Below are 56,991 nucleotides of genomic sequence, written 5' to 3'. Positions count from 1 at the left end.
GTCGGATCTGCTGGCATCGCCTGTCATGGGTCGGGTCATGGACACGCTGCGCCGCAATTTCGATTACATCATCGTCGACCTGCCGCCGCTTGGCGCCGTTGTCGATGCCCGCGCCATCAGCCCGATGCTGGATTCCATCGTGATGGTGGTGAAATGGGGGGAAACCTCTCCGGCCGTGGTGCGCAACACGCTGTTTTCCGATGCCGAACTGCACGCCAAATGCGTCGGCGTCATCCTCAACAAGGTCGACATGGAAAAGATGAAACTCTACGGCCAGCACGGTTCGAACGAGTATTATCACAGCCAGTTTTCCAGTTATTATCACGAGAAGTGAGCCCGCCCCCGGGCTCCACCTGCCTTCCGGATCGCTCCTGACGGCATGAAGGCCGTCAAAGAAATGACAAATGCCAATTCCAGCAAGTCTTTGTGCTTGTTGCGAAATCCTGCATAAAGCCGGGTTTGCGGGCGATCTCGATGACAACAGAAACCCTGTCACAAAAAATACGAAAATTATTCGCTTTACCGCTTGTGCGAGACAAGAGGCTCGATTATAGAAACCCCCGCTGGACACGGAGTGTAGCGCAGTCTGGTAGCGCACCACGTTCGGGACGTGGGGGTCGCAAGTTCGAATCTTGCCACTCCGACCAGCCAGAATAACCCCGCTCACGCGGGGTTTTTTCGTTTCTGGACCAGCCTCGCAATCTCTCTCGAAAGCACAGGCTTCCTATCCGCAGGCCGATCCCAGATTGGCCAATATCCGGTCACGAAAGCATCACTTTTCGTTCATTCACGGTTCACCGGCCAGGGCGCCAAATCCCCTCACCCCAAAAGGAGGGATATGATCATGCGCGGATTGATCTTGAGCGCCGGAATAATTCTCGGAACCCTGTTTGGCAGTGGCGCCAATGCGATGCCGATGGGCCAGCCTGCAGTCCCATCGACCTCGGCAGTCCAGAATGTCGATTATTATTGCGGACGCGGTTTCCACCTGTCGCCGCGCGGCTTCTGCCGCCCCAACAGGCCGCCTCCGCGCTACGAGCGCCGCTGGGATCGCCGCGAACATTGGCGTGACCGTCGTGAGTGGCGAGATCGTCGTGAATGGCGTGAACGCCGCGATCGTCGCGAGTGGCGCGAGCACCGCCGCCACAGAGATTATCGCGATTACCGCGAATGGTAAGACCATGGCCCCGCCCGAAACGGCGGGGCCTTTTTTTGTTGGCGAGAAAGTGCGACCAGCCCGCGTAGACCGCCAGAACGCACACTCCTCCTGTGATTGTGATCACTAGACCCTTTGCAATCCATCATGCATCACACAATATGAATATTCGTTGCCGGACGTGACGGAGGACGATTATGAAACCCTGGATTGTCATGGGAATACTGGTCGGTGCTGTCGCAGCAGGGCGCCTGTTTTTATGGGCCTATCCCGATGTTATCGAGGCATCGGCTCATATCGGACGATATTTCAAGGAATTAACGGTCGGCTGACCCCATCCACAGGACAACGTAACAGACTGTTACGTTAAGTGATTAAACTTTAAGGATGAATGCGCGTTATAACCTGCATCGTAAAGGAGCAGCTATGAACGACAAGCTTAACCTTGAAGTGTGCGGTTGGATCATCGGCATGGCCGTCACGGTCGCATGGATCGCCATGCCAATCTGGTATCCCGGTTGATAGACCCGGATTCGGCGGGATGATGTTTCCCGCCGATGATGAAATCCCGCCATTGACGCACCACGGATGATACACCGTGTTCTGCCGTTCTCGAACCGCAGACCTGCATTTTGACAGCGCCGGCCGGCGCCGATTTTCCCAATCCGCAACAAACTCGGCTCACGGCATTCGCCACGGCTATGACTGCGCGCGATCGATCGCCTACAACGCGACATGATGTTCGGACATGACGATGACGGCGGAACTTCTAGGACCTGTCGGGGTTGACATGCGAAGGCCTTTCTTCGGCCCAGCATGTTCAATAGCGAGGAGCAGCTTCATGCAGAACAACAATCATCCCGAAGCCCGCCGCGGCATGGTCAAGTTCGTGCTGACCATCTTCTTCATCGCCATCGTGATCGCCGGCATCTATCTTCTCGGCTTCACGCCGGGCGAAGCCTGATCAGCGAAAAACTCATCCATTCAACGACAACAGCCCCGGCGGTCACCCGCCGGGGCTGTTGTCGTTTTGATCAGGCTGCACTCACACCGTGCCGGCACTGTCCGAACTGTTGTCCAGCGCGCGGCTGACGCCAAGCGCAAGAAGCGTACAGATCGCACCGGAGATCAGGTAACCACCGATGAAGATGATGCCGAAATTGCTGGCCAGCCCCAGGGCCACCAGCGGCGCGAAACCGGCACCCAGCAGCCATGCAAGGTCGGATGTGAACGCCGCACCGGTGTAACGATATCCCTGGCTGAAGCGGAACGACACCGAACCGGATGCTTGGCCGAAAGACAGGCCGAGAATGCCGAAGCCGATGATGATGAACGCATCCTGACCGGCCGGACCGGCATCGAGCAGGAAGGGCGCGGTAAAGCTGAAGATGGCGATGATGATGGCGCCGATCATCAACTGGCCACGGCGGCCGATACGATCAGCCAGCATGCCAGACAGGATGATCGTCATCACGCCGACGACTGCGCCGGCGATCTGCACGAACAGGAAACTCGCCGGCGACTGGCCACCATAAAGCGTCACCCAGCTGAGCGGGAAAATGGTCACCAGATGGAACATGGCAAAGCTTGCCAGCGGCACGAAAGCGCCGAGCAGGATATCGCGGCCATGCTTGTTGATGGTTTCCAGAATCGGTTGGGCTTCAAGCTCGTGATTTTCCAGCTGCGTACCGAACTCCTTGCTGGCGACGATGCGCAACCGTGCGAACAGCGCCACGACGTTGATGGCAAAAGCCACGAAGAACGGGAAACGCCAGCCCCAGCTCAGGAAGTCTTCCGACGACAGGTTGGCGACGAAATAGCCGAACAGCATGCTTGCCATGGCAAAGCCGATCGGCGCGCCGAGCTGCGGGATCATTGCATACCAGCCGCGCCGGTTTTTCGGCGCGTTCATGGCCAGAAGCGAAGCCAGGCCATCCCATGCGCCTCCCAACGCAAAGCCCTGGCCCATGCGGAACAGCGCCAGAAGCGCGACCGACCACATGCCGATGGATTGATACCCCGGCAGGAAGGCGATCGATGCGGTCGATCCGCCAAGGATCAGAAGCGCGATCGTCAGCTTGGTGCCGCGGCCGTAAACGCGGTCGATCCACATGAACACGACCGAACCGACCGGGCGGGCCAGAAATGCCAGCGAAAAGACGGCGAATGAATAAAGCGTTGCGGTGACCGGATCGGGTGCGAAAGAGAACACCAGACGCGGAAACACCAGAACGGAAGCGAGGCCGTAAACGAAGAAGTCGAAGAATTCGGACATGCGGCCGATGACGACGCCAATGGCAATATTGCCTGGCGAGACCGGCTTGTCCTCATACATGTGCCTGACATCGTTTTCGGCAGACGTGGACGAGGGTATTGCGACAACGGGCATGAATTGCGTCCTCCTTCGCTTTCAATTCCGGTACCAACATCGTGATGATGGCGGCGAACGGGGCAGGCAATCAAGTACATTCTTAAAAAGTCAGGTAGATTTAGATTATTTGACCAATTTCAAATGGCCTTTTGCCATGGAGTTGCCCGATTTCCGCCTTATTTGAAAAACGCTTGCAGTCTGGGGTTTCTTGGTCACGCAATGATCGTGGGAGCGGTTCGTTCCCTTGCGGAAGCGCATTTTTTGTTGCGATGCGACGAAACACCTCATAGAGGCTACGGCGACGCTGCATTAGTCAAAATGAACAAATGCGAATTTCGAACAGAAAGATGCCTAGGTTGTTGAAGCTTGTTTCTCGCCTCTGTGCGCTCGCCGTCCCACTCGCCCTTGCAGGCTGCGATATGGTTGTCATGTCGCCGTCGGGTGATATTGCGGCGCAGCAGAGGGATCTCATTGTCGTATCCGTGCTGTTGATGCTCCTCATCATCGTACCGGTACTTTTCCTGACCCTGTATTTCGCATGGCATTATCGCCATTCGAACACCAAGGCGCGCTATGAGCCCAACTGGCATCATTCGACACGCCTCGAAGTCGTGATCTGGTCGGCACCGCTGGCCATCATCATCGTACTCGGCGCAATCACCTGGATCAGCACCCATAAGCTCGATCCATACCGCCCGCTGGACCGGCTCGATGCAGAGCGCCCGATCCCGGCAGATGCAAAGCCGCTCGAGGTTGAAGTCGTCGCGCTCGACTGGAAGTGGCTGTTCTTCTATCCGGAATACGGCGTTGCCACCGTCAACGAGATGGCTGCTCCTGTCGATCGTCCGATCACCTTCAAGATCACCGCTTCGTCGGTCATGAACTCCTTCTACGTTCCGGCGCTGGCAGGCATGATCTACGCCATGCCTGGCATGGAAACGAAGCTGCACGCCGTCATCAACAAGGAAGGCGTGTTCGACGGTCTGTCGGCCAACTACTCGGGCGCAGGTTTCTCCCACATGCGTTTCAAGTTCCACGGCGTGACCAACGAAGGTTTCGACGGCTGGATCGCCCGCGTCAAGCAGACCGGCACCGCGCTTAACCGCGACACCTACCTGAAGCTCGAAAAGCCTTCCGAGCGCGAACCGGTGCGTTATTACGCGACCGTCGAGGATGGCCTTTACAGCCGCGTCCTCAACATGTGCGCCACGCCCGGCAAGATGTGCATGAACGAAATGATGCATATCGACATGATGGGCGGTGCCGGCGTCGAAAGCCACGAGAACCGCGAGAAGCTGAAGTATGACAACCGTCATGCCGGCGAAGCGGGCCACGGCCAGCAGACCGCTCCGGGCGCCACCGTGCCGGCCACAGGTGTACCGGCACGCAGCGAAGCACCGGCTGCAGGCACCGAAGGCAATGCAGCCACACCGGATCATGGCAGCCATCAGCCGCCAGCCGAACCGCAGGCAGGCGAGAGCAATCCGGCTCCCGCACAGTTGAACAACAACGGCTCCAGCCAGCCCTGACGCATTCAGAAAGATTTTGGAACGAACCATGTTCGATAACTTAAGTCTGGCGCAGATCATTTTCGGGCGGTTGTCCTTCGACGCCATCCCGCATGATCCCATCGTCATCGTCACCTTCTTCGCGGTCTGCCTCGGCGGCATCGCGGCCCTCGGCCTCATCACCTACATGAAATGGTGGGTTCCGCTCTGGCGGGACTGGATCACCAGCGTCGATCACAAGAAGATCGGCATCATGTACATCATCCTGGCCATCGTCATGCTGTTCCGCGGCTTCGCGGATGCCATAATGATGCGTGTCCAGCAGGCGATCGCCTTCAACGGCAACGAGGGTTACCTCAACTCGCATCACTACGACCAGATCTTCACGGCCCATGGCGTGATCATGATCTTCTTCGTGGCAATGCCTTTCGTCACCGGCTTCATGAACTATGTCGTGCCGTTGCAGATCGGCGCACGTGACGTGTCCTTCCCCTTCCTGAACAACTTTTCGTTCTGGATGACGACGGCCGGTGCGATCATCATCATGATCTCCCTCTTCGTCGGTGAATTCGCACGCACCGGCTGGCTGGCCTATCCGCCGCTTTCGGGCGCTGATTACAGCCCCGGCGTCGGTGTCGACTATTACATCTGGGGACTTCAGGTCGCCGGTGTGGGCACGACACTGTCGGGCATCAACCTGATCGCCACCATCGTTAAGATGCGCGCTCCGGGCATGTCCTTCATGAAGATGCCTGTCTTCACCTGGACCTCGCTCTGCACCAACATCCTGATCGTCGCCACCTTCCCGATCCTGACCGCAACCCTCGTGCTGCTGTCTCTGGACCGTTACGTCGGCACCAACTTCTTCACGAACGACCTCGGCGGCAACCCGATGATGTACGTGAACCTGATCTGGATCTGGGGCCACCCGGAAGTCTACATCCTCATCCTGCCCGCCTTCGGCATCTTCTCCGAAGTCGTCTCGACCTTCTCCGGCAAGCGCCTGTTCGGTTATGCCTCGATGGTCTACGCAACCTGTGTGATCATGGTCCTGTCCTACCTCGTATGGCTGCACCACTTCTTCACCATGGGTTCGGGCGCATCGGTCAACGCCTTCTTCGGCATCACCACGATGATCATCTCGATCCCCACCGGGGCCAAGATGTTCAACTGGCTGTTCACGATGTATCGCGGCCGTATCCGTTACGAAGTACCGATGTACTGGACGGTCGGCTTCATGGTCACCTTCGTCATCGGCGGCATGACCGGCGTCATGCTGGCAATTCCGCCAGCCGACTTCGTGCTCCACAACTCGCTCTTCCTCATCGCCCACTTCCACAACGTCATCATCGGCGGCGTGCTGTTCGGCCTGATGGCGGGCGTCACCTACTGGTTCCCGAAGGCGTTTGGTTACAAGCTTGATCCTTTCTGGGGCAAGATGTCCTTCTGGTTCTGGCAGATCGGCTTCTTCTTCGCCTTCATGCCGCTCTACGTTCTCGGCCTGATGGGTATCACCCGTCGCGTGTCGCAGTTCGAAGACCCGTCCCTGCAGATCTGGTTCATCATCGCCGCCTGTGGCGCCGGTATGATCGCACTCGGCATCGCCTCCTTCGTCATCCAGCTCGTCGTCAGCTACTTCAAGCGCGAACAGCTGAAGGACGAAACCGGCGACCCGTGGAACGGCCGTACGCTCGAATGGGCAACGTCTTCGCCGCCGCCGGACTACAACTTCGCGCTCACCCCGATCGTCTACGATCATGACAGCTGGGATGACATGAAGAACCGTGGTTACGTGCGTCCGACCGAGGGCTTCCGCAAGATCCACATGCCGAAGAACACCGGCACCGGCGTGATCCTCAGCGGCCTCAGCGTCGTGCTCGCCTTCGCCCTGATCTGGTACATCTGGTGGCTGGCGATCGTGTCCTTCATCGCGATCATCGGTTACTCGATCGCCCATACCTTCAACTACAATCGCGATTACTACATCCCCGTGGAAGAGGTTATCGCGACGGAAGGCAAGCGCACTGAACTGCTTGCGAAGCAGGTGTAAGAACCATGAGTGAGATCAACACACAGACGGCCGAAAAGCCGGAATTCTACCTCAAGGGCGACCATCACCCGGAAAGCTCCACCAATCTGGGTTTCTGGCTCTACCTGATGAGCGACTGCCTTATCTTCGCAGTCCTCTTCGCCACCTACGCCGTCGTCGGCCGCAATTATGCGGCCGGCCCGGCACCGGCCGATCTGTTCGACCTGAAGCTCATCGCGCTCAACACCGCGATGCTGCTCTTCTCGTCGATCACCTACGGTTTCGCCATGCTGCAGATGGAGCGTAACGCCAAGGCGGAAACGATCTTCTGGCTCGGCATTACCGGCCTGTTCGGCCTCGCCTTCCTCGGGATCGAAATCTACGAATTCTACCACCTGATCCACGAGGGTGCGACGCCGCAGCGTTCAGCCTTCCTGTCGGCCTTCTTCACGCTGGTCGGCACGCACGGTCTGCACGTCACCTTCGGCCTGATCTGGCTGGTGACTCTGATGGTGCAGGTCAAGAAGCGTGGCCTGATCCCGGAAAACCGCCGTCGCCTGATGTGCCTGTCGATGTTCTGGCACTTCCTCGACGTCATCTGGATCGGCGTCTTCTCTGTTGTCTATCTCATGGGAGTTGTCGGATGAGCTCGAACGCACACGAAGAGCATCACGGTCATGACCATGGGCACGATCACGGCCACGGCCATGACGCCAGCCACGGTTCGCTGAAGAGCTACGTCATCGGCTTCGTCCTGTCGGTCATCCTGACGGCGATCCCGTTCTGGCTGGTCATGGGTGAAGTGATCGAGAACAAGGCCGCTCTGGTCGCCGCGATCATGATCCTCGGCGCTATCCAGATCGTTGTTCACATGGTGTACTTCCTGCACATGAACACCAAGTCGGAAGGCGGCTGGACGATGATGGCCCTGATCTTCACGATCGTCATCGTTGCCATCGCGCTGGCCGGTTCCTTGTGGGTCATGTACCACCTGAACACCAACATGATGCCGGCGATGTCGCCGGAAATGATGCGAAACCTGCCCTGACGGGCGGTTCTTCCAAGGGCGGCTTCGGCCGCCCTTTTCTTTTGGTGTTGCGGTATGTGCCGCACATAGTTTTACGGCATTCCTTCATGTCTTCGGAAAATACAAAACCGGCCGGCAAGGCCCGCATCATCCTTTTCGTGGCAATGCTGCTCGTCACGGCAGCGACCACCGCGCTCGGCGTCTGGCAGGTGCAGCGCCTGATCGCGAAACGCGAACTGATCGCCCGCGTCGATGCCCGTGTACATGCCGAACCGGTCGCCCCTCCCCCGGCCTCCGCAAGCGTCACGGCGGCGAACGACGAATACAAACACGTCCGCGTCGAGGGTACCTATCTGAACGACAAGGAAAGTTTCGTTCAGGCCGTCACCTCGCACGGTCCCGGCTTCTGGGTCGTCACCCCGCTGCTGACGGCAGACGGTTCGCATATTCTGATAAACCGGGGCTTCGTGCCTGCCGACCGCCGTGACCCTGCCAAGCGTGCCGAAGGTCAGGTGGAAGGCCAGACGGAGGTTACCGGCCTCTTGCGCATGAGCGAACCGGGCGGCGGTTTTCTGCGCGAAAACGATGCCGCAAACGATCGCTGGTATTCCCGCGATGTCACCGCAATCGCCGCCGCAAGAGGCGTCTCCCCGACAGCCGCCTACTTCATCGATGCGGAAGCCAATCAGGCCGCAACTGCTGCACCCGTTGGCGGGCTGACCGTGATAAAATTCCCCAACAACCACGCCTCCTACATTTTTACGTGGTTCGCGCTCGCCATCATGTCGGCAGCGGCGGCATTCTATGTGCTGCGCGGCCACTGGCCGTTCATGAAGCCCAAGGCGAAGAACTGAAAACAAAGCCTGAAAATACAAGGGGCGCTCGATCCTTTCGGAGAGCGCCCCTTGCCGACCCGGACGGTTTCGAAAACGATCGCTGAAGCGCAGAGGCGCTCGCGGTGTCGCAGGAAACTATCGAAACGGGTGGTAGGCCTTAGATGCGTATGGCCGCCATCCTTTTCAAGACCTCCCCGCAGCCCACCTATTGCAGCTTGTAGCTTCGCCAGGTGCTCGGCGTCATGCCGGTCTCGCGCATGAATGCACGTGAAAAATGGCTGTGATCGGTAAAGCCGCAGCGATGCGCGATTGTCTGCAGGCTGAGCGAGCGCTGGCCGAGCAGATCCTTGGCGCGACCAATGCGCATCTGCATCAGCCATTGATAGGGCGTCACGCCCGTCGCCTGCCGAAAGCCGAGCGACAATTGCCGCGTCGATACGCCGGCGGCCGCAGCGATCAGCGATACGGACAGGTTCTTCTGCAGGTTGTCCAGAACGTAATCCTTGGCGGCCTTTTCCTGCATGTCCGACAGAATGCTTGGCTCACTGCCGCAGGCTGCATCGATGTCCGGCATGCGGCCATAATCCTGCAGAAGGTGGGTACACAGCGCGATGGCCACATGACGGAGCGTCGTCGTCGCGATCGGATCACTTCGCCCGAACAAGGGCAACAATGCCTTGCCCATATGATCGATCATCATGTCCGCCTTGCCGCGGCGGCATTGAAGGCTGCAGGCAGCCAGATCCGTCATCAGTTCCCCGAGCTCGTCGAAGACATCATAGGGCACGACAAAGGCGAGTGAATCCAGCCGCGACTGCAGCATGATCGATACACCGTCCTTGAGATCGACAAGGCATATCGAACCACGAGGGTAAAGCCGCGCCGCCGTCAGCGAGCCATCAGGACGAATGTCACAATGGCTGACATCGTCGAGATAGAGCATCACGAAATACGCATCGTCTGCAGGCAGCCGAACGGGCACCGGCACACCCTGGGACACATTGCAGCGAAGCCTGGTGACCGAAAAACCCGCACTTTTAACGGGAACGACATTCAGGCAGGGCGCATCAGAAAGCCCAAAGCAATGGCCGACCTGCGGCAAATCATGAGCAAGTGTTTCCAATGACTTCACCAGAAATCCTGTGAGCGGAAGGCAATCGATGAATAGGACAGCGCTACCATAGTGCAGTGCATTCGGCCGCGCAACAAAAAGCAAAAACAATTAATAATTGTATCACTGAACAACAACAAAAACATTCAATTCAAGGCATTTCGCAAGTATCGGATCAGGCGCAGACAGCATCGGCCCTGCCGCTTCTGATAACAGACAATTCCGTCACAGTAACATGTTTTTGCGCAATATCATGAATGCGACGTCGGGAACTGACATTTCCGTTCAAGGCAGGTTAGCAATCCATGACGGGATCAGCCATCGGCCAATACAGGATCGTCCGGCAGCAGACAAAACCACCCGGCCAGAAGGCACCAATCCGTTTGAAATATCGATTTTCGACAGCCTTCCAGGCTCGATCAACATCTCGTTGGGTGCAAGCTCGGCTGCTTGACTTAATTGTCGCAGGGGTGGATTCTGCCAAATTAGAAATGGCTTAAGTTGAGGAGAATATTCATGAATATGGATCTCTCGCGGCGCAGCTTTTTAAAGCTGGCCGGAGCGGGAGTGGCGGCAACATCGCTGGGTGCGATGGGCTTCAGCGAAGCGGAGGCGGCAGAAGTCGCACATGTCCGCGCGTTCAAGCTGGCAACGACCACCGAAACCCGCCAGACCTGTCCCTACTGTTCCGTCGCCTGCGGCATCATCATCTATTCCAAGGGTGACGTGCGCAAGGGCGACAAGGCGGAAGTCGTTCACATCGAAGGCGATGTCGACCATCCGACCAATCGCGGGACGCTCTGTCCCAAGGGGGCGGCCCTCAAGGACTTCGTGAAGTCCCCCACCCGCCTCCTTTACCCGATGCACCGCAAGCCTGGCTCGGACAAGTTCGAACGCATGTCCTGGGACGAGGCTCTCGATCGCATCGCGCGGCTGATGAAGGACGACCGCGACGCCAACCTTCTTCTGAAAAACGAGAAGGGTCTGGACGTCAACCGCTGGACGACGACGGGCATGCTCGCAGCGTCGGCTACATCCAATGAAACGGCATGGGCGACCTTCAAGTTCGCCAAGTCGATAGGCATTGTAGGTTTCGACAATCAGGCACGCGTCTGACACGGCCCAACGGTGGCGAGTCTCGCCCCAACATTCGGCCGTGGCGCAATGACCAACGCCTGGACTGACATCAAGAATACCGACCTCGTCGTCGTCATGGGCGGCAACGCGGCGGAAGCACATCCCTGCGGTTTCAAGTGGGTGACGGAAGCAAAGGCCCATCGCGGTGCCAAGCTTATCGTCGTTGACCCGCGCTACACCCGCACGGCCTCCGTATCAGACTTCTATGCCCCGATCCGTCAGGGTTCGGACATCGCTTTCCTCAACGGCGTGATGAAGTACTGCATCGATAACGGCCGCGTGCAGTGGGATTATATGAAGGCCTTCACCAATGCGTCCTACATCGTCAAGGACGGCTTTGGATACAAGGATGGCCTGTTCACCGGCTACAACGAGGAAAAGCGCGATTACGACCGCTCGACCTGGGATTACGTGATCGGCGAGGACGGTTTTGCCGTGACCGACCCGACGCTGGAACATCCGCGTTGCGTCTGGAACCTGCTGAAGGAGCATCTCGCACCTTACACGCCGGAACTGGTCGAACAGGTCTGCGGCACCCCGAAGGACAAGTTCCTGAAGGTGGCCGAGATGATCTCGGAATGCTCGACGCCGACGAAAACGATGACGTCCATGTATGCGCTCGGCTGGACCCAGCATTCCAAGGGTTCGCAGAACATCCGCGCCATGGCGATGCTGCAGCTGATCCTCGGCAATATCGGTGTACGCGGTGGTGGCATGAACGCCCTTCGCGGTCACTCGAACATCCAGGGGCTCACCGACCTCGGCCTGATGTCGCACCTTCTGACCGGTTATCTGACGATGCCGAGCGAGAAGGACACCGACTTCGAGACCTATATGTCGACGCGTCAGTTCAAGCCGCTTCGTCCGGGTCAGACCAGCTACTGGCAGAACTACAGGAAGTTCATGGTCTCCTTCCAGAAGGCCATGTGGGGCGATGCAGCGACAGCAGAAAACGGCTGGGCGTTCAACTACCTGCCAAAGCTCGACGTTCCGGCATACGATGTGCTTCGCATGTTCGAACTGATGAACAACGGCAAGGTCAACGGCTATATCTGCCAGGGTTTCAACCCGATCCTCGCCTTCCCCAACCGTACCAAGGTCACGTCTTCACTTTCGAAGCTGAAGTTCATGGTGACGATGGATCCACTGGAAACGGAAACAGCGCGTTTCTGGGAAAATCACGGCGACTTCAACGATGTCGATACGGCCTCGATCCAGACCGAAGTGTTCCAGCTGCCGTCCACCTGCTTTGCGGAGGAAGACGGCTCGCTGACCAATTCGGGCCGCTGGTTGCAGTGGCACTGGCAGGCAAGTTCGCCTCCGGGCGAAGCCAAGCATGACTCGTGGATCGTCGCGCAGATCTTCCTGAGGATGCGTGCACTGTACGCCAAGGAAGGCGGCGCCTTCCCCGATCCGATCCTCAACCTGTCCTGGGAATACGAGGACGAGAACGAACCGACGGCGGAAGAACTGGCGAAGGAGATCAACGGCCGTGCGCTGTCTGATGTCATGGACCCGACCGATCCGACCAAGGTTCTGGTGGCCGCCGGCAAGCAGGTGGTCAACTTCTCGCAACTGAAGGACGATGGCTCCACCATGTCCGGCTGCTGGATCTATTCCGGCTGCTGGAACGAGCAGGGCAACAATATGGGGCGTCGTGACAATCACGACCCGGACGAAACCGGCGCCTATCTGGGCTGGACGTTTGCCTGGCCGCTGAACCGCCGCACGCTCTATAACCGTGCGTCTGCGGACATCAACGGCAAGCCCTGGGACCCCACCCGCAAGCTCCTGGAGTGGGATGGTGCAAAGTGGACCGGTTATGACGTCCCGGATATCGCCCCTACGGCGAAACCCCAGGATGTCGGCCCGTTCATCATGAACCAGGAAGGCGTATCGCGGCTGTTCGTACGCGGCATGATGCGTGATGGTCCGTTCCCGGCCCATATGGAGCCTTTCGAAAGTCCGGTCGAAAACGTCTTCAATCGGAAGATGCGCGGCAACCCGGTTGCTCGTGTATTCGCCTCTGATGCGGCACAGCTCGGCACGTCGGCGGAGTTCCCCTATGCGGCGACCTCCTACCGTCTGACCGAACATTTCCACTACTGGACGAAGCACAACCGGGTGAACTCGGCGCTTCAGCCGGAATTCTTCGTGGAAATCTCGGAAGAGCTGGCAGCAGAGAAGAACATCGCTCACGGCGGCTGGGTCCGCGTGTGGTCGAAACGTGGTTCGGTAAAGGCCAAGGCCGTGGTGACGAAGCGCATCCGGCCCCTCATCTGCGACGGAAAGCCGGTTCATATCGTCGGCATCCCGCTGCACTGGGGCTTTACCGGCTCGGCGAAAAAGGGCTTTGGCCCCAATTCGCTCGCAGCCTTTGTCGGTGACGCCAATATAGAGACCCCGGAATCGAAGGCGTTCCTCGTCAATATCGAACCCTCGACCGCACCCAAGGACAAGGAGGTGAACGTCTGATGGCCAATACCATGGACAGCCCACGCACCGCCGTCAGCAATCCGCCGGTGCAGCCGATGGAAACCAACCTGACGCAGCGCGACCTCATCCGTCGCTCTGCAACCTCCGAGCTGCCGCAGCCTGAGCGGCAGCTCACCCCCGTCGCGAAACTCATCGACGTGTCGAAATGCATCGGCTGCAAGGCCTGCCAGTCGGCCTGCGTGGAGTGGAACGACACCAATCCGGCTGTCGGCGAAAATGTCGGGGTCTATGAGAACCCGCATGACCTCACTGCCGACATGTTCACGCTCATGCGGTTCACCGAATGGGTCAATCCGGAAACCGACAATCTGGAATGGCTGATCCGCAAGGACGGCTGCATGCATTGCGCCGATCCGGGCTGCCTGAAAGCCTGTCCGGCACCCGGCGCAATCGTGCAATATTCCAACGGCATCGTCGACTTCATCCACGACAACTGCATCGGCTGCGGTTATTGCGTGAAGGGCTGTCCCTTCAACATTCCCCGCATCTCCAAGGCGGATCACCGTGCCTACAAATGCACGCTCTGTTCCGACCGTGTTGCCGTGGGTCAGGGCCCTGCCTGCGCAAAGGCCTGTCCCACCCAGGCAATCGTCTTCGGCACCAAGGAAGACATGAAGAAGCACGCGGAAGGCCGCATCGCCGACCTGAAGTCGCGCGGTTACGCCAATGCCGGGCTCTACGATCCTCCGGGCGTCGGCGGCACGCATGTCATGTATGTGCTGCACCATAACGACAAGCCGCAGATCTATGCCGACCTGCCGGTCGATCCGAAGATTTCCGCCGTCGTGCAGACATGGAAGGGTGCGACCAAATATGCAGGCCTCGCCGTCATGAGTCTGGCCGCTGCCGGCACCATCCTGCACGGCCTTTTCGCCAAGGCCAACCGCGTGTCGAAACACGAGGAGGAAGAGGCGAAGGAACTGGTCGACGAAAGCGTCGAACATGCTGAAAAGCGCGAGGAGGATGCCTGATGAGCACGCCTGCCGGCACAAAACATACGAAACTCGGCAGTGAGGATTCGATCCGTCGCGGACCGCCCGTCGAGGTGGTCCGTTACGGACCCGGCAAACGCATCAACCACTGGGTGACGGCGATCAGCCTGATCCTGTTGCTATTGTCCGGCCTTGCCATGTTCCATCCGTCGCTGTTCTTCCTCACCGAACTGTTCGGCGGCGGGCAGATGACGCGCTGGCTCCATCCATGGATCGGCGTCGTGCTGTTCATCTCCTTCTTCATCCTGTTTGCGCAGTTGTGGAAGCTGAACCTGCCGAACCGAGACGATGTGAAATGGGCCTCGCGGATCACCGACGTGATCGGCGGCCATGAGGAAAACCTGCCTGAACTCGGCAAGTACAATGCCGGCCAGAAGTTCATCTTCTGGGGCATGGCGGCCCTCATCATCGTGTTGATCGTCACCGGCATCATGGCCTGGGAACAGTATTTTGGCCACCTGACGAGCATTCCGACGCAGCGTATCGCGCTGCTTCTGCATTCGCTCGCAGCCGTTGCCATCATTCTGGTCTTCATCCTGCACGTTTATGCGGCCATCTGGACGCGCGGCACGATCCGGGCCATGACCCGCGGCACCGTGACGGGCGGCTGGGCATGGCGACACCACCGCAAGTGGCTGAAGGACATCGCTGGACGCGGCAGGATTGATCCGGCAGAATAACCCCCACAGACGGCAAAAGCCGCGCGCCTTCTTTTTTGGCGCGCGGCTGACCATATCCCTGAAGTGCGTGTCGCGAGCCATCAAGGCCGGTACGCTTGATTAGCGAAAGCTGTGGCCGGTCGGCCCTGCGAGGTTTTATGTCCGCATCTTCCATTCAGCCCGATCCCTCAATGATCGGCGGTATTTCCAAGGCACCCTTTGCCCTGATGCCGAACACCGCCCGTTTCTTCAAGGAACGCGCCACCCGTTTCAAGATCCTTGCCGAGACGAGCAATCTCGGCCCTTACCTGAAATTTCTGAGCGCGATCGCCGATCTGCAGGCGAAGCTCATCGAAGAACTGCCGCCGGTGACACCGATTGACGCCGATCAGGTCGCTCGTGCCCGTGAAAACACCATGCCGCCGATCGATCGTGCCGCCATGGTCAAAAGCGAGGATTTTCGCAGGACGCTCGCTCTCTTCCTCGAACGCGCCAAAACAATCGAGAAACCGGCAGCGGCACAACAGGCTCTTGAGGCTGTCATTGCCGCCGGTGAAGACACGCTCGAATGGATGATCGGCAATGTCATCGCCGATACTATGCCGGTCGAGGGCTTGGCCCATCACCTCTATATCGCCGCCGCGACGCAGGTTCATGCCGCACGCCTCGCAGCCGGTCTCGATGCACTGAAACTCGTGCCGGTCGCACCGGGCGTCTGCCCCTCCTGCGGCGGCAAGCCGGTTGGCTCCATGGTGATCGGTGTGCAGGGTGCCGAGGGCGCGCGTTATGCCTGCTGCGCCGGATGCGCCACCATGTGGAACGAGGTGCGTGTGAAATGCATCGCCTGCGGCACCACCAAGGGCGTCGGTTACCGCGCCGTCGAGATCGAGGGTGATCCGGAAGGCAAGACCGCCGTCATCAAAGCGGAAGTCTGCGACGAGTGCAAAAGCTGGACAAAGATCCTCTACCAGAACAGGAACCCGTCGCTGGAAATCATCGCCGATGATGTCGCCAGCCTCGGCCTCGATCTGCTGATGAAGGACAGCGAATACAAACGCGCCGGTTTCGATCCCTTCCTCGTGGGGTATTGAGACCATGGCGAATCTTTCGAGTTTGCGCCACCTCCCATCGGTGGACCAGATTTTGAAAACCCCGGAAACGGCGCCGCTGCTGGACACCTATGGCCGCGCCACCGTCACCGAGGTGTTGCGCACGCTTCTCGACGAGATCCGCACCGCCGTGCGCGGCGGCGCGTCCCTGCCGGATGCCGCCGCCATTATCGCGTCACTGACGAGCAAACTCGAATATCGCGACGGCTCCAACCTGCGGCCGCTGATCAACCTCACCGGCACCGTGCTGCACACCAATCTCGGCCGTGCGCTGCTGGCCGAGGAAGCGGTGAAAGCCGCCGTCGATGCCATGCGCGAAGCGGCAGCACTCGAATTCGACCTCGACACCGGCAAACGCGGCGAACGCGACAGCCACCTGCGCGAACTGCTCTGCGAACTGACCGGCGCCGAGGACGCCACCATCGTCAACAACAATGCCGCCGCCGTGCTGATCGCCTTGAACGCCGTGGGCGCGGGTCGTCAGGCCATCGTCTCACGCGGAGAACTGATCGAGATCGGCGGCGCCTTCCGCATGCCCGACATCATGGAACGCGCCGGCGTGCAGCTTGTCGAAGTCGGCACCACCAACCGCACCCACCCGAAGGATTACCGCAACGCGATCCGTGAAGAAACGGCGCTGATCCTGAAGGTGCACACGTCCAATTACCGCATCGAGGGTTTTACGGCTGAAGTTTCCGGCGCGGACCTTGCAAAGATCGCCAGAGATGCAGGCATTGCCCTGCTGAACGATCTCGGCTCCGGCACGCTGGTAGACCTCTCCCGATACGGTCTCGCCCGCGAGCCGACCGTTCGTGAAGCCGTCGCAGAGGGCGCGGATCTCGTCACCTTCTCCGGCGACAAGCTTTTGGGCGGCCCGCAGGCCGGTTTCATCGTCGGCCGCCGCGACCTGATCGCCGAGATCAACCGCAACCCGCTGAAGCGGGCGCTGCGCGTCGACAAGATCCGCATCGCCGCCCTTGCCGCGACACTGAAACTCTATCGCGACCCGGATCGGTTGGGTGAACGCCTGCCGACCCTGCGCATGCTGTCGCGCCGCCAGAGCGACATCGCCGAACAGGCCGAACGCCTGTTGACATCCGTCTCCGAGACGCTCACCCGTTTCGGCTACACGGTCGAAACCTGCCGCTGCTCCAGCCAGATCGGCTCCGGCGCGCTGCCTGTCGATACGATCCCGAGCGCCGGTCTTCGCATCGGTCACACCAGCGGCAGCGCCCTTGAAAAGCTGGCCGCAGCGTTTCGCGCCCTGCCCCGCCCCATCCTCGGGCATATTCGCGATGGTGCCTTGATCCTCGACCTGCGCTGCCTCAACGATGAAACCGCCCTCCTTTCCAGCCTTTCGTTCGTGAATGCCGATGCGCTGGCTTGACCGTTTCCGCCGCAGCACCACTGAGCCAACACCGGTCGCCGATCCCACCACCGAACAGATGGACGCGGCGCTGGCCGCTGCCAAAGCCGGCGACTACGACACCGCGCTGGCGCTGTGGGAACCGCTCGCTCGCGCCGGCAATGCCCGTGCGCAAAACAATATCGGCGCCTGTTTCGCCGAAGGTCTTGGCGTGCCTTCCGACCGGCCGCTCGCACTGAAATGGCTGACACTCTCCGCAGACGCCGGTGATCCCGTCGGCCAGCGCAATTGCGCGGCCTTCCACATGCAGGGCAGCGATGCCACCGGCTCCGATGCCGATCCGGCCAAGGCCGCAAAACTCTACCGGATGGCCGCCGAACAGGGCGATGCGGAATCACAGGACATGCTGAGCTGGCTGCTGCTCGAAGGCGAAATCATCCCTTCCGACCCCGCAGAAGCGAAACTCTGGGCCGAACGCGCAGCCGAAGGCGGTGTTGCCGCCTCGATGACCCGTCTCGGCATGCTCTATCACAACGCCATCGGTGTGGACCGCGACCCGGCCAGGGCCGTGATCTGGTGGCGCAAGGGTGCGGAAGGCGGGGATGCCGACGCGCAGGCCATGCTGGGAGCCGCCTGCCACATGGGTGCCGGAACGCCGGTCGATCGTATCGGGGCTCTGGCATGGCTTATCCACGCCATGAATGGCGGCAGCGCCCTTGCCCAACCCTTTCTGACACCCGTGCGCGAAAACCTGTCCGCACCGGATATCGCGGAAGCCGAACGCCGGGCAAAACTGCCGCTGGCCGAAATGATTGCGGGAGACACCCCATGATCATCGGCACCGCCGGCCATATCGACCATGGCAAAACGACGCTGGTGAAAGCCCTCACCGGCACCGATGCAGACCGCCTGAAGGAAGAAAAGGCGCGCGGCATCACCATCGATCTCGGTTTCGCCTATGCGAAATTTGCGGGCGATGCTGTCACCGGGTTCATCGATGTGCCCGGCCATGAAAAATTCATCCACACAATGCTGGCCGGCGCCGGTGGCATCGATTTCGCGCTGCTGGTGATCGCCGCCGATGACGGCATCAAGCCGCAGACCCGCGAACATCTCGCCATTCTCGACCTTCTCGGCATTTCTCGAGGCATCGTTACTCTCACCAAAGCCGATCTGGTTGATGCCGACCGCATCGCGACCGTCACCAACGATATCCGTGCTCTGCTCGCCCCGACACGGCTGAGAGGCATCGACATCCTGCCGGTCTCCGCCGCGACAGGCCAGGGCATCGAGGAACTGAAAAAAATCCTCGCAGAAGCCGAGCGCAACACGGTCGAAACCGCCACCGAAGGCCGGTTCCGCCTCGCCGTCGATCGCTCCTTCACGCTGTCGGGTGCCGGCACCGTCGTTACCGGCACGGTTCTCTCCGGTTCGGTGGCCATAGGCGATGCCGTCACCGTCTCGCCCTCCGGCCTGTCCGCCCGCGTGCGTTCCATCCATGCGCAGAACATGGCCGTCGAGCGCGGTTTTGCCGGCCAGCGCTGCGCCCTCAACCTTGCCGGCGAAGCGATCGCCAAGGATGCCATCCACCGCGGCGACATGGTGGTCGATCCCGCCCTGCACGCCCCGACCGACCGTATCGATGCCGAACTGAGGGTTCTTGCCAGCGAACCAAAGGCGATCGGCCAATGGTTCTCCGCCCGTTTCCACCATGAAAGCGTCGAGGCCGGCGTGCGTATCGTGCCGCTCGAAGGCCCGGTCGCCCCCGGCGCCACCGCCCGCGTGCAACTCGTACTCGACCGCCCGATTGCCGCCGCCGTCGGTGACCGATTTATCCTGCGCGATGTTTCAGCCCAGCGCACCATTGGTGGTGGTTTGCTGGTCGACCTGCGTCCGCCGGCCCGAAAACGCCGCACGCCCGAACGGCTCGAACACCTGACGGCAGCGGCCAAGCCCACGGCCGCCGAACAACTGTCGGCCCTCATCTACACCGCCTCCTATCTGGTCGACCTCAACACATTTGGCCGCGACCGGGCCATGTCGCCGCAGCAACTGAACGCTGCGACAGAAGCGGCAGGCATCGTGCTGGTCGAAGCCGGCGGCATTGCCTACGCCATGTCGGCCAAACACCGTGCCGCCTTCACGACACAGCTCACCGACCTGCTGACGGCCTTCCACACGGAAAACCCGGAACTGCAAGGTCAGGGCCGCGAGCGTCTGCGTATGGCGATGACACCGCGCCTGCCCGCCCCCGCTTTCCTCGCTGTGATGCGTGCGGAAGCAGCCCTTGGTACGATCGTTCTCGAAGGCGCCTTCGTGCGTCTGCCCGGCCACATCGCCCAGCTGGGTGAGATGGAAGACGCGCTTTACGCCGAAATCCTGCCGCATCTCATCGGCGAAAACCGTTTTCGACCGCCGCGCGTGCGCGACCTTGTCGATCTCATCGGCGGCGATGAACGCGAGATCCGGCGTGTCTTGAAACTCTGTGCCCGGCTCGGCCGTGTCGACCAGATACGCAACGATCACTTTTTCTTGCGCTCCACCACCGCCGAAATGGTCGAGATCATTCGCAACGTGGCGGCAGAGGCGGAGCATGGCGAATTTTCCGCTTCCGCCTTCCGCGACCGGGTGACGAGCGGCCGGAAGGTTGCCATCGAAATCCTCGACTTTTTCGATCGACATGGTGTAACCCTTCGGCGCGGCGATCTTCGCCGTATCAATCCACATCGGCTCGATCTGTTCGGCCCGTCCGTTCATGATGCTGAAAATGGAAGAGATTCGTCCCCGGTGGGGCGTCCGGACTTCAAATCCGGGTGGGGCAGCGACGCTGTCCTGGGTGGGTTCGACTCCCATTCTCTTCCGCCATCAGGAGAAAAATCGTGAGCAATCCGGCAACTGACACCGATTTCGACGACTGGGTGATCGACACCTATGCGGATGCCGGCTCCTTCACCATGTTGTTCATTCTTGTCTCGATCAGCGAGACAAAAGTGGAACTGTTGCGCTCCGCCTATCTGCATGTTGTGGGCGACGAGCTGCGTTGGCCGGACATGGTGAAAGTCTTCAAGGGCGCTGGCGTCAACTGGTCCGGCGTCGTGTTTTATCGCGCCGGCCGTGAAGGCTTGGTCGAGGACAAAGAGGCCAAGGCGCGACTGGCATCTCTCGTGCGCAAGCTGGACGAGGACCGTTCGCTTATCCGCGATGGCGAGTTTTTTAATGAAGACGGGCTGCGATTGATGATCGAGGAAATCAAGCCGCATTGAATGGGTGGCTACGCCATTGCTCGTCATCCTCGCCTTCGGGCTTAACCCGAGGGCGAGGATGACGACGCAGAGGTTTTAGGCAGTGATTTCCTTCGAGGAAATCGAATAGGCAAAGGTCTTCGGGCTCAGGCAATCCACTTCACCGCGCGACGTAAACGCTGCCGGATACATGAAGAAGTTCTGGCGGATCTCGTTGCCCGGAAGCGTGATATCACGCGCCGTATTATACCCGATCCAGTTCATCTCCCAATTGCCGAAAGCCTTTTGGCGGAAAGCCTGCACGGCATCGTTTTCGAGCGGCAGCTTTTCCTCCAGCACGACCTTGCGCACATCGGCCGGATCGACCGGCACCCAACCCTGGCCTTCGAGGTAGACTTCGGCTCGACAGTGCTGTGCACCGGTAATGTCGCCGGCGCGGCCGAGCGTCTTGAAGTCTGCCGAATTGGCAACCCGCACGCCAAAAACATCGCGAGCCGGCAGGCCGGCAGCGCGGGCAAGTGCCGTATAGAGGCTGTTGATGTCGGCGCATTTGCCGCCGAAATAGCCGGTTTCCAGCATGTCCTTGACGTTGCCCACGCCGCAACCGGCAATATTGGCATCACGAAAGGTGTTTTCGACAACCCAGTCATAGATGGCACGGGCCTTGTCCTCGTCCTTCTCGCGGTTGCCGATGATGTTCATCGCCGTGTCCTTGACAATGCCGTCGATCGGTGCGCTCGGGGTGCCGACAAGAGCGGCATCCAGTTCGGTCCTCCCGACGGCTGCGCCATCGGCAGTGCGGTTGCGGGTTTCGATCGTCTGGGTGAATTCGATCGTCCGCGTGCCGTCGGCCTGCCATTCGACCGAGAGGATATCGGCGCCTGACGTGGCGTCCTTCTTCATCTCGACCTGTTTCGAATCCGACGTCCAGTGCGGCGCGGAAGCCTTTTGATATTGGCCGGCCGACTGCGCAACCGGCAGCCAGAGTTTCGCCGGACCGGTTACGTCGGTCAGGTCAACCTTGGTGATCACTTCAAACCTGCGCCATGCGGCACCATCAGTCACCTTGTCGGCGGCAAAAACCGGGCTTGCGCCACGGGAAACGAAGGCGGCGGCAACGGATGCCGTGGCAGCATGACCAAGGAAACGGCGGCGGTTCAACATGATTGTCCAACTCCTGTCGGCAACGCACTGCCCGAAAGACGATGCGCGTTCAGATCGCGATAATCTATCGCTTTGATTTACTCCCTTTGTCGCGCGCAGGAAAACAGGAATTGCTGTCATCAAGCAATTTTGACGCAGATGTCAGCAATTCTCGGTCGTTTTGCCCGGCTTCGGCTCCGGGTTCGGCATGGCGAGATCGAGGCCCCGCGCGGTCGGCGGCTGCCAGGTTTTCGATTCCGGAAGCGCACCCTGCGGATTGGTACTGGTGTGCTGTCCACCGGTGCCGCCGGTCCAGCCGGTGGAACCGGTATTGCCCGGAGCCGTGCCGGCCGCTGAATCCGTATCGGCGGGTGTCGCCGCTTCGGCCGTGCCGGCAGCATTGCAGGCAGTCTTGTTTTCAAGGCTTTGGGCGGAAGGCGGCGAACCGGTGTTACCGGTGGTCTGGGCAGCAACAGGAGAAGCCGCAAGCATCAGGGCCAGCGCAGGTGCTGCGACACCGCCGAGAAACGTCACGGTTTTCAATCGGGACACGGGCATGGGGAAACCTCCATCAGTTTCCCTTTCAAACGCCCGTCCCCAAAGGCTTGTTCCTTTGAGAACGCCCGGTCAGCCGTCAACGACGATACCGGGAGCCCCCTCTTCCGCAGAACCGACGATCGATGCCAGCGGATAACCGGCGGCGCGCACCTGCTCGACCAGCGCATCCGCCTTGTCGGCCGATACCGAAACCAGCAGGCCACCCGAAGTCTGCGGATCGGCAAGCAGCATACGTTGCCATTCCGGCATGTTTTCCGGCAACGTGATCGCCTCGCCGTAACTGGCCCAGTTGCGGACTGAAGCGCCGGTAATAAAACCCTGCTGCGCCAGTTCTTCCGACTTGCTCAGGAAAGGAATGTCGGCAAGCTTCAGTCGCAGTGTCAGGCCGGAGGCGCGCGCCATTTCCAGGCCGTGGCCGAGAATGCCGAAACCGGTGACGTCGGTGATCGCATGCACATCCGCACTGGCGGCAAGCTCTGTGCCCACCTTGTTGAGCAGCGTCGTGGACGCAATCATCTCGTCATAGGCGGCCGCCGGCAGCGCGTTTTTCTTGATCGCCGAGGAATAGATTCCGATACCGATGCCCTTGGTGAGGACCAGCTTGTCGCCCACCTTGGCACCGCCATTGCGGCGCACCTGGCTCGGATGGCAGATGCCGATGACGGCAAGCCCGTAGATCGGCTCGACGCTGTCGATCGAATGGCCGCCGGCAACCGGGATGCCGGCGGTGGAACAGATGGCCGCGCCGCCTTCCAGGATCCTGCCGATGGTTTCCGGCTCGAGCTTGTTGATCGGCATGCCCAAAATGGCGAGCGCCAGGATAGGCTTGCCACCCATGGCATAAACGTCGGAAATGGCATTGGTGGCGGCGATACGGCCGAATTCGTAAGGGTCATCCACCATCGGCATGAAGAAATCGGTGGTGGCGATCACGCAGGTATTGTCATCGATCTGCCAGACTGCGGCATCATCGGCCATCTCGTTGCCGACGAGCAGTTGCGCGAATGGCTGAGCGGCCGGCTGGCCCGCCAGCAGTTTCTGCAAAACGGCTGGCGCTAGCTTGCAGCCGCAGCCACCGCCATGCGCCAGTTCGGTCAAACGAAAGGATGTTTCTGCCATGATCTCGCTCCCGAGCCGGTCATGGCTCGCCTCGTTCAGGGCGCTTCGAACCGCGAACCGGCACCGAAGCCCATATCGGCTCTATCATTCCGACGAAGGTGCTGTCAGCGAAAACCGAGCGGCTAACACGATTTTGAAGGAGGCGCGAGCTTGCGCAGACGCGTAGATCGCAAAAGGGAGGGCTGCAAAACAGCCCTCCCTTCAATTGCATATCGCGTGATACCGCCCGACCTCGCCGGGCGGAAAAATCAGAACTCTGTCCAATTCTGCTCCACGGCCACGGCAGCATTGCCGTTAAAGGCGCTGGCCACCTTGCGCACCATGGAACGGGCCGGAGAAGCCACCGGCGCATCCTGTCGGCTGGCAACACGGGCAAGCTGCGCTTCACCCAGCTTGAACTGCGCGAGCAGCTCGTTCAGCGAAGCAACCTCGCGGGCAAGGCCGTGGCTGGCAGCGGTCTGTTCTTCCACCATCGCCGCGTTTTTCTGGGTCTCCTGGTCCATCGAGTTGACGGCCGTGTTGATCTGCTGGAGACCCGTCGATTGCTCCTGCGCGCTTTCGACGATCGCCGCCACGTGACGATTGATCTCCTGAACCTCGACCACGATCTTTTCCAGCGCCGTGCCGGTCGCACCGACCAGATCGACACCTTCCTGAACCTGTTCGTTCGACGTGGTGATCAGCGTCTTGATTTCCTTGGCCGCATTGGCAGAGCGTTGCGCCAGTTCACGCACTTCCTGCGCCACCACCGCAAAACCCTTGCCGGCTTCACCGGCACGCGCCGCCTCGACACCGGCGTTGAGCGCCAAAAGGTTGGTCTGGAAGGCGATGTCGTCGATCACGCCGATGATATTGCCGATCTCGCTCGAAGATTTTTCGATCTTCTCCATGGCGATGACGGCACGGCGAACGACCTCACCGGAATGCTCGGCTTCGGTGCGGGTACGCGAGACCAGCGCACCGGCTTCCTGCGCCCGTTTGGTCGAATCCTTCACCGTGGTGGTGATCTCTTCGAGAGCTGCGGCGGTTTCTTCCACGGCTGCAGCCTGCTGTTCGGTGCGTTTGGCCAGATCGTCGGCCGCAGCCTTGATCTCGTTGGCGCCGGCATCAATGCCGCGGGCATTGTTGGCAACGCTTTTCAGTGCGTCCTGCAATTTGGAAGCGGAGGCGTTGAAATCGGTGCGTACGCCATCCAGCGAAGCGGCAAAACCGTGGTCGATGCGATAGGCGACATTGCCGTCCGACAGCTGCGACAGGCCGGTGGCCAGATTGTCGACAGCGAATTTGACGTCTGCGGCTTCACGGGCCTTGGCGGCCTCGCGCTCCATGCGCTCCTGTTCCGACAACGAGCGATTGGCGACAGCTTCCTTTTCGAGATTGATGCGCTCGATGGCATTGTCGCGGAAGACCGCAACGGCTTGCGCCATCTGACCAACTTCATCCTTGCGCTCAAGCCCGGCGATGCCTTCTGCCGTCTCCCCACCGGCAAGAGAAATCATCCGCTGCTGCAGGCGCGCGATCGGGCCGGAAATGCCGCGCGAAGCAACGAACAGCGACGCGACGATGGCGGCCAGAAAGATCACGCCAAGGCTGGCCAGAAGCGTGGTGATGGTGCTGCTGACGGAGGCGCTGATTGCATCCGCTTCCGCAATCACGGCCTTGGTATTGGCAATGTTCCAGTCGCGCAGATCGTCACGCAGCTTGCCGATGTCCGGATCGACGCCGGCCATGATAGCCTTTGCTTCGGCAAGGTTGCCGTCGTTGATCATCGCCACGGCCTTGTCCGTTTCGACCGTGATGGCGCGGGCGCGGTTTTCAAAAGTGTCGATAGTGGCGGCCTGCTCGGGAATGAGCTTCTTGGCGCTGGCAAAGCGGGCAAAAACGGCGCCCTTGCCGCTTTCATAGTTCTTGGCGACGTAGGCGCGGAATTCGGCCGCGCTGTCATAGGTCATCAGCTGATAGGCGCTGTAGGCCACGGAATTGATCGAGGTTGCGGCACGGGAAACGTCCGTCGCGGCAACGTTGTCCTTCGAGATGAAAGAATAATATCGGTCGTCGGAGCTACTATAATTGTAGGACAGCACGCTGACACCGGCGATCCCGACAAAACAGATGGGCAGTATCAGGGACAGTATCTTCGTGCGGATTTTCGCGTTGGATAGAAAAGACATGGCACACCACGGGGCGGGCGAGCACCGTGACGCCGCACGGAAACTCGCAAGGTGAAGGGGAAATTTCTGAAAGCTGACATCGCGTTGGGACAAGCCGGTCATCGGCTCGACCGGACGCTAGAAGCAAGATGATTAATCGCCGATTAAATCAGGTTTTAATCGACTGAAAAAAGTTGAATCACTGAAGATTTCTCACCCAACAATATACTTAGGGTGAGTCAATGAGCCGGAAACACGCTCATTGCGAGCATATCAGAGCCTTACCAACTCACATCCGGAAAAGCGTTGAGCGGCAGCTTCAGATAACGCCGGCCATCGTCTTCCGGCTCGGGCAGCGCGCCGGCATTGAGATTGACCTGAAGCGCATGCAGAAGAAGTCTCGGGAATGGCAGCGTCGCATCGCGCTCCTTGCGGGCTGCGATGAAATCTGCGCCCGTTCCCTGCAGATGGATGTTTTTCACCTTCTGCTCCGCGACCGTGCTTTCCCAGAGTGGCGCACGGCCGTCGGGACAATAATCATGGCCGGTGAACAGGCGAGTCTCATCCGGCAGCGCCAGAATCCGTTCAATCGATGCCCATAAAGTCTCGGCACTGCCGCCGGGGAAATCGGCGCGGGCCGAACCGCTATCGGGCATGAACAGCGTATCGTGAATGAAAGCCGCATCGCCGATGAGATACGTGATCGAGGCCAGCGTATGACCGGGCGAATGAATGACCTCGACCTCCATTTCGCCGATGGCAAAACGCTCGCCATGGCCAAACAGCCGGTCCCATTGCGATCCGTCACCGGCAAGACCCGGCATGTTGTAAAGCTTGCGCCACAAGGCCTGCACCTTCACGACTTCCGCGCCAATCGCCGTCGGCACACCGGTCCTTTCCTTCAGGTAAGTGGCAGCGGAAAAATGGTCCGCATGCGGATGCGTGTCGAGGATCCATTGCAGGACAAAACCCTGTTCCGCGATATAGGCGAGGATCGCATCGGCATGGCGTGTTGCGGTCGAACCGGATTTTTCATCGTAATCCAGCACCGGATCGATGATCGCGCAGGCTCGCGTCTTCGGACAGGCAACGACATATTGAATGCTGCCGGTTCGTTCATCGTAAAACCCTTTGACCAGCGGATGTACCGGAACCGTCATGCATATGCCCTTCGTTATTTCGGTCATATCCCTAACCGATTGGCCGAAAAATCGGAAGGCGCCTGCACTGATGCAAAAAAGGCCCCGACGAGCAGGGCCTTTCGCACAGGTTAGCGCCGTCTCTTAGAGGGCCAAGCCCGGAGCCATCTTCACCTCGCCGGCCGGTGCCGCCGGCTTGCCGTAGGCGGCCGGGTCCATGGCAGGCGATGCGATGGCGAGTTGCAGGCGCTCTTCGGTCGCCGCCCATTCCTTGGCCAGCATGTCCGGGTTTTCGTTGAGCTTCTGGCCGTAGCTCGGCACGATCGCATGCACGCGCTCCTGCCATTCCGGCGTCTTCAGCTTTTCGGCAAACACCTTCTTCAGCACGTCGAGCATGATCGGGGCGGCGGTGGACGCACCCGGCGAAGCACCGAGCAGAGCCGCGATCGTGCCGTCTTCGGACGCAACGATTTCCGTGCCGAGCTTCAACTGACCGCCCTTTTCCGGGTCGTTCTTGATGATCTGCACGCGCTGACCTGCCTGCCAATAACGCCAGTCTTCCGACTTGGCATTCGGGAAATACACTTTCAGCGCCTCGAAACGGTCTTCGTCCGACATCATCAGCTGGCCGGCGAGATATTGCACGAGGTTGAACTCGTGTGTGCCGACCTGCAGCATCGGCCAGATGTTTTCGAGCGTGACGGACGCCGGCAGGTCGAACAGCGAACCTTCCTTCAGGAACTTTGTCGAGAAGGTCGCGAAAGGTCCGAACAGGATGTGGCGTTTGCCGTCGAACACGCGCGTATCGAGATGCGGAACCGACATCGGCGGCGCACCGGTTTCAGCCTGGCCATAGGCCTTGGCGAGGTGCTGGTTGACGATTTCCGGGTTGTCGCAGACGAGGAAGGAACCGCCGACCGGGAAACCGGCATAGGCGTCACCTTCCGGAATGCCGGACATCTGCAGCAGCGGCAGCGCGCCGCCACCGGCGCCGAGGAAGACGAATTTTGCCTTTACGACGGTGGTGTCACCGGTCTTGGTGTTGGAGTAGGTTACGCTCCAGGTGCCATCATCGTTCTTGACGATATCCTCGACTTCCGAAGAGGTGCGCAGCGTGAAGGTCTGCTGGCTCTTCAGATGAGCGACATACTGGCGGGTAATCTCGCCAAAATTGACGTCGGTGCCGAGCGGGCTCCAGGTCACGGCCAGCTTCTGGTTCGGATCGCGGCCTTCCATCATCAGCGGAACCCACTTGGCGATCTGCGCATGGTCGTTCGAGAACTGCATGCCGGCAAACAGCGGGCTCGCCTTCAGCGCTTCATAACGCTTGGCCAGGAATTCGGTATTGGCATCGCCCCAGACGAAGCTCATGTGCGGGGTGGAATTGATGAACGAACGCGGGTTCTTCAACACGCCCATGTCGATCTGGTGCGACAGGAACTGGCGGGTAATCTGGAAGGATTCGTTGATCTCGATTGCCTTGGTAATGTTGACATTACCCTTGGCATCCGTTGGCGTGTAGTTCAGTTCGGCAAGCGCCGAATGGCCGGTGCCGGCATTGTTCCAGCCGTTGGAGCTTTCCATGGCAACGTCATCGAGGCGTTCGATCATCTCGATCTTCCAGGTCGGCTCGAGCTGCGAGAGCAGAACACCGAGCGTCGAGCTCATGATGCCGCCACCGATCAGCAGCACGTCGACAACACCGTCGGAACCCTGTTCCTGCGCCCAGGAGGGCATGGCGCTGACACCGATTGCGGCGGCGCCCGTGGCAGCCGAGCCAAGCAACTGACGGCGGCTCAGCATCAGGCGGCTGTTGGTGGACATCTTATTGTTTTTGGAAGGCATGAAGCACCTCGGTTGGTTAGCCGCCGGACGGGTGCTTCGGAGCAGACGAGCAAGCGACACGTGGGCGCGCGACGTTCTGTCGCGCAGTGGTCTCGCGGGGTTTGCGCCTTCAAATTGACAAACGCCATTAAATTGGAATTTAAGAAATCACGCAGAAGCCGGGGCCGGTTTGGATTTCAATTGTCACCGATCGACGGTAAATAGCCGCACTCACTGCCCCTTAAGCCTTGCCAGGAAAAAACCATGACCAAGGTCGTTCTGATCGAGGATGACGCCGACACCGCACAGGATATCTGCGCCGAACTGCGCGACAGCGGTTATATCGTCGACTGGGCGGAAGATGGCCCGACCGGGCTGGAACGCGCACGCGCGGCGGACGCCGATGTGCTGGTCATCGACCGCATGCTGCCGGGCATGGACGGGCTTGCCGTCATCGATACGCTGCGCCGGGAAAAGATCCGCACGCCGGTTCTGGTGTTGAGCGCGCTCGGTGCCGTCAACGACCGCGTCAAAGGTCTTCGCGCCGGCGGTGATGATTACCTGACGAAACCGTTTGCCGTGCTTGAACTCGTGGCCCGCATCGAGGCGCTGCTGCGCCGTCCCGCCGATACCGCCGCCCAGACGCTGCGCGTCGGCCCGCTGGAAATCGACCTGATCGAACGCAGCGCCAACCGCGCCGGCCGCGAGATCGAGCTTTTGCCGCGCGAGTACAAACTGCTCGAATACATGATGCGCCACAGCGAGCAGCTGCTCACCCGCGCCATGCTGTTCGAAGAGGTTTGGAAATACAGGTTCGTGCCGGATTCGAACCTCGTGGACGTCCATATGGGCCGCCTGCGCCGCAAGGTCGATGTTTCCGGCGAAGCACCGATGATCTCCAACATTCGTGGAGAGGGTTTTGTCCTTCGCGCGCCTGATTGACTGGATCTGGAACTCGACGTTTCGTTACACCGTCGCGCTGTTCATCGCGATCGGCGCAACGATCATGCTCAGTCTCACCTTCGCTTATGTCACCACCAGCCGCGAACTCGTGTCGTTTCTGGACAGCCTGATCATTCAGGAATCGGATGGGATGGTCGCCCAGTCCAGACAGGGCCTGCTGACGCAATATGAGGAACGCCTGCGGCAGGATCCGCGCCGTTACAAGCCGGTTGGACTGTTTACCGCTGATGGCAAGCGAATTTCGGGAAACATACGCCAATGGCCGGCAGGCCTGGAAGTCGATCAGCCACCGATCCAGGTGGATATCGATCGTGTCGATCCTGACATGCAGATTATCCAGCCCTCGCGCGCATTGGCCCGTCGGTTGGCCGATGGCAATATCGTCGTTGTCGGCTGGAGCACCAAAGACAACGAACAGACCGCCTCGGTGGTCCGGCGCGGCCTGATTTTCGGTCTGCTGCCGGCCTTCCTCCTCGGCCTCGCCGCCTCGCTTCTGTTCGCAGTCCGCTCGCAGCGGCGCATTCGCGAAATGCAGATACGCGCCGCCGACATCGTCGCCGGCGATTTTTCAAAGCGACTTCCGACCCGCAACAGCGAAGACCCGCTCGACAAGCTGGCGCAGATCGTCAACGGCATGCTCGACGAGATCCAGACGCTGGTCGAAAATCTCGCGGCGATCGGCGACGACATCGCCCACGACCTGAGGACGCCGCTCGCTCGCGTGCGCATCGGGCTGGAGCGTGCCCGCCACAGCGCCACGTCCGAAGAAGAATTTCAGGCGGCCACCGACCGCGCCATATCAGGCGTCGATCACGCCATCTCGATCATCACCGCCCTTTTGCGCATCCGCGAGATCGAACAGACCCGTCGTTTTCAGGCTTTTGGCAGCGTCGATCTGGCGGAGATGATCGCGGAAGTCGGTGAACTCTACGAGCCTTTCGCCGAGGAAAAGCAGCTGGCGCTGAGCGTCCATACCGATATGCAAACCAGCATACAGGGTGATCGCGACCTGTTGTTCGAAGCCGTCGCCAATCTTGTCGACAATGCCGTGAAATACACGCCCGAAGGCGGCCGAATCGATCTCGCGCTGGTGTCAGAAAATGGCCAGACGCTGATCCGCGTGAAAGACACCGGGCCCGGCATTGCTGAAAACGAACGCGAACTTCTGGCGCAACGTTTCTACCGCTCCGACCGCAGCCGTCACACAAAGGGGCTGGGCCTTGGTCTGACGCTGGTCTCCGCCATCGTGAAACTTCACGGTTTTCGGTTCGAGATCAAATCGGGTGACGGGTTCACGGCGGAGATTGTGCTGCCTCAGGATGGTGGCTGAGCGCGGCAACGCATGAGGATCACCACTTATCGCGGCAAATCCATCACCATCTCATGCCAAGCCATTCCGCCATGATCGGAATCGGATGGTCTCACGTACCGATAGCCAAACTTTTCGTAGAGCCCGACATGCTGCTCCTTGCACATGAGATGAATGGTCTTTTTGCCCATCCCTTCCATGCGGCGGATAAACTCGCGCATCAGCCGTGACGAATAACCCTGTCCCTGAAAGGCCGGATCGATCACCACCGACATGATGACCACGTTCTGCGCGTCCGGGTCATGCCCGATCAGCTGTTTGAAATCCTCGTCGGACATCACGACGTTTTCAGCACAGCCGCTGTTGATGAAACCGACGATCCCACCATCGACCTCCAGCACCAGAAACCCTTGAGGATAGTCACCGATGCGCAGGGCGATCTTTTCGAGCGTCGCCGCCTCGTCACCCTCGTAAGCGGAAATCTCGATTTCATAACAACGCGCCGCATCCGTCGGCACGGCATGGCGAAACAAAGGCTCGGTCATCACTTGCGCACCAGAATGCCGGCCTCGACGGCGGCGGCCAGAAAGGCCTGGCGCGCATCCTCATCCGCACGTTTGCCCTTGGAGACCTCGGCAAAGATCAGCAGCGCCTTGTCGCACGCCGGTTCATCCTCGATCGGCCAATCCTCGATCATCGCCCATGAGGCTGCCTGTGTCGTCTCGATCGCGGTTTCGACCGGCGGTTCGCCGATCATCACGACAACCGGCTTGTTCCAGGGTTTCTGCATCATCTCAAGTCCCGTTCAAAAAGTTGCCTCTCATAGAACGGTTCAGCGGCGAATGTAATCGGGAAACTCGGCGCTGATCACATCGATGATGGAAAGCGTGCCGGACAGATGTTTTCGAAGCGCCGCCGTCGCCGCCTCCACCTTGCCGGAACGGATGCCATCGACGATCGCCTCATGGTCGGCCAGCACCGTCTGCATCTTGCCGGGCATGGGCAGGTTCAACCGCCGCAGCCGGTCGAGATGCACGCTCTGACGCCGCACATTCGCCCAGAGCTGTTCCATGCCCATCCGCTCGTAAAGATGACGATGGAATTCGCGGTCGATCTCATCGAACCGGTCATGGGTTTCGGGCGTCGCAACGGCCCGCTGTCTCAACAGGATCTCACTCAGTTCGGCAGCCGTGGTCGTGGAACGATCCTCGGTCAGCCGCCGCACGGCCTCAAGCTCGATCGACAACCGCAGAAACTGCGCCTGCCTTGCATGGTTGATATCGATCTTGGCGACGACGGTTGCATATTGCGGATAGACATCGACCATGCCCTCCTCCTGCAGCCGCATCAGCGCGTCACGCACCGGCGTCTGGCTGACCCCGAATTCCATCTGCAGGCTGGAGCGTGACAGAACGGTACCGGGCACCAGTTCCACTTTCAGAATGCGCTCCCGCAAAATTTCATGCACCTGCAGCGCCACCTGCCGCGAGCGATCCAGTTGTCCGCCCCGAACCATTCCGCCACCCTTCGCCATTTCACTCATGCGATATTTCCACCCGTTCGTTCGTCGCCTGCATTAAAACACAGTTTTCGGGTTGATGCACTGATGTTTTAGTGCTTCAATGCCCTTGTTCGCTTTGGGAGAGGCGAAAAGCGGGCAGCACCTGCGCGGCCCGCATCATGGAGGAGGAACCGATGCGACTGCTGATACGCGGCGAGAGAACACCTGTCGTGACCGACATGGCATCCTAGCCGGCTTTATCCTGTCACCTCCAGAAAATTATCGATAGCCGCACCCATCCGGTGGGGCATGTCGGGAAGCCCCTTCCCGCGCCTGCAAAAAGGTTGATTGCCATGTCCAGCAGTTCCCTGCCCAAGACAAAGAAACCAGAAGACCTGCGTAGCGCCCGCTGGTTTGCGCCCGACGACCTCAGATCCTTCGGCCACCGTTCGCGCATGATGCAACTTGGTTATTCGGAAGAAGAGTTTCGCGACAAGCCCGTCATCGGCGTGCTCGACACATGGTCAGAACTCAACACCTGCCACGCGCATTTCAAGGAACGCGTGCAGGACGTCAAACGCGGCATCTTTCAGGCCGGCGGTTTTGCGGTGCAGATGCCGTCGCTGTCGCTGGATGAAAGCTCGCTGAAACCGACATCCATGCTTTACCGCAACATGCTGGCCATGGAGACGGAAGAGATGATCCGCGCCCATCCGCTCGATGGCGTGGTGCTGATGGGCGGTTGCGACAAGACCACGCCCGGGCTCGTCATGGGCGCGATCTCGGCCGGCGTGCCGATGATTTATCTTCCCGCCGGCCCGATGTTGCGCGGCAATTACGCCGGCAAAATTCTGGGTTCCGGTTCGGATGGCTGGAAATACTGGGACGAGCGCCGCGCCGGCAACATTACCGACGAGGAATGGCTGGGCGTACAGGGCGGCATTGCCCGCTCGGCCGGTACCTGCATGACCATGGGCACCGCCTCGACCATGACGGCAATCGCCGATGCCATGGGCCTGACGCTGCCCGGCGCCTCATCCATTCCCGCCGTCGACAGCAACCACCAGCGCATGGGTTCGGACTGCGGCCGCCGCATCGTCGACATGGTCTGGGAAGATCTGACGCCGGATAAAATCGTCACCGATGCAGCCTGCCGCAACGCCGCGATCGTCGCCATGGCCACCGGCTGTTCCACCAATGCCGTCGTGCACCTGATCGCCATGGCGCGCCGTGCCGGTGTCGATCTGACGCTCGACGATCTCGATGCACTTGGCCGCGTCACGCCTCTCATCGCCAATGTCCGCCCTTCGGGCAAGGACTATCTGATGGAGGACTTTTTCTACGCCGGCGGGTTGCGGGCGCTGATGAAACAGATGGAAGACCGGCTGGATCTTTCGGTCATGACCGTCACCGGCCGCACCATGGGCGAAAATCTGGAAGGCGCAAAAGTCTATAACGACGACGTCATCCGCCCGCTCTCCAACCCGGTCTATCACGAGGGTTCGCTGGCGGTAGTGCGCGGCAATCTCTGCCCGAACGGCGGCGTTATCAAACCCGCCGCCTGCGATCCAAAGTACCATGTGCACGAAGGTCCGGCCATGGTGTTCGACAGCTACCCGGAGATGAAGAAGGCGATCGACGACGAAAACCTCGATGTCACGCCCGACCATGTTCTGGTCCTGCGCAATGCCGGTCCGCTCGGCGGCCCCGGTTTTCCCGAATGGGGCATGTTGCCTATCCCCAAGGCGCTGATCAAGAAGGGCCATCGCGACATGCTGCGCATTTCCGATGCCCGCATGTCCGGCACATCCTACGGCGCCTGCGTGCTGCATGTGTCGCCGGAAAGTTTTATCGGCGGTCCGCTGGCGCTGCTGAAAAACGGCGACATCATCCGTCTCGATCTCCCCAATCGATCATTGGACATGCTGGTGAGCGAGGAAGAACTGGCGCGCCGCAAGGCCGAATGGAAAGCGCCGGAGCCGCGTTTCCAGCGTGGTTACGGCTGGATGTTCTCCAAACACGTCACCCAGGCCGATCAGGGCTGCGATTTCGATTTTCTGGAAACCGGGTTCGGCCAGAAGGCCGGCGAACCGGATATCTATTGAGGAGGATGAGACCGATGAGCGACTACGTTCTGAGCGAAACAACGCGCGCAAAATTCAAGAAGATTTCCACCGCATCGCTGGCGACGGCCATGTTCAAGCGCGGCCTGCGCAACCAGTTCATCCAGGGTGTCGTGCCGGTTTCGCCGAAGACGGAAACCATGGTGGGCCAGGCCTTCACGCTGCGCTACATCGTGGCGCGTGAAGACCGCAACCCCATCACCGTGTTCCGCAATGCCGATCATCCGCAGCGCGTCGCCATTGAAACCTGCCCGGCGGGCCATGTGCTGGTGATGGACAGCCGCAAGGATGCCCGCGCCGCCACGGCCGGCTCGATCCTGATCACGCGGCTTGCGTTGCGGGGTGCCGCCGGCGTTGTCACCGATGGCGGTTTTCGCGATGCGGCGGGCATCGGCGCGCTCGAGATGCCGTCCTACCACGCCCGCCCGTCCGCCCCGACCAACCTCACCCTGCACGAGGCGATAGATATCAACGTGCCGATCTCCTGCGGCGATGTCGCGGTGTTTCCCGGCGACGTTCTGGTCGGCGACAATGACGGTGTGATGGTCATTCCCGCCCATCTGGCCGAGGAACTGGCGGATGAATGCACGGCCATGGAAAGCTACGAGGATTTTGTGCTCGAGCAGGTGAAAGCCGGCACGCCGATCATCGGGCTTTACCCGCAGACCAAGGATGAATTCCGCGACAAATACGAAGCGTGGCGCAAGGCGAACGGCCGTTGACCACCTGATCTTTTTCAAAAGCTCAAGAGAAGCGCATGGCCCAACCCGGTCATGCGCTTTTTCGTTTCCGGCCCGGACGCTTCACCCGAATTCTCGAAAAGCTGCAATTTCAGGGCACTCACGCGCCCGTCGAAATTTGCGCATATGCAAACCATAATTTGTCATACTAATCGGCATGAAATATTGACATGCAAGGGTTTTTTAGTGGTATAAAGATTACAACATAAACGTGGTACCATGACATGCTCGCCATTCTCGCAGATGATCTGACCGGCGCACTCGATAGTGCCGCCCCCTTTGCCGGGCGCGGTCTTCGCACCGAGGTGGCGCTTGCCCGCGAAGCAATTGCCGGTATCGTCGCGGATCGCCCGGATGTCATTTCCATCAATCTCAACACACGCGAAATCGGCGCGGATGCCGCACGCGAAACGACGGCAGCCGTGATTGCCCTGCTGCCCTCGGGCACGCTCCTGTTCAAGAAAATCGACTCCCGCCTCAAGGGCAATATCGTCGCTGAACTCGACGCCATCCCCTTCTCCCGCGCACTGGTCGCACCGGCCATCCCGGAATTCGACCGCATCGTCGAAAATGGTGCTGTTCGCGGTTTCGGCGTCGACACACCGATCGTGATCGCCGAAAAACTCGGAAGCCACGCCGCCCGCGCCAACACACCCGACACCCGGTCCCCCGCCGACATGGATGCCGTGCTCGACGCAGCACAGGGTGACGGCACCGATCTGCTGATCGGCGCACGCGGGCTGGCTGAAGCACTGGCCCGCCGCATGACCACAGGACGTGACGCACAGCCGGCAAAGATCCCGACCGGCCGCGCCACTTTTGTGATCGGCTCGCGCGACCCGATCACGCTTGCCCAGATCGACGCTCTACGCGCCGGCCATGACCTCGATTACCTTGCCGCACCGAATGGTGAACTCACCGGAACACCCGAGACCGATGCAGCATTGACGCTGATTCAGGTCACACTGGGAGCAAACGAAATCAATCCGGTACTCGCATCCGAGGCGCTGGCAGAAGGTCTCAAGGACAGCCTTGCCGACTATAACGGCACACTGCTTCTGTCCGGCGGCGCAACGGCCGAGGCGGTGATGCGTGCGCTTGGCGTCACCCGCTTCACCCTGCATGGCGAATGCCTGCCCGGTCTCGGCCTTGCCTCCAGCGAGGGGCGCTGCATCATCGCCAAATCGGGCGGTTTCGGCGGGCCGGACACATTAAAGACGATTGCGGACATGGTCCTGGGGAGGGCAATTTGAAGATGGGACTGGAAACGGGAACCGCCCGCAGAGGGCTTGCCGACATCGTGTTCGAGCGCATGTTGCGCGCCATCAAATCCGGCGCCTACAAGCCGGATGAACGCCTGCCGACCGAACATGATCTGGCCGCCGAATTCGAGGTGTCGCGCCCGGTCATTCGCGAGGCGCTAAAACGCCTGCGCGACCAGAGCCTGATCTATTCCCGCCGCGGTGCGGGCAGTTTTGTCCGCTCCACCGGCCTGCGCAATCCACTCGGTTTCGGGCAACTGGAAAACGTCGCCGACCTTTTGAACTGTTACGAATTCCGCCTGACGCTGGAGCCGGCCGCAGCCGCAGCAGCAGCCACCCGCCACGATGCCGACAGCCTGAAGGCGATCCGTCAGGCGCTGGAACTGCTGCGCGACGCCACCAACCGCCAGTCACACCGCGAGGACGCCGATTTCCAGTTCCATCTGGCGATCGCCCGCGCCGCCCAGAACAACTATTTTTCGACCGCCATGGAAGCGTTGAAGGACCATATCGCGGTCGGCATGAAGTTTCACGGTGCGTCAATCAAGCGCGAGGCATCGGGCCTGACGCGCGTGTTCGGCGAGCACGAGGCGATTGCGTCGGCCATCGCCAACCGTGACGAGGACGAGGCGCGAAAGCTGATGCTGGAGCACTTGAAAGGCTCGCGCGAAAGGCTGTTTCAGTCGTCGCATCAATAAATGATCAAGCCTGCCGATAAAGCGCCACATGCATAAACGCACGCTCCGATTTTTCTTCGACCCAGGCGCGGGAGGCTGCTTGTGGGCCTGCGAGGAATCAATACGCCTCGGCGCAAGAAGCGGGCCGCTGGATGCAGCAACGTTCGATCTCGACGGCCAAATCTCGCAACCAGCCATGATTTCACTGTCTGAAGAAACGCAATCGCTCTTGCGCCGTCTCGATGAAGAATATGCCAGCCATCTGAACCCCACATATCCAGCCGACCCCAGTCTCTGGACGCAGGCGAGATGTGATCGGTTCAACGATGAACTGGACCAGCTTCTGCTTTTGATCCGTAGAGAACTGGATTACGCATTTCGTATTGACGACCGACAGGAACGCCTGAACGAGGCCCCTTCCCTCCCGGATTTTCTCGCCGCCGATCCTCAACAAAAGCCGGTTTTGTAACCCCTTGCAAAACACGAAAAGGCGGCAAGGTCAGGAGCGTTTGACGGGATCACAGGAAAGGCTGTTTTCGGAACATCGTTGCCCCCCGGCGGCGAAAGCGGTATCTGGCGGCATGGAGCCCGTATCGATCAGAGCGATATGAGCGCTCGCGTGTATCCTCTATAAGAAATGGCAGAAGACCGATGGCCCGCAAGATCAGAGAGGATTTCGCTTCGTCGCAGGTGGAGGAGCAGCCGACGATTTGCCCCCTGTGCGAACGTATGATCCCGGCCGGCGATGAAGATGCCCATCATCTTGTTCCGAAAAGCAAGGGCGGCAAGCAGACCGTTCTGCTGCACAAGGTCTGCCATGACCAGATCCATGCCGTCTTCACGAATGCGCAGCTCGCCAAGTCATTTTCGACGATCGAGGCCATCCTCGAGAACCCCGACATCCAGAAATTCGTTGCCTGGATAAAAAGCAAGCCTGCCGGCTTCTCCGGCTCGGCAAAGGAGCCGCAGCAGGGCCGAGGACGGCGATAAGCGACGTTCACATGAAACCGCCAGAACTTAAAAAGGCGGCACGATCGCTCGCACCGCCTCCCTCCTCCAAACCAGCCTCCTCAGAAGCTGGCCCGGTAAATCCCGAGCACATCCTCGACGCTCATATCGGCCGGATTGTGATCCATCAGCCGGCGAATGGCATGCGCATCGGCCGCAAAGCGCGGCAGGCCCGCTTCGGTAGCGCCGTGTTTTGCCAGCGACATCTCGATGCCGAGGTCGGCACAGAAACGATGCGCCGAAGCGCTCAGATCCGCCTGCGAAAGTCCCTTGCCGAGGCCGAGCGCTTCCGCCACTTCCGCCGTCTTGGCCGATACGACCGGCTGGTTGAAGGCCAGAACATGCGGAAACACGATGGCATTGGCGAGCCCGTGCGGCAGGTGCAGCAGCGTGCCGAGCGGATAGGCGATGGCATGACCGGCCGCCGTATTGACCGGCCCAAGGCAGATACCCCCGTAATAGGAGGCGAGCATCATGCCCTCGCGGGCCTCCCGGTCCGACCCGTCCTTGACGGCGCGGCCCAGAAATTTGCCGACGAGCGAAAAACCCATGCGGGCAAAACCGTCGATCATCGGATGCGCGCGTTTGCTGGTAAACGCCTCGACGCAATGCGCCATGGCATCCACACCTGTCGCAGCGGTGACGGCTGATGGCACCGAATAGGTCAGTTCCGGATCGAGCACGGCGAGATCGGCGATCAGGTACGGGCTTTCGACCGCGATCTTGGCTCCGGAGGCCGGGTCGGTGATCAGCGAACGGATACCGGCTTCCGAGCCGGTACCGGCCGTTGTCGCCACCTGCGCCAGACGGGTCTTGCGGCCCGCGACCTTGTTTGGGCCGGCAACATCGGCAAGCACCTGCTCGCCATCCCAGAGCGCCGCCACCAGCTTGGCGACATCCATGACCGAACCGCCACCGAGACCAACGACGAGATCGGGTTTTGCCGCGCGCGCCGCAGCCAGTGCAGCATCGAGCGTGGCGATTTCCGGCTCGCCGGGAATGGCATCGAACAGAGAAACCTTGCCCGGCAGTTTCAGGCGATCGACAAATCCAGCGGTGATCGGCGTTGCAATCACCAGGGTCGAGGAGACGTCTGCGGCCCAAGGACCGACCTCGCCGATCGTGCCGGCACCGACAATCAGCCGCTTCGGCTGATGCAGGATGATGACGGGAGCGGTGCTCATGCCTTGCCCCCTTTACCGCCAGTCACCAGCTTGCGGGCATAGGCGATGGCTTCCAGCATGTTGCCATGATTGGCGATGCCCTTGCCGGCAATGTCGAAAGCGGTGCCGTGGTCGACCGAGGTGCGGTCGATCGGCAGATCGACGGAAACGTTCACAGCCGTATCGAAAGCGACGAGCTTGATCGGGATATGCCCCTGATCGTGATATTGCGCGACGACCAGATCGAACGCGCCGGAATAGGCGCGGTGGAACACGGTGTCGGCCGAGATCGGACCATAGGCATCGATGCCCTCGGCACGCGCCGCTGCAACGGCCGGAGCGATCTGGTCATCATCCTCGGTGCCGAAAAGACCGTTTTCGCCGCAATGCGGGTTGATACCGGCAACCGCGATGCGCGGGGCGGCATAACCGGTGCGCTTCAGGTGGTCGTTGCCGGCCTTGATCGTTGCCAGAACCCGCTCGGTGGTGGCACGACGGATCGCTTCCTGAAGCGAAACGTGAGTGGAAACGTGGATGACCTTCAGTTTTTCCGATGCCAGCAGCATATAGGCCGCCGCCGATTTCGTCAGGCTGCGCAGCATGCCGGTATGGCCGTCGTAATGGTGGCCGGCAAGGTTGAGTGCTTCCTTGTTGATCGGTGCAGTGACGACGCAGCCGATCACACCGGCCTCGGCATCCCGCACCGCTTTTTCGATGAAACGGAAGGCTGCATCGCCTGCCACCGGCGACAGCGTGCCCCATGGCAGCGGCGCACCTTCGATCGGCAGATCAACGACGTAAGGGGTCAGATCGATATCAACGTTGAGCGCCTTGCGGGCGGCTTCCAGCGTCGGCAGGTTGCCGTAGATGCGGGTATTGGCGCGGTCCGCGTCGCCCATTTCGGCCAGCGCCCGAATCGTGATTTCCGGTCCGACGCCGCACGGGTCACCCATGGTGATGCCAATGATATTGCTCATGATTATTCTCCCGCTTCAGTCTTGGCCCAGCCGGGGGCCAGACGAACATATTTGATGGCGCGCCTGTAATAGGTGTAGGCGATGTGAAGACTGCCGTCGGTGCCTTCCAGCAGCCACGGATAGGACATTTCCTTGTTGTGACCGTCGATGGAATTGTTCGACATGCAGGTGCCCAGACCGTCTTCGATGACGATCCGCTGCGAAAAGCTCTTTGCCCCGTCATCGGACGGGCAGACGGAAACCGGTGCACGCGGCACGCCCCAGATCGGCACGCAGCCGCCATCCGGGTTGGCATCCGGGCGGTCGTCATCCTCGCCCAGCTCGTCGTAAAGCGAAGCCCGGCGGTCGCTCGACATTTCGGCGTTCACCGGATTGCAGATCATCGCGATACGGCCATCCTTGAGGGTGATCGCGGCAACCGAAGAGTTGTTGTTGGGCACATCCGTCGCCTGCGGCACGGACCATGTACGTCCGCCATCGGCGCTTTCGGTGCGATAGACAAAATCGGCCTGACGACGGCGGAAAACCGCCGCCAGCCTGTTCCCGCCGAGCGAGACCGGGCCCATGTGGACGCAGCCGGTCGACTGGTCGAGATCTTCGAGCACCCAGGTCTTGCCCTGATCCTGCGAAATGCCGACCGCGGCGCGGTCATGGCTGCCGTTCCATTTCTGGCCTGGACGCTGGATGCAGCGAAAAATCGGCAGAAGCCATGCGCCGTCTTCGCGTACGACAAGCGGCGCACGAACGAAACAGCCGCGCGGCAGGTCGAGATAGTCGCCCTCGCCCGCAGTCAGTTTGGTCGGGTCGGAAGCATCGCGGAAAACTTCCGCCATGCGGATGCGGCATTCGTCCTGATTGCCGGAAGGCTGCGAGGTATGAAACAGGAACAGCTTTCCGCCCGGAGCAGCAAACAGAACCGGGTTCTGCTCGGAATGTTTCGGGTCAAAGCTCAGCCGCTGCGGTTCGCCCCACTGGTCTGAACCGTCGGCGAGAACAGACGCGAAGACGGAAATGTCCGACTTGCCTTCCAGCGTGCCGCCGAACCAGGCGCAGATCAGCGCGCCGTCATCGGCCAGATGCAGGAAGGATGCATGGTTCTGGATCATCGGCGAGGCCAACATGGCCTCATGTCGTCCGGGGCCAACGGCTTTCACCGTGCCGTTCATGACGGTTGCAATCTGTTCAGGCGTCATCGGGGTCTCCTCTTATCCCCATGAAAATCACCCAAATAACAAAGTTGTCAAGTTTGAAAAATTTGTCGATTTGCCATTGACGATCACATTAATAGACACATGTTATTGAAATTAAATCGTTTTATGAAAGGCAATTTTGTACAAATTGACAGTTCCGAATATTTAATTTGACAAACTTGCAAAGAAATCAGATGGTCTCGATCAGCCCAACAGGCGCCGATCAAGGGACGGAGGCATCCCGGTCGAAGCAAAGGGCCAAGGAGGAATGCCTTCAGACCTCGCGGCTAAGAACAGCTGGCGCGTCATGAACAGCAAGCGGTGCACGTTTGCACCCAGAGGGAGGAGAATGACATGAAGACTTCGAAATTGCTTGGAGCCCTGCTGGGGTCCGTTCTCGCACTCGGCACCGGCATCGCGCCGGCTCAGGCCGCGTCGACAGATATCAAGATCGTCCTGCCGGAAGAAGCCGACCTGCTCGAGCCCTGCATGGCGACCCGCTCCAATATCGGCCGCGTCATCATGGAAAACGTCAGCGAAACGCTGACCGAGCTCGATGTGCGGACCAAGAAGGGCGTCATGCCCCGCCTGGCTGAAAAATGGGAACAGACTGCCGATGGCAGCTGGCGTTTCCATCTGCGTCAGGGCGTCAAATTTTCCGACGGCAAGACATTCGGCGCCAAGGATGTCAAATACTCGTTCGACCGCATTTTCAGCGACAAGAACATCTGCGAATCCCGCCGTTATTTCGGCGGCATGAAGTTCGACGTGAATGTCGTCGATGAAAACACCATCGATTTCAAGGTCGATCCGGTTCAGCCGATCCTGCCGCTGCTTCTGTCGCTCGTTACCATCGTTCCGGAAGGCACGCCGCTGGAATTCGTGCGCGAACCGATCGGCACCGGCCCGTACAAGCTGTCCAACTGGACACCGGGCCAGCAGATCGTTCTCGATGCCCGTGACGATTATTGGGGCACGAAGCCTGCAGTCACCAAGGCAACCTATCTGTTCCGCTCCGACCCGGCCGTTCGCGCCGCCATGGTCCAGGCCGGTGAAGCGGATCTCGCACCGTCGATCTCACAGGTCGAGGCCACCAACGACAAGACCGACTTCTCCTATCTCGACAGCGAGACCGTCTATCTTCGTATCGATGGCAATATCGCGCCGCTCAACGATGTCCGCGTCCGCAAGGCGCTGAACCTTGCCATCGACCGCCAGGCCTTCATCGGTACGCTGGTGCCGCAGGATGCCGTTCTCGCCACCGCTCTGGTGCCGCCGACCACGCTTGGCTGGAACCCGGATGTGAAGGTACCGGCTTTCGATCCGGATCAGGCCAAGAAGCTGCTTGAAGAAGCCAAGGCTGCCGGCGTGCCTGTCGACACCCCGATCACGGTTGTTGCCCGCACGGCCAACTTCCCGAACGTGACGGAAATCATGGAAGCCATCCAGGCACAGTTGCAGGATGTCGGCTTCAAGATCGACCTGAAATTCGTCGAAGTCGCCGAACACGAGGTCTATTACTCGAAGCCGTTCAAGGAAGGCCGTGGCCCGATCATCGTCGCTGCCATGCACGACAATTCCAAGGGTGATCCGTCCTTCACCATGTTCTTCAAGTATGACTCGAAGGGCACCCAGTCCGGTTACTCCGATCCGAAGGTCGATGATCTGATCGCCCGCGCCTCGGCCGCCACCGGTGACGAACGTGCAAAACTGTGGTCGGAACTGATCGCCTATGTCCACGACGATCTCGTCGCCGACGTCGCGCTCTTCCACATGGTCGGTTACTCGCGCGTTTCTGAACGTCTCGACTTCAAGCCCAGCATCGCCACAAACTCCATGCTGCAGCTCTCCGAGATCGGCTTCAAGAACTAACCACCCCAACCTCAGAAGCGATCCCGCACCACAAATACCGGGATCGCCCAAATCGAAGCGAAATGGGCGGCGGCTGCGTCGCCGTCCATTCCAGCAATCGAGGTCACCATGCTCAGTTTCATCCGCAAGCGCGCCTTTGCCAGCCTCATCTCCCTTATCGGGCTGCTGGTCATGGTGTTCTTCCTGTCGCGCCTGACGGGCGACCCGGCATCGCTCTTCCTTCCCGTCGAAGCTTCCGCCGAAATGAAGGCCGAGTTCCGCGCCCTTCACGGTCTAGACCAGCCGCTGCTCGTGCAGTTCGGCCAGTATGTCGGCAACGTTCTGACCGGCGATCTCGGCGAGAGCCTTCGCAAGGCCCGCCCTGCCCTCGACGTCGTGCTCGAAGCCTTCACCTGGACACTCTGGCTCGCCGTCATCACCATGACGCTGGTCACCGTCTGCGCCATCGTCGTCGGTTCGCTCGCCGCCTTCCGCACCGGCGGTTTTTTTGACCGCTTTTCCTCGATGGTTTCGCTGATCGGCGCTTCCGTGCCGGATTTCTGGCTCGCCATCGTCGCCATCGTCGTGTTTGCCATCCAGCTCTCGTGGCTGCCGACGTCGGGCACCGGCTCGCTCGCCCACTGGATATTGCCGATCTGTGTGCTCTTCGTGCGCCCCTTCGGCATCATCGTTCAGGTCGTGCGCGGTTCGATGATCACGGCGCTGTCGTCGGCTTACGTGAAGACGGCCCGCGCCAAGGGCGTCAAATCCGGCCCGATCATTTTTGTCCACGCGCTGCGCAACGCCATGCTGCCGGTCATCACCGTCATCGGCGATCAGGCAGCCAGCCTCCTCAACGGCGCCGTCGTGATCGAAACCATCTTTGGTTTCCCCGGTGTCGGCAAACTGATGATCGACAGCATTTTGCAGCGTGACTTCAACGTCGTGCTGGCGGCGATCCTCGTTACCGCTTTCGCCATCTTCCTCATGAACCTCGTGATCGACCTTGCTTACGCACTCCTCGATCCACGCATCCGCTACTGAGGATCGATATGACCATGGCCATTCAATCCACACCCACCAAAGAAACAATCGCGGAAGAACCGAGCGCTCTGGTGCGCATGGGCCGCATGCTCTGGGCCGACAAGTTCGCCCTCTGTGCCGCGATCTTCCTCGTCTTCGTCATCATCATGGCGATCATCGGCCCGACCCTTCTCGATGACCTCGCCACCAAGCAGAACCTGCGCGGCCGCAACCTTGCGCCCTTCATGTTCGACCGTGAATGGTTCATGTGGCTCGGCGCCGATGCACTCGGCCGCCCGCTCTGGCCGCGCATCATCGTCGCCACGCAGAACACCATCATGGTAGCCGCCGGCGCCGTGCTGATCTCGGCCATCGTCGGCACGCTGCTCGGCCTGATCGCCGGTTTCGCTTCCGAGCGCACCAGCCAGATCATCATGCGTCTCGCCGACGTCATCATGTCCTTCCCGTCGCTGCTGGTCGCGGTGATCGTGCTCTACATCCTCGGCTCCTCCATCATGAACCTCATGCTGGTCCTGTCGATCACCCGTATCCCGGTCTATCTTCGAACGACACGCGCCGAAGTTCTGGAAATCAAGAGCCGCATGTTCGTGCAGGCCGCCAAGGTCATGGGTGCATCGTCGAAACGCATCCTGTTCCGCCACATCCTGCCGGTGGTTCTGCCGACGCTGACCACGCTTGCCACACTCGATTTCGCCTATGTCATGCTGGCGGAAAGCGCGCTCTCCTTCCTCGGCATCGGCATCCAGCCGCCGGAAATCACCTGGGGCCTGATGATTTCTCAGGGCCGTCAGTACCTCACCAATGCCTGGTGGCTGTCCTTCTGGCCGGGTCTGGCGATCATTCTCACCACGCTCTCGCTCAACCTTCTGTCCAACTGGCTGCGTATCGCGCTCGACCCCGTCCAGCGCTGGCGCCTGGAAATGAAAGGACCGAAACATGGCTGATCATCTTCTCGAAGTCCGCAACCTCTCGGTCGATTTTCACACCGCATCGGGTGTTGTGCATGCCGTGCGCAACATCTCCTATTATCTCGACCGTGGCGAAACGCTCGCCATCCTCGGCGAAAGCGGTTCCGGCAAGTCGGTATCGTCCTCGGCGATCATGAACCTGATCGACATGCCGCCGGGAAAAATCTCGTCCGGGGAAATCCTGCTCGACGGCCAGGACCTGTTCAAGATGAGCAGCGAGGCTCGCCGTGAAGTCAATGGCCGCCGCATCGCCATGATCTTTCAGGATCCGCTCAGCCATTTGAACCCGGTCTATACCGTCGGCTGGCAGATGCGCGAGGCGCTAAAAACCCACGGCATCGGCAATGCCAAGGCTCAGGAAGAGGCGCTGCGCCTGTTCAAGCGCGTTGCCCTGCCCGATCCGGAACGCGCGCTCGACAAATACCCGCACGAATTTTCCGGTGGCCAGCGCCAGCGTGTCATGATCGCCATGGCACTTGCGCTCAAACCCGACCTCCTGATCGCCGACGAGCCGACCACGGCTCTCGACGTGACGGTCCAGGCGGAAGTGCTGAACCTGCTGAAAGAGTTGCAGCGCGAAACCGGCATGGGCGTGCTGATCATCACCCACGATCTCGGCGTGGTCTCGGAAGTCGCAGACCGCGTCGTTGTCATGGAAAAGGGCCAGCTTGTCGAAAGCGGCACGGTGCGCGAGGTCTATCACAACCCGCAGCACGCCTATACGAAAAAGCTTATATCAGCCGCGCCCGGCAAGGGCGACATGCACGAGCCGGCAACAGCAGGCGAACCGATCCTCAGCGTCAAGGATGCCCGTAAATTTTACGGCGGCTTCGAAGCTCTGAAAGGCGTTTCATTCGACCTGAAGGCCGGCGAAACCGTTGCTGTCGTCGGCGAAAGCGGCTCCGGCAAATCGACGCTTGCCCGCATCCTTCTGCGTCTCGAAGAGGCCGATGGCGGCACGGCAAAATGGAAGGGTAAAGACCTTTTCACCATGTCTCCGGGCGAACTGTTCAAGCTGCGCCGTGACCTGCAGATGGTGTTTCAGGACCCCACCCAGTCGCTCAATCCGCGCATGACGGTCTACCAGCTGATTTCCGAGGCCTGGGTCATCCACCCGGAAATCCTGCCCAAGGCGAAATGGCGCGAACGTGTCGCCGAACTGCTGGGTCAGGTCGGCCTTTCCGCTGAACATATGGGCCGGTATCCGCACCAGTTCTCCGGCGGCCAGCGCCAGCGTATCGCCATTGCCCGTGCGCTTGCGCTCGAACCGAAACTGATCGTCTGTGACGAGGCCGTCTCGGCGCTCGACGTTTCGGTGCAGGCACAGGTGATCACGCTTCTCGACAAGCTGCGCAAGGAGATGGGCATCGCCTTCATCTTCATCGCCCACGATCTCCCGCTGGTGCGCGATTTTGCCGATTACGTGATGGTCATGCAGAAGGGCGAAGTGGTCGAATTCGGCACCGTCGCGCAGGTCTTCGACAACCCGCAAAAACCCTACACGCAGGCCCTTCTCGCCGCCAGCCTCGATCCCGACCCGGATGTGCAGGCCGCCAACCGCAATGCGCGCCTAGCCAGCGCTTCCTGATCTGATTACCGGAGTAGAATGATGACCAAAAAAGCTTTTGTCGCGATCGTGACATGCTTCAACGACGACGAAACCATCAATTACGAAGCGACCCGCGCGCAGGTGCGCCGTCAGGTGGCGGCCGGCAACAACATCATGTGCGCCGGCACCAATGGCGATTTTTCCGCCCTCACCTTCGGCGAGAAGGTCAAGCTGCTGGAAGAAGTCGTTGATGAAGTCGGCGGCAAGGTCGATGTCATCGTCAATGCCGGCATGCCGGCCACATTCGAGACGCTGCAGCTGGCCAAGGAATTCGACCGCATCGGCGTCACGGGCATTGCCGTCATCACGCCCTTCTTCATCGCCTGCACGCAGGATGGCCTGATCCGCCATTTTTCGACCGTCGCCGATGCCGTCAACACGCCGGTCTATCTCTACGACATCCCGGCCCGCACCCAGAACCACATCGAGCCGGAAACCGCGCGCAAGCTTGCCACCCACGGCAACATCGCCGGCATCAAGGATTCCGGCGGCGCGCAGGAAACGCTGGCCGCCTATCTGCAGGTCTCCAAGGACGTCGAAGGTTTTGAAGTCTATTCCGGCCCGGACCATCTCGTCCTGTGGTCGTTGCAGAACGGCGCCGCCGGCTGCATTTCAGGCCTCGGCAATGCCATGCCGGATGTTCTGGCCGGCATCGTCGGCGGCTTCAACTCGGGCAATATCGCCGAGGCCGAACGCCAGCAGGACATCTACACCGCCTTCCGCACCGACCTCTACCAGCACGGTTTCCCGCCGGCCATGGTCAAGCGTGCGCTCTACCTGCAGGATAATTCCGTTGGCGCCAGCCGCCAGCCGGCCCTGCTGCCGAATGCCGAGCAGGATGCCAAGATCGGCGAGACGCTGAAGAAGTTCGGCCTGCTGTAATCAGCTGGACGAGACCCAAAGAAAAAGGCGCTGCGAAGAAATCCGCGGCGCCTTTTTTGTTCTCAGTTTTTGCTTGCCGTCCTCTTCGGGCTTGTCCCGAGCATGACGACAAGCAATAGTGTCAGGCAGCGCTCGCCTTCTTCGCAGCAATACGCGCCCGGATGGATTCCACGTCGGACTTCGGCGTCGCCTTGAACAGAGTCTGGGTGTATTCGTGCTTCGGGTTCGAAAACACCTCGTCGCGCGTGCCGTATTCGACCGCTTCGCCAAAATACATCACCATCACCTCGTCGGCGATGTAACGCACGACCGAAAGATCGTGACTGATGAAGACGTAAGTCAGGTTGAACTCGTCCTGCAGGTCGGCAAGCAGGTTGAGAACCTGTGCTTGCACCGAAAGGTCGAGCGCCGAAACCGGCTCGTCCAGCACCAGCAGCTTCGGGTTCATCATCAGCGCGCGCGCAATGGCGATACGCTGGCGCTGACCGCCGGAGAACATATGCGGATAACGGTTGTAGTGTTCCGGACCGAGACCGACCTTGATCAGCATTTCGGTGGCGCGGTTGCGACGCTCGGCAGCCGACAGGTCGGTGTTGATCGCCAGCGGTTCCCCCAGAACATCGCCGATTTTTTGACGCGGGTTCAGAGAGCCGTAGGGGTTCTGGAAGATGATCTGCACCTTCTGGCGCATGTCAGAGGTCAGGTGGCCCGGACGCGTGTCCATCTTCTTGCCGTCGATGATCAGGTCACCGGAGGTCGGCTCATCGATGAAGGTGATCATGCGCGCCAGCGTGGACTTGCCACAGCCGCTCTCGCCGACGATTGCCAGCGTCTTGCCGCGTTCCAGCTTGAAGGACACGCCCTTTACGGCATGCAGCGTCTTTTTCGGCTTCATGAAGCCACCCGGCAGTTCGTAATCGCGCTTGATGTCGCGGACTTCGAGCATGGTGTCAGTGGTCTTGATATCGCTCATGCCGATGCTCCTGCAGAAGGTGCCGGTTCCGGATTGCCGTCAAAGAAGGCGGAAACCGTGGTCAGGCGATCGCCGGTGGCGTTTTCCGGCAGGGCCGCCAGCAGCGCCTTGGTATAGTTGCTCTGCGGGTTTTCGAAGAGGGAAAGCACATCGGCCTCCTCCATCTTGCGGCCCTTGTACTGCACGACAACGCGGTCGGCGGTTTCGGCCACGACACCCATATCGTGAGTGATCATGATCAAGCCCATGCCGGTGCGTGCCTGCAGGTCCATGATCAGATCGAGGATCTGCTTCTGGATGGTCACGTCGAGAGCGGTTGTCGGCTCGTCGGCGATCAGCAGTTTCGGGTCACAGGCAATCGCGATGGCGATCATCACGCGCTGGCACTGGCCACCCGACATCTGGTGCGGGAAGGCATGCATGCGCTCTTCCGCATTGGGCAGGCCGACCAGCTTGAACAGCTCGATGGCGCGGGCGCGGCGGGCCTTCTTGTCGAGGCCGAGATGGATGCGCAGAACTTCCTCGATCTGGAAGCCCACCGTGAAACACGGGTTGAGGCTGGCGATCGGCTCCTGGAAGATCATGGCGATATCCTTGCCGATCAGCTTGCGCCGTTCGGAGCCGCTGAGCTTCTGGATATCCTGGCCTTCGAACAGCATACGGTCGGCAGTGATCTTTGCCGTTGCCGGCAGAAGACCCATGACGGCCAGCATCGAAACGGACTTGCCGGAGCCGGATTCACCGACGATGGCAAGAACTTCGGCCTTGTCGACCTTGATGGAAACGCCATCGACGGCGCGGAACCAGCCGGTCGAGGTTTCGAATTCGACGGTGAGATTATCGATTTGCAAGAGCGACATGATCAGGACCTCTTCAGCTTCGGATCAAGCGCATCGCGCAGGCCGTCGCCCATCAGGTTGATGGCAAGAACGGTGATGAGGATTGCAAGCCCCGGGAAGGTGACGACCCACCAGGCGCGCAGGATGAATTCGCGGGCTTCGGCCAGCATCGTGCCCCATTCAGGAGACGGCGGCTGCACGCCCATGCCGAGGAAGCCGAGAGCGGCCAGATCGAGAATGGCGTTCGAAAACGACATCGTCGCCTGCACGATCAGCGGCGCGGTGCAGTTCGGCAGGATGGTGCGGAACATCAGACGCAGCGGGCTTGCACCGGCGATGCGGGCAGCTGTCACGTAGTCACGCGACTTTTCGGCCATCACGGCGGCACGTGTCAGGCGCACGAAATGCGGCTGCAGGGTGACAGCGATGGCGATCATGGCGCTGTTCAGACCGGCGCCGAGAATGGTGACGAGCACAAGCGCCAGAAGCAGCGACGGGATGGCGAGGATCATGTCCATCAGGCGCATGATGATCGTGTCGACCCAGCCACGGTAATAACCGGCGATGACACCGACGATGATGCCGGCGGCCAGCGACAGCGTGGTGACGACGAGACCGACGAACAGCGAATATTGCGCGCCATAGATCAGGCGCGAAAGGATGTCGCGGCCGATCGGATCGGTGCCGAGAATAAAGGTCCAGCTGCCGCCTTCGACCCATGCCGGCGGCTTCAGCACGGCATCACGATACTGTTCGAACGGCGAATGCGGCGCGATCAGCGATGCGAAGATCGCAACGAGAACCAGCGCGACGAAAACGTAGAGGCCGATGACGGCACCACGGTTTTCGGAAAAGTAGAACCAGAACTCCTTGAGCATCTGGCGGCGCATCTGGGCGCTGGAGACGGGCTCCGCGGCCTTTTGTGTGAGAGTGGCGTCGGCCATGGGATTTTGCTCCTTCTTAGTGGCGAATACGCGGATTGACGAGACCATAGAGCAGGTCGACGATCAGGTTGACGGTCATGATGATCGCGGCGATCAGCAAGAGGCCACCCTGGATGACGGCATAGTCACGGCGGAAGACGCTATCGAGGATCCACTTGCCGATACCCGGCCAGGAGAAGATCGTCTCGGTCAGGATGGCGCCGGCAAGCATCACGCCCACCTGCAGGCCGACCGTGGTGACGACCGGGATCATCGCATTGCGCAGCGCATGGACGCCAATGACGCGGAACGGCGACAGACCTTTCGCACGGGCGGTGCGGACATAGTCTTCCGACAGAACTTCCAGCATGGCGGAGCGCGTCTGGCGGGCGATGACGGCCAGCGGAATGGTCGAAAGCACGATCGACGGCAGCGCCAGATGGCTGAGCGCCGAGGCAAATGCGCCCTTCTGGCCCGAGATGAGGCTATCGATCAGCATGAAGCCGGTGACCTGCGGGAAATAGAACATCAGCGAGATGCGGCCCGTGACCGGGAACCATTGCAGGATACCGGAGAACAGGATGATGAGAAGCAGGCCCCACCAGAAGATCGGCATGGAATAACCGACCAGCGCGATGCCCATCAGGCCCTGATCGAAGATCGATCCACGCTTGACGGCGGCGATGATGCCGGCCGGAATGCCGAGCGCGACCGCGATGATGATGGCACAGAAGGACAGTTCGACGGTCGCTGGGAACAGCGTCAGGAACTGGTCGAGAACCGGCTTCTTGGACACGATCGAGGTGCCGAAGTCACCGGTCAGAACGCCGCCGAGATAGTCGAAATACTGGATGACGATCGGCCGGTCCATGCCGAGCTGCGCGGAAATCTGCGCATGGCGCTCCGGCGACATGACGCGCTCACCCGAAAGAAGCGCGACCGGATCGCCCGGAAGGAGGCGGATGAACGAGAACGCGATAATGGAGACCCCGATGAACGTCGGGATCAGGACGGCGAGGCGCCGCAGAAGGAAGCCAAACATTTTAAGCCTTTGCGGAAAGGGGGCGGACCGGATTCATGTTTATTGTCAAGCCATGCATCAGGCCATTTCGGCGTCACCGCCATATTTTTGGGCATCTCATAAGAAAATGCCGCGGGAAACGCAATGTCTCCCGCGGCAAAAAGTTGTCAAACTGCCAGATTACTCGGCGATATCGACGGCTTCGAAGGTGAAGTCACCGAGCGGGCTCTGGGTGAAGCCGGTTACGCCCTTGCGCATCGGAACGACGGACAGGGAGTGGTCGATGGTCGCCCAGGGAGCTTCCTTCTTGAAGATGACCTGCGCCTGCTCATAAAGCTTCGTGCGCTCTTCCTGGTCGGACGTGATCTTGGCCTTCTTCACGAGGGCGTCGAATTCCTGGTTGCACCACTGCGCGCGGTTGTTGCCGCCGACGGCATCGCAGCCGAGCAGTGTATCGAGGAAGTTGTCCGGATCGCCATTGTCGCCGGTCCAGCCGAGCATGGCGGCGCCGTCACGGTCCTTCGCCTTGGAACGGTCAAGATATTCGGCCCATTCGTAGGACACGATCTCGACCTTGACGCCGATCTTGGCAAAGTCGTCCTGCATGATTTCAGCGGCGCGACGTGCGTTCAGCATGTACGGACGCGAAACCGGCATGGCCCAGATCTTCATCGACAGATCCTTGACGCCTGCTTCTTCGAGCATCTTCTTGGCGGCATCGAGGTCGTACGTGTCGTCCTTGGTCTCGTTGTTATAGGACCACATGGTCGGCGGGATCGGGTTGATTGCCGGTGTCGCCATGCCCTGGAAGACGGCATCGACGATAGCCTGCTTGTTGATCGCCTTGTTGAGAGCGATACGAACTTCCGGCTTGTCGAACGGGGCCTGCGTGGTGTTGTAGGCGAGGTAGGCGATGTTGAGGCCTTCCTGCTCGAGAACCTGCAGGTTCTCGTCAGCCTTCATGGCCTGCACGTCGGCAGCGTTCGGGTAAGGCATCAGGTGGCATTCGCCGGCCTTGAGCTTCTGGTAACGAACGGCAGCGTCGGTGGTGATCGCGAAGACCAGATCGTCGATCTTCGGAGCGGTGCCCCAGTAATCGGCGTTCTTCTTGTAGCGGATGATGGCATCCTGCTGGTAGGCGACGAAGGTGAACGGACCGGTGCCGACCGGCTGCTGGTTCAGCTGTTCCTTGGTGCCGGCCTTTTCGAGGCTGTCGGCATATTCCTTCGACAGGATCGAAGCGAACGGCATCGCGATGTTGGCAAGGAACGGCGCTTCCTGACGGTTGAGCGTGATCTTGACGGTCAGGTCATCGACCTTCTCGATCGACTTGATCAGCTTCGGGAAACCCATGCCCTCGGCATATTCCCAGCTGCCGCCGGTGATGTATTTGTTCCAGGCGTTCTTTTCGTCGATCTGGCGACCGAGCGAGAAGATGACGTCGTCAGCGTTGAAATCGCGGGTCGGGGTGAAGAAATCCGTGGTCTGGAACTTTACGCCCGAACGGAGCTTGAACGTGTAGACCGTACCATCCTCAGAAATCTCCCAGCTCTCGGCAAGGCCGGCTTCCGGCTGCGTGGTGCCCGGCTTGAATTCCAGCAGGCGGCTGTAGATCGGATGGCCCGAGGCATCGAAGGTCGTGCCGGCGGTGTAGAGACCCGGATCGAAACCTTCCGGCGAACCTTCAGAGCAATAAACGAAGGTCTTGGCCGCTGCGGCGGTCGAAAACATTGGCAGCGCGGCCAGTGCAAGTGCGGCGATAAGCGCGCGTTTCATGGAAAACTCCCCTTTTGTGACTTCTTGCCTCTGAGGCACCCCAGAGACAAACACCCGGATCGAAGCCGTGGTGTGTCCTCTTACCTTCCCCTGGTGCCAGTGCTTTGAGTCGGTGCGACAGATACAGAACTGTAGGCGGGGGTTGTCAACACACAATCGCGGAGTTGGCAGTCCTGCCGCAAGATTTACGTTAATGTATCATGTCATTTGCCAAAGCAGATGCCGGTTTGATCGGCATTCGCACCGAATTTGCTCAGCGCCACAACTAATTAAGGGCAAGCTTCAACAGAAGTGACCAAACAAGACCGGCAGGTCTTGTCTCGTATCATCACCTATTGTTCCGCAGCATGGTTGAGATTGGCGATCAGCCGGTTGATGGTCGACAGCATATCGTCCCCCTCCTCGCCATCCACCGCAGCCGCCCGCGCGATACATTGCATGACCGCCTCCGACTTCGCCTCCAGCGCCCTGCCCTCGTCGGTCAAAAAAATGTCGACGCGACGTTCATCATCGGCGCGCCTGGCTTTTTTCACCAGTCCCATGAGGCTCAGCCGTTTGAGAAGTGGTGTCACCGTACCGGAATCGAGGCCCAGCCTTTCGGAAATCTCACCGACGGAAAGACTGCCCTCACTCCACAGAAGACGCATGGTCAGGAATTGCGGATAGGTCAGCCCCAAAGGCTCAAGTGCCTGACGATACACACGATTAAAGGCCTGCTCTGCCTTGTAGACGGCGAAACAGAGCATCTGGTCGAGGCCGATCTGCGCGGCCGTTTTTTCGGTCGTAGACATGGAAGAAAGATAAATGGTGCGCAATCCAATTGCAAGACATTGACATCGGCCACACGGCAAACTATATTGTGCACAATAGATTTGCGAGCAATACAAAAACGATCCGTGACGAAGTCACTCAACCAAGGAGAAGACCTATGTCTGTTGATGCAAAATACAAGGTAAGCGCAACGGCCCATGGCGGCGGCCGCGATGGCAAGACCGCGCTGGATGACGGCACACTGGCGCTGCAGCTGGTTGTTCCGAAGGAACTGGGCGGTCCAGGCGGCGATGGCGCCAACCCTGAAAAACTCTTTGCGCTTGGTTATTCGGCCTGCTTCCTCGGCGCGCTTCGTGTCGGTGCCCAGCAGTTGAAGACCAAGGTTCCGGAAGGTTCCACCGTCGGCGCCACGATCGGTATCGGCCCGCGCTCGGAAGGCGGTTTTGGCATCACTGCAGCACTTGACGTCTATCTGCCGGGCCTCTCGGAAGAAGATGCGCAGAAGCTGGTCGAAGTGACCCACGACATCTGCCCCTATTCCAACGCCATCAAGGCCAGCGTCGACGTCGGTTTCACCGTTCGTACGTAAAGACACCAGGTAACACGGGCGGTTCCGTCGCCCGCAAGCCGGTCATCCTCCGCCGGGATGGCCGGCTTTTTCGTGTCTGCATCATTCCTTGCAAGCGCACAGACGCCTTCAGGCACGCTCGCCGGCGGCTTTCGGTCTTGCCGGCAATTCCTGTGCCGCTGCGACCTGCTCCCTGGATAGATCGCCACTGAGGACGCTGCGATTGCGCCCACCCGCCTTGGCGAGGTAAAGCGCCGTATCCGCCGCCGCCACCACATGCGGCGGCTCCTGCCCATCGCCATTGTCGGCAATGCCGATGCTCACGGTTACCCGCACGAACTGGCCACCTGCCTCGACGGAAAGTCCGGCGACCGCCTGACGGATTGTCTCTGCCAGCTTCAGCCCATCCCGTGACGGCGCGCCGGGCACAAGAGCGACAAATTCCTCCCCACCCAGCCGAAAGGCCCGCCCCCTGCCACCCAGCGTCTCCGAGACGCAGGCTGCGATGGCTTTCAGAACGATGTCGCCGGCATCATGGCCATGGGTATCGTTGATATTCTTGAAGTGATCGACATCGATCACCAGAATGGAAAAGGGAGAGGTCTTGCCGGAGAGCGCGGCCGTGGCTTCATAAAAAGCCCGTTTGTTGGCAAGCGAGGTCAGGGCATCGGTATAGGCCTGTTCCTGCCAGAGGCGCGCTTCGCTCAGATGGCGCATCTCGCGGTCGATGAACGTGCCGAGGATCAGCGCTGCGGCGAGTGATCCGACAAGTGTCGCCGGATAGGTCTGAAGGAACAGCGACACACCCTGCCCCGAAGCTACGAAAAGCAACAGAAGTGCCAGAGCGGAAACGATCAGGCCAAGCAGAAGAAGACTGCCGATCGACATGCCGAGCCGCGGATAAACGAAAAACCGCCAGCCGAGCCCGACCACGCCCGCGCAAAGCGAAGGCCGGAGGGCCTGCCCGACGCCGAGATCCGTGAGCTCCATGTGACCGACAAGCGCGATCAGGGCGGCCACCAGATACGGCACGACACCACCGAAAGCGGCTGCGAAGGCCAGAAACAGCGAGCGCCCGTTGATCACGGTACCATCCGGCAGCACCATCGGCATCATCATGGCGATGCAGGCCGCAGCGGCAAACGGCAGGCCGAGAACAAAACCTTTAAGCAAAGGAGGCAGATTGAGCCGTTCGGTACTCCCCAGACACATGGCGACAAGCGCCATAAGGCCGATGATATTGAGAAGAAGGGGAAGCAGAGACATGCGCAGACCTGTTGAATTCGGTCAGACACATAGTGCTTATGTAAAAAGGTACGGTTAACGACGGATGTGAGAAGCTGTAGCACCGATGCGCCGGCCGTGCCGGTCACGCTGCCCCCTCCCCTCTTCTGGGTCAGAAGTTCGACAGACAGTTTTACGCGCTCGAATGGCGGGTATCCGGATTTGATTTGAGCGTTACTATTTGTTTGTTTCGGGAGATTTGGTTGCGGGGGCAGGATTTGAACCTGCGGCCTTCAGGTTATGAGCCTGACGAGCTACCGGGCTGCTCCACCCCGCGACGAGCACAAACGGAAGGTTTGTGCGAGTTGCCAACGCGAAGGCGTTGGCTGACTGCCGGAGCAACGAGCGCAGCTCGTTGTCTCCTGTAAGGTGGGCACCGGCTTGAGCCTGTGAGCCATCCTTATTCGTTTTTGTTTCTGCTTTTCCCACAAACGACGAAGGGTCGCTTTGGGCGACCCTTGGTGTTTGGCCAGGGGCCGTTGTTTTCGTGCTGAGAAGATTTCATTGCCTTTAAAAGACCTGGCAGCGACCTACTCTCCCGCGTCTTAAGACGGAGTACCATTGGCGCTGGGGCGTTTCACGGCCGTGTTCGGAATG

The 56,991-nt window shown here is 60.1% G+C and carries 51 protein-coding genes, 3 tRNA genes, 1 rRNA gene and 1 pseudogene (1 of these 56 only partly in view); 33 read left to right on the top strand and 23 right to left on the bottom strand.

Annotated features, from left to right (window positions below; genetic code table 11):
• From J2T09_RS02920 to J2T09_RS02900, 5 genes are all read left to right on the top strand, one after another.
• Nucleotides 1–334, top strand: partial view of a polysaccharide biosynthesis tyrosine autokinase gene (locus J2T09_RS02920; protein WP_306830908.1) — the 3' end only. Its footprint begins 1,946 nt before the window's first position; only the last 334 of its 2,280 coding nucleotides appear in the window; its start codon lies off the left edge, out of view; it ends in the stop codon at nt 332–334.
• A 236-nt stretch (nt 335–570) separates the two neighbouring features.
• A tRNA-Pro gene (locus J2T09_RS02915) sits at nt 571–647 on the top strand.
• A 197-nt stretch (nt 648–844) separates the two neighbouring features.
• Nucleotides 845–1,177 (top strand): GCG_CRPN prefix-to-repeats domain-containing protein, encoded by a 333-nt coding sequence (locus tag J2T09_RS02910; protein WP_306830905.1) that lies wholly within the window; start codon nt 845–847, stop codon nt 1,175–1,177.
• A gap of 176 nt (nt 1,178–1,353) precedes the next feature.
• The gene (locus J2T09_RS02905; RefSeq protein WP_306830904.1) at nt 1,354–1,488 is read left to right on the top strand and encodes a hypothetical protein; all 135 of its coding nucleotides are present in this window, start codon (nt 1,354–1,356) and stop codon (nt 1,486–1,488) included.
• 509 nt (nt 1,489–1,997) lie between these two features.
• Nucleotides 1,998–2,120: a hypothetical protein gene (locus J2T09_RS02900; RefSeq protein ID WP_306830902.1), complete on the top strand. Its 123-nt coding sequence runs from the start codon at nt 1,998–2,000 to the stop codon at nt 2,118–2,120.
• A gap of 81 nt (nt 2,121–2,201) precedes the next feature.
• Here the strand turns inward: J2T09_RS02900 and J2T09_RS02895 are convergent, their stop codons facing one another.
• On the bottom strand, nt 2,202–3,545 hold the full coding sequence (locus tag J2T09_RS02895; protein WP_306830901.1) for an MFS transporter: 1,344 nt from the start codon (nt 3,543–3,545) through the stop codon (nt 2,202–2,204).
• Between the two features lie 329 nt (nt 3,546–3,874).
• Here J2T09_RS02895 and cyoA point away from each other — a divergent pair, with 329 nt between their 5' ends.
• The 5 genes from cyoA (at nt 3,875) to J2T09_RS02870 (ending at nt 8,945) form a co-directional block, all read left to right on the top strand.
• The gene (gene cyoA / locus J2T09_RS02890; RefSeq protein WP_306830899.1) at nt 3,875–5,056 is read left to right on the top strand and encodes a ubiquinol oxidase subunit II; all 1,182 of its coding nucleotides are present in this window, start codon (nt 3,875–3,877) and stop codon (nt 5,054–5,056) included.
• Between the two features lie 28 nt (nt 5,057–5,084).
• Nucleotides 5,085–7,085, top strand: coding sequence for a cytochrome o ubiquinol oxidase subunit I (gene cyoB / locus J2T09_RS02885; RefSeq protein WP_306830898.1), 2,001 nt, complete (start codon nt 5,085–5,087; stop codon nt 7,083–7,085).
• 5 nt (nt 7,086–7,090) lie between these two features.
• Nucleotides 7,091–7,711 carry a cytochrome o ubiquinol oxidase subunit III gene (gene cyoC / locus J2T09_RS02880; protein WP_306830896.1) on the top strand — a complete coding sequence of 207 codons (621 nt, stop codon included), beginning with the start codon at nt 7,091–7,093 and terminating at the stop codon, nt 7,709–7,711.
• The gene (gene cyoD, locus J2T09_RS02875; RefSeq protein ID WP_306830895.1) at nt 7,708–8,112 is read left to right on the top strand and encodes a cytochrome o ubiquinol oxidase subunit IV; all 405 of its coding nucleotides are present in this window, start codon (nt 7,708–7,710) and stop codon (nt 8,110–8,112) included. Before cyoC ends, cyoD begins: the two co-directional genes overlap by 4 nt.
• Before the next feature lie 86 nt (nt 8,113–8,198).
• Nucleotides 8,199–8,945 carry an SURF1 family protein gene (locus J2T09_RS02870; RefSeq protein WP_306830893.1) on the top strand — a complete coding sequence of 249 codons (747 nt, stop codon included), beginning with the start codon at nt 8,199–8,201 and terminating at the stop codon, nt 8,943–8,945.
• A gap of 187 nt (nt 8,946–9,132) precedes the next feature.
• Here J2T09_RS02870 and J2T09_RS02865 read toward each other — a convergent pair whose 3' ends face one another.
• On the bottom strand, nt 9,133–9,909 hold the full coding sequence (locus J2T09_RS02865) for a helix-turn-helix domain-containing protein (protein ID WP_306830891.1): 777 nt from the start codon (nt 9,907–9,909) through the stop codon (nt 9,133–9,135).
• A gap of 645 nt (nt 9,910–10,554) precedes the next feature.
• Between J2T09_RS02865 and fdnG the strand changes: the two genes are divergently transcribed.
• From fdnG to J2T09_RS02820, 9 genes and pseudogenes are all read left to right on the top strand, one after another.
• On the top strand, nt 10,555–13,650 hold the full coding sequence (gene fdnG, locus J2T09_RS02860; protein ID WP_306830889.1) for a formate dehydrogenase-N subunit alpha: 3,096 nt from the start codon (nt 10,555–10,557) through the stop codon (nt 13,648–13,650).
• Nucleotides 13,650–14,642 (top strand): formate dehydrogenase subunit beta, encoded by a 993-nt coding sequence (gene fdxH / locus J2T09_RS02855; RefSeq protein WP_373458361.1) that lies wholly within the window; start codon nt 13,650–13,652, stop codon nt 14,640–14,642. Before fdnG ends, fdxH begins: the two co-directional genes overlap by 1 nt.
• The gene (locus J2T09_RS02850; protein WP_306830886.1) at nt 14,642–15,343 is read left to right on the top strand and encodes a formate dehydrogenase subunit gamma; all 702 of its coding nucleotides are present in this window, start codon (nt 14,642–14,644) and stop codon (nt 15,341–15,343) included. The genes fdxH and J2T09_RS02850 overlap by 1 nt, the downstream gene beginning before the upstream one ends.
• Nucleotides 15,344–15,480: 137 nt before the next feature.
• On the top strand, nt 15,481–16,413 hold the full coding sequence (gene fdhE / locus J2T09_RS02845; RefSeq protein WP_306830885.1) for a formate dehydrogenase accessory protein FdhE: 933 nt from the start codon (nt 15,481–15,483) through the stop codon (nt 16,411–16,413).
• Nucleotides 16,414–16,417: 4 nt separating this feature from the next.
• The gene (gene selA / locus J2T09_RS02840) at nt 16,418–17,818 is read left to right on the top strand and encodes an L-seryl-tRNA(Sec) selenium transferase (RefSeq protein WP_306830883.1); all 1,401 of its coding nucleotides are present in this window, start codon (nt 16,418–16,420) and stop codon (nt 17,816–17,818) included.
• A complete protein-coding gene (locus tag J2T09_RS02835; protein ID WP_306830881.1) occupies nt 17,805–18,629 on the top strand; it encodes a tetratricopeptide repeat protein in 825 nt (274 codons plus the stop codon). Before selA ends, J2T09_RS02835 begins: the two co-directional genes overlap by 14 nt.
• A pseudogene (selB, locus tag J2T09_RS02830) lies at nt 18,626–20,539 on the top strand (selenocysteine-specific translation elongation factor); the annotation flags it as partial. The gene J2T09_RS02835 and the pseudogene selB, both read left to right, overlap by 4 nt.
• Nucleotides 20,540–20,566: 27 nt before the next feature.
• Nucleotides 20,567–20,662: transfer RNA gene (locus J2T09_RS02825), tRNA-Sec, on the top strand.
• A 14-nt stretch (nt 20,663–20,676) separates the two neighbouring features.
• Nucleotides 20,677–21,060 (top strand): hypothetical protein, encoded by a 384-nt coding sequence (locus J2T09_RS02820; RefSeq protein WP_306830879.1) that lies wholly within the window; start codon nt 20,677–20,679, stop codon nt 21,058–21,060.
• Between the two features lie 75 nt (nt 21,061–21,135).
• Here the strand turns inward: J2T09_RS02820 and J2T09_RS02815 are convergent, their stop codons facing one another.
• The 6 genes from J2T09_RS02815 to mqo form a co-directional block, all read right to left on the bottom strand.
• Nucleotides 21,136–22,203, bottom strand: a complete 1,068-nt coding sequence (locus tag J2T09_RS02815; RefSeq protein ID WP_306830877.1) for a transglutaminase-like domain-containing protein — start codon at nt 22,201–22,203, stop codon at nt 21,136–21,138.
• A 141-nt stretch (nt 22,204–22,344) separates the two neighbouring features.
• Nucleotides 22,345–22,740 (bottom strand): hypothetical protein, encoded by a 396-nt coding sequence (locus J2T09_RS02810; RefSeq protein WP_306830875.1) that lies wholly within the window; start codon nt 22,738–22,740, stop codon nt 22,345–22,347.
• A gap of 69 nt (nt 22,741–22,809) precedes the next feature.
• A complete protein-coding gene (gene selD / locus J2T09_RS02805) occupies nt 22,810–23,859 on the bottom strand; it encodes a selenide, water dikinase SelD (protein WP_306830874.1) in 1,050 nt (349 codons plus the stop codon).
• Between the two features lie 248 nt (nt 23,860–24,107).
• Entirely contained in the window at nt 24,108–26,030 is a 1,923-nt protein-coding gene (locus J2T09_RS02800; protein ID WP_306830872.1) for a methyl-accepting chemotaxis protein, read from the bottom strand.
• Nucleotides 26,031–26,290: 260 nt separating this feature from the next.
• Nucleotides 26,291–27,169 (bottom strand): MBL fold metallo-hydrolase, encoded by an 879-nt coding sequence (locus J2T09_RS02795; protein WP_306830870.1) that lies wholly within the window; start codon nt 27,167–27,169, stop codon nt 26,291–26,293.
• 123 nt (nt 27,170–27,292) lie between these two features.
• On the bottom strand, nt 27,293–28,972 hold the full coding sequence (gene mqo / locus J2T09_RS02790) for a malate dehydrogenase (quinone) (RefSeq protein ID WP_306830868.1): 1,680 nt from the start codon (nt 28,970–28,972) through the stop codon (nt 27,293–27,295).
• Nucleotides 28,973–29,236: 264 nt separating this feature from the next.
• On the opposite strand from mqo, the gene J2T09_RS02785 reads away from it, so the two are divergent.
• Nucleotides 29,237–29,914: a response regulator transcription factor gene (locus tag J2T09_RS02785; protein ID WP_306830865.1), complete on the top strand. Its 678-nt coding sequence runs from the start codon at nt 29,237–29,239 to the stop codon at nt 29,912–29,914.
• Complete coding sequence (locus J2T09_RS02780; protein ID WP_306830863.1) at nt 29,892–31,265, top strand: sensor histidine kinase; 1,374 nt, start codon at nt 29,892–29,894, stop codon at nt 31,263–31,265. The genes J2T09_RS02785 and J2T09_RS02780 overlap by 23 nt, the downstream gene beginning before the upstream one ends.
• Nucleotides 31,266–31,291: 26 nt before the next feature.
• Here the strand turns inward: J2T09_RS02780 and J2T09_RS02775 are convergent, their stop codons facing one another.
• Genes J2T09_RS02775 through J2T09_RS02765 form a run of 3 tightly spaced genes read right to left on the bottom strand, consistent with a single transcriptional unit; the run spans nt 31,292 to nt 32,787 of the window.
• The gene (locus tag J2T09_RS02775; RefSeq protein WP_306830861.1) at nt 31,292–31,789 is read right to left on the bottom strand and encodes a GNAT family N-acetyltransferase; all 498 of its coding nucleotides are present in this window, start codon (nt 31,787–31,789) and stop codon (nt 31,292–31,294) included.
• Nucleotides 31,789–32,034, bottom strand: a complete 246-nt coding sequence (locus tag J2T09_RS02770; protein ID WP_306831653.1) for a DUF982 domain-containing protein — start codon at nt 32,032–32,034, stop codon at nt 31,789–31,791. The genes J2T09_RS02775 and J2T09_RS02770 overlap by 1 nt, the downstream gene beginning before the upstream one ends.
• 42 nt (nt 32,035–32,076) lie before the next feature.
• Nucleotides 32,077–32,787: a GntR family transcriptional regulator gene (locus J2T09_RS02765; RefSeq protein WP_306830859.1), complete on the bottom strand. Its 711-nt coding sequence runs from the start codon at nt 32,785–32,787 to the stop codon at nt 32,077–32,079.
• A gap of 311 nt (nt 32,788–33,098) precedes the next feature.
• Between J2T09_RS02765 and araD the strand changes: the two genes are divergently transcribed.
• From araD to J2T09_RS02735, 6 genes are all read left to right on the top strand, one after another.
• A complete protein-coding gene (araD, locus tag J2T09_RS02760) occupies nt 33,099–34,850 on the top strand; it encodes an L-arabinonate dehydratase (protein WP_306830855.1) in 1,752 nt (583 codons plus the stop codon).
• Nucleotides 34,851–34,864: 14 nt separating this feature from the next.
• Nucleotides 34,865–35,590, top strand: a complete 726-nt coding sequence (locus J2T09_RS02755; RefSeq protein WP_306830853.1) for a ribonuclease activity regulator RraA — start codon at nt 34,865–34,867, stop codon at nt 35,588–35,590.
• Nucleotides 35,591–35,832: 242 nt separating this feature from the next.
• Nucleotides 35,833–36,861, top strand: a complete 1,029-nt coding sequence (locus tag J2T09_RS02750; RefSeq protein ID WP_306830852.1) for a four-carbon acid sugar kinase family protein — start codon at nt 35,833–35,835, stop codon at nt 36,859–36,861.
• 2 nt (nt 36,862–36,863) lie between these two features.
• A complete protein-coding gene (locus J2T09_RS02745) occupies nt 36,864–37,568 on the top strand; it encodes a FadR/GntR family transcriptional regulator (RefSeq protein WP_306831651.1) in 705 nt (234 codons plus the stop codon).
• A 28-nt stretch (nt 37,569–37,596) separates the two neighbouring features.
• Nucleotides 37,597–38,016, top strand: a complete 420-nt coding sequence (locus J2T09_RS02740) for a hypothetical protein (protein WP_306830850.1) — start codon at nt 37,597–37,599, stop codon at nt 38,014–38,016.
• A 182-nt stretch (nt 38,017–38,198) separates the two neighbouring features.
• The gene (locus tag J2T09_RS02735; RefSeq protein ID WP_306830848.1) at nt 38,199–38,537 is read left to right on the top strand and encodes an HNH endonuclease; all 339 of its coding nucleotides are present in this window, start codon (nt 38,199–38,201) and stop codon (nt 38,535–38,537) included.
• A gap of 80 nt (nt 38,538–38,617) precedes the next feature.
• Here the strand turns inward: J2T09_RS02735 and J2T09_RS02730 are convergent, their stop codons facing one another.
• Genes J2T09_RS02730 through J2T09_RS02720 form a run of 3 tightly spaced genes read right to left on the bottom strand, consistent with a single transcriptional unit; the run spans nt 38,618 to nt 41,888 of the window.
• The gene (locus J2T09_RS02730; RefSeq protein ID WP_306830846.1) at nt 38,618–39,739 is read right to left on the bottom strand and encodes an iron-containing alcohol dehydrogenase; all 1,122 of its coding nucleotides are present in this window, start codon (nt 39,737–39,739) and stop codon (nt 38,618–38,620) included.
• Complete coding sequence (gene pdxA, locus J2T09_RS02725; RefSeq protein WP_306830844.1) at nt 39,736–40,695, bottom strand: 4-hydroxythreonine-4-phosphate dehydrogenase PdxA; 960 nt, start codon at nt 40,693–40,695, stop codon at nt 39,736–39,738. The genes J2T09_RS02730 and pdxA overlap by 4 nt, the downstream gene beginning before the upstream one ends.
• Nucleotides 40,696–40,697: 2 nt before the next feature.
• Entirely contained in the window at nt 40,698–41,888 is a 1,191-nt protein-coding gene (locus J2T09_RS02720) for a sialidase family protein (protein ID WP_306830842.1), read from the bottom strand.
• 351 nt (nt 41,889–42,239) lie between these two features.
• Between J2T09_RS02720 and J2T09_RS02715 the strand changes: the two genes are divergently transcribed.
• The 5 genes from J2T09_RS02715 (at nt 42,240) to J2T09_RS02695 (ending at nt 48,239) form a co-directional block, all read left to right on the top strand.
• The gene (locus tag J2T09_RS02715) at nt 42,240–43,757 is read left to right on the top strand and encodes an ABC transporter substrate-binding protein (protein WP_306830840.1); all 1,518 of its coding nucleotides are present in this window, start codon (nt 42,240–42,242) and stop codon (nt 43,755–43,757) included.
• Between the two features lie 108 nt (nt 43,758–43,865).
• A complete protein-coding gene (locus tag J2T09_RS02710) occupies nt 43,866–44,780 on the top strand; it encodes an ABC transporter permease (RefSeq protein WP_112502293.1) in 915 nt (304 codons plus the stop codon).
• A 14-nt stretch (nt 44,781–44,794) separates the two neighbouring features.
• Entirely contained in the window at nt 44,795–45,724 is a 930-nt protein-coding gene (locus J2T09_RS02705) for an ABC transporter permease (protein ID WP_306830837.1), read from the top strand.
• On the top strand, nt 45,717–47,336 hold the full coding sequence (locus J2T09_RS02700; RefSeq protein ID WP_306830835.1) for an ABC transporter ATP-binding protein: 1,620 nt from the start codon (nt 45,717–45,719) through the stop codon (nt 47,334–47,336). Before J2T09_RS02705 ends, J2T09_RS02700 begins: the two co-directional genes overlap by 8 nt.
• Nucleotides 47,337–47,357: 21 nt before the next feature.
• Entirely contained in the window at nt 47,358–48,239 is an 882-nt protein-coding gene (locus J2T09_RS02695; protein ID WP_306830833.1) for a dihydrodipicolinate synthase family protein, read from the top strand.
• 121 nt (nt 48,240–48,360) lie between these two features.
• On the opposite strand, the gene J2T09_RS02690 is transcribed toward J2T09_RS02695, so the two are convergent.
• From J2T09_RS02690 to J2T09_RS02665, 6 genes are all read right to left on the bottom strand, one after another.
• Nucleotides 48,361–49,212, bottom strand: coding sequence for a dipeptide ABC transporter ATP-binding protein (locus J2T09_RS02690; RefSeq protein WP_306830831.1), 852 nt, complete (start codon nt 49,210–49,212; stop codon nt 48,361–48,363).
• A complete protein-coding gene (locus tag J2T09_RS02685; protein WP_306830829.1) occupies nt 49,209–50,072 on the bottom strand; it encodes an ABC transporter ATP-binding protein in 864 nt (287 codons plus the stop codon). Before J2T09_RS02685 ends, J2T09_RS02690 begins: the two co-directional genes overlap by 4 nt.
• 2 nt (nt 50,073–50,074) lie before the next feature.
• Nucleotides 50,075–50,995 carry an ABC transporter permease subunit gene (locus J2T09_RS02680; protein WP_306830826.1) on the bottom strand — a complete coding sequence of 307 codons (921 nt, stop codon included), beginning with the start codon at nt 50,993–50,995 and terminating at the stop codon, nt 50,075–50,077.
• 16 nt (nt 50,996–51,011) lie between these two features.
• Entirely contained in the window at nt 51,012–52,016 is a 1,005-nt protein-coding gene (locus J2T09_RS02675) for an ABC transporter permease subunit (RefSeq protein ID WP_306830824.1), read from the bottom strand.
• Nucleotides 52,017–52,175: 159 nt separating this feature from the next.
• Nucleotides 52,176–53,771, bottom strand: a complete 1,596-nt coding sequence (locus J2T09_RS02670) for an ABC transporter substrate-binding protein (RefSeq protein WP_306830823.1) — start codon at nt 53,769–53,771, stop codon at nt 52,176–52,178.
• A gap of 332 nt (nt 53,772–54,103) precedes the next feature.
• Nucleotides 54,104–54,562, bottom strand: coding sequence for a MarR family winged helix-turn-helix transcriptional regulator (locus J2T09_RS02665; protein WP_306830821.1), 459 nt, complete (start codon nt 54,560–54,562; stop codon nt 54,104–54,106).
• A gap of 137 nt (nt 54,563–54,699) precedes the next feature.
• On the opposite strand from J2T09_RS02665, the gene J2T09_RS02660 reads away from it, so the two are divergent.
• Entirely contained in the window at nt 54,700–55,131 is a 432-nt protein-coding gene (locus tag J2T09_RS02660) for an organic hydroperoxide resistance protein (RefSeq protein ID WP_306830819.1), read from the top strand.
• A gap of 108 nt (nt 55,132–55,239) precedes the next feature.
• On the opposite strand, the gene J2T09_RS02655 is transcribed toward J2T09_RS02660, so the two are convergent.
• From J2T09_RS02655 to rrf, 3 genes are all read right to left on the bottom strand, one after another.
• On the bottom strand, nt 55,240–56,376 hold the full coding sequence (locus tag J2T09_RS02655; protein ID WP_306830817.1) for a GGDEF domain-containing protein: 1,137 nt from the start codon (nt 56,374–56,376) through the stop codon (nt 55,240–55,242).
• 218 nt (nt 56,377–56,594) lie between these two features.
• Nucleotides 56,595–56,671: transfer RNA gene (locus J2T09_RS02650), tRNA-Met, on the bottom strand.
• A gap of 240 nt (nt 56,672–56,911) precedes the next feature.
• A 5S ribosomal RNA gene (rrf, locus tag J2T09_RS27710) occupies nt 56,912–56,991 on the bottom strand; the annotation flags it as partial.

Source organism: Neorhizobium huautlense, from assembly GCF_030811685.1.
GTDB classification, from domain to species: Bacteria; Pseudomonadota; Alphaproteobacteria; order Rhizobiales; family Rhizobiaceae; genus Neorhizobium; species Neorhizobium huautlense_A.
The sequence above is the reverse complement of the archived record's forward strand: the minus strand, read 5'-3'. Positions and strand labels throughout refer to the sequence as shown.

What these genes read in the sequence shown, in the direction of transcription:
- J2T09_RS02910 (WP_306830905.1), top strand. Translation starts at nt 845, where the DNA reads ATGCGCGGATTGATCTTGAGCGCCGGAATAATTCTCGGAACCCTGTTT.
- J2T09_RS02905 (WP_306830904.1), top strand. Translation starts at nt 1,354, where the DNA reads ATGAAACCCTGGATTGTCATGGGAATACTGGTCGGTGCTGTCGCAGCA.
- J2T09_RS02900 (WP_306830902.1), top strand. Translation starts at nt 1,998, where the DNA reads ATGCAGAACAACAATCATCCCGAAGCCCGCCGCGGCATGGTCAAGTTC.
- J2T09_RS02895 (WP_306830901.1), bottom strand. Translation starts at nt 3,545, where the DNA reads ATGCCCGTTGTCGCAATACCCTCGTCCACGTCTGCCGAAAACGATGTC.
- cyoA (WP_306830899.1), top strand. Translation starts at nt 3,875, where the DNA reads ATGCCTAGGTTGTTGAAGCTTGTTTCTCGCCTCTGTGCGCTCGCCGTC.
- cyoB (WP_306830898.1), top strand. Translation starts at nt 5,085, where the DNA reads ATGTTCGATAACTTAAGTCTGGCGCAGATCATTTTCGGGCGGTTGTCC.
- cyoC (WP_306830896.1), top strand. Translation starts at nt 7,091, where the DNA reads ATGAGTGAGATCAACACACAGACGGCCGAAAAGCCGGAATTCTACCTC.
- cyoD (WP_306830895.1), top strand. Translation starts at nt 7,708, where the DNA reads ATGAGCTCGAACGCACACGAAGAGCATCACGGTCATGACCATGGGCAC.
- J2T09_RS02870 (WP_306830893.1), top strand. Translation starts at nt 8,199, where the DNA reads ATGTCTTCGGAAAATACAAAACCGGCCGGCAAGGCCCGCATCATCCTT.
- fdxH (WP_373458361.1), top strand. Translation starts at nt 13,650, where the DNA reads ATGGCCAATACCATGGACAGCCCACGCACCGCCGTCAGCAATCCGCCG.
- J2T09_RS02850 (WP_306830886.1), top strand. Translation starts at nt 14,642, where the DNA reads ATGAGCACGCCTGCCGGCACAAAACATACGAAACTCGGCAGTGAGGAT.
- fdhE (WP_306830885.1), top strand. Translation starts at nt 15,481, where the DNA reads ATGTCCGCATCTTCCATTCAGCCCGATCCCTCAATGATCGGCGGTATT.
- selA (WP_306830883.1), top strand. Translation starts at nt 16,418, where the DNA reads ATGGCGAATCTTTCGAGTTTGCGCCACCTCCCATCGGTGGACCAGATT.
- J2T09_RS02835 (WP_306830881.1), top strand. Translation starts at nt 17,805, where the DNA reads ATGCGCTGGCTTGACCGTTTCCGCCGCAGCACCACTGAGCCAACACCG.
- J2T09_RS02815 (WP_306830877.1), bottom strand. Translation starts at nt 22,203, where the DNA reads ATGTTGAACCGCCGCCGTTTCCTTGGTCATGCTGCCACGGCATCCGTT.
- J2T09_RS02810 (WP_306830875.1), bottom strand. Translation starts at nt 22,740, where the DNA reads ATGCCCGTGTCCCGATTGAAAACCGTGACGTTTCTCGGCGGTGTCGCA.
- selD (WP_306830874.1), bottom strand. Translation starts at nt 23,859, where the DNA reads ATGGCAGAAACATCCTTTCGTTTGACCGAACTGGCGCATGGCGGTGGC.
- J2T09_RS02800 (WP_306830872.1), bottom strand. Translation starts at nt 26,030, where the DNA reads ATGTCTTTTCTATCCAACGCGAAAATCCGCACGAAGATACTGTCCCTG.
- J2T09_RS02795 (WP_306830870.1), bottom strand. Translation starts at nt 27,169, where the DNA reads ATGACGGTTCCGGTACATCCGCTGGTCAAAGGGTTTTACGATGAACGA.
- mqo (WP_306830868.1), bottom strand. Translation starts at nt 28,972, where the DNA reads ATGTCCACCAACAGCCGCCTGATGCTGAGCCGCCGTCAGTTGCTTGGC.
- J2T09_RS02785 (WP_306830865.1), top strand. Translation starts at nt 29,237, where the DNA reads ATGACCAAGGTCGTTCTGATCGAGGATGACGCCGACACCGCACAGGAT.
- J2T09_RS02775 (WP_306830861.1), bottom strand. Translation starts at nt 31,789, where the DNA reads ATGACCGAGCCTTTGTTTCGCCATGCCGTGCCGACGGATGCGGCGCGT.
- J2T09_RS02770 (WP_306831653.1), bottom strand. Translation starts at nt 32,034, where the DNA reads ATGCAGAAACCCTGGAACAAGCCGGTTGTCGTGATGATCGGCGAACCG.
- J2T09_RS02765 (WP_306830859.1), bottom strand. Translation starts at nt 32,787, where the DNA reads ATGAGTGAAATGGCGAAGGGTGGCGGAATGGTTCGGGGCGGACAACTG.
- araD (WP_306830855.1), top strand. Translation starts at nt 33,099, where the DNA reads ATGTCCAGCAGTTCCCTGCCCAAGACAAAGAAACCAGAAGACCTGCGT.
- J2T09_RS02755 (WP_306830853.1), top strand. Translation starts at nt 34,865, where the DNA reads ATGAGCGACTACGTTCTGAGCGAAACAACGCGCGCAAAATTCAAGAAG.
- J2T09_RS02750 (WP_306830852.1), top strand. Translation starts at nt 35,833, where the DNA reads ATGCTCGCCATTCTCGCAGATGATCTGACCGGCGCACTCGATAGTGCC.
- J2T09_RS02745 (WP_306831651.1), top strand. Translation starts at nt 36,864, where the DNA reads ATGGGACTGGAAACGGGAACCGCCCGCAGAGGGCTTGCCGACATCGTG.
- J2T09_RS02740 (WP_306830850.1), top strand. Translation starts at nt 37,597, where the DNA reads ATGCATAAACGCACGCTCCGATTTTTCTTCGACCCAGGCGCGGGAGGC.
- J2T09_RS02735 (WP_306830848.1), top strand. Translation starts at nt 38,199, where the DNA reads ATGGCCCGCAAGATCAGAGAGGATTTCGCTTCGTCGCAGGTGGAGGAG.
- J2T09_RS02730 (WP_306830846.1), bottom strand. Translation starts at nt 39,739, where the DNA reads ATGAGCACCGCTCCCGTCATCATCCTGCATCAGCCGAAGCGGCTGATT.
- pdxA (WP_306830844.1), bottom strand. Translation starts at nt 40,695, where the DNA reads ATGAGCAATATCATTGGCATCACCATGGGTGACCCGTGCGGCGTCGGA.
- J2T09_RS02720 (WP_306830842.1), bottom strand. Translation starts at nt 41,888, where the DNA reads ATGACGCCTGAACAGATTGCAACCGTCATGAACGGCACGGTGAAAGCC.
- J2T09_RS02715 (WP_306830840.1), top strand. Translation starts at nt 42,240, where the DNA reads ATGAAGACTTCGAAATTGCTTGGAGCCCTGCTGGGGTCCGTTCTCGCA.
- J2T09_RS02710 (WP_112502293.1), top strand. Translation starts at nt 43,866, where the DNA reads ATGCTCAGTTTCATCCGCAAGCGCGCCTTTGCCAGCCTCATCTCCCTT.
- J2T09_RS02705 (WP_306830837.1), top strand. Translation starts at nt 44,795, where the DNA reads ATGGCCATTCAATCCACACCCACCAAAGAAACAATCGCGGAAGAACCG.
- J2T09_RS02700 (WP_306830835.1), top strand. Translation starts at nt 45,717, where the DNA reads ATGGCTGATCATCTTCTCGAAGTCCGCAACCTCTCGGTCGATTTTCAC.
- J2T09_RS02695 (WP_306830833.1), top strand. Translation starts at nt 47,358, where the DNA reads ATGACCAAAAAAGCTTTTGTCGCGATCGTGACATGCTTCAACGACGAC.
- J2T09_RS02690 (WP_306830831.1), bottom strand. Translation starts at nt 49,212, where the DNA reads ATGAGCGATATCAAGACCACTGACACCATGCTCGAAGTCCGCGACATC.
- J2T09_RS02685 (WP_306830829.1), bottom strand. Translation starts at nt 50,072, where the DNA reads ATGTCGCTCTTGCAAATCGATAATCTCACCGTCGAATTCGAAACCTCG.
- J2T09_RS02680 (WP_306830826.1), bottom strand. Translation starts at nt 50,995, where the DNA reads ATGGCCGACGCCACTCTCACACAAAAGGCCGCGGAGCCCGTCTCCAGC.
- J2T09_RS02675 (WP_306830824.1), bottom strand. Translation starts at nt 52,016, where the DNA reads ATGTTTGGCTTCCTTCTGCGGCGCCTCGCCGTCCTGATCCCGACGTTC.
- J2T09_RS02670 (WP_306830823.1), bottom strand. Translation starts at nt 53,771, where the DNA reads ATGAAACGCGCGCTTATCGCCGCACTTGCACTGGCCGCGCTGCCAATG.
- J2T09_RS02665 (WP_306830821.1), bottom strand. Translation starts at nt 54,562, where the DNA reads ATGTCTACGACCGAAAAAACGGCCGCGCAGATCGGCCTCGACCAGATG.
- J2T09_RS02660 (WP_306830819.1), top strand. Translation starts at nt 54,700, where the DNA reads ATGTCTGTTGATGCAAAATACAAGGTAAGCGCAACGGCCCATGGCGGC.
- J2T09_RS02655 (WP_306830817.1), bottom strand. Translation starts at nt 56,376, where the DNA reads ATGTCTCTGCTTCCCCTTCTTCTCAATATCATCGGCCTTATGGCGCTT.